Consider the following 57,671-nt stretch of genomic DNA (forward strand, 5'->3'; position numbering starts at 1 on the left):
CATGCAAGGCGTATTATTACACGGCAGGTTATTGCCCGAGGCCAGCTTCCGACATGTGTTGGAACAAAAGCGTATTTCGCCCGAGTACGGCGAAACCCGGACCCCCTCCTTTTCCATGTTAGATGTAAAACTGAGTTATCGGCTTATGGATGCGCTACGCCTGACCATCGGGGTAAATAACGTGTTTAACGTAAACTATTACGAGCACCTAAATCGCTCTGTCCGTGGAAGCGCCGATCCTATTTTTGCTCCGGGGCGCAATGTTTTTGCCTCTGTGAGCGCGAGTTTTTAAAAATGCTTACATATTGCACACCCCTGTTTTTGAAACGATGAATTAACTTGAATTTAAAGAATCTCAAAAGAATATTTTATATTTAATACAATCATACTCAAAAGGAAATTTTATTGCACATTAGATAAACATAATATAAGCGACACGATGTGGATTTGAGCGGAATAGAGGCGATGGTACGGATATAGGGGGTATCCATACCACCATTATGGAAACCGGGCTATGGGTGAATGGCAATCTTTATAAGCCAGTGGGGGACAAGTTAAATTTGCCTCAGCAACTTTTCAATTGCTTGAATCACCCGATTTTAATTGGAGGGTAAGCCCTGAGGAAAATACGAAATAAAGTAACAATGATTTTTTGTATCTTAATGGGCAGTTGGCCTTAATTGACAACTTTTTTGTTCGTAATATGTTAGAGTTCCGTTTTACAATTGTACCAACTATATTGTCATGTGTTTTTTTCAGCTTGCATACTATAATCCGAATTGACATGAATCTTTATATCAGATTATTTTCTATCGTTCTAATTATTTTAGGCACTAACCCCGCCAAAGCGCAAACCGATAGCCTTGCCGCAAATCAGGATTCGATAAACATTATATTGTTGCGAAACTATAATTTGCGCCTAACCCAAATTGAGCAGCAGCGACTTGCCGACTCTATAAAAAAAGCGGAATTAGAATCCCAGTTAACCTCCTTAAAGACCACTGATAATATTCAAAAGGAAGCGTTGTTACAACAGCTAAAAGCCATTGAAGACAAGGAGAAAGCACGCATAGCAGGCAAGAGAGCGCGTATAGATTCAATGAGAAATACAGCCGCGGGTTTTCCGGTAATAGGTGTTATGGAGGATACTTTATTTATGGTGTATTCAAAAATAGGTGCCTCTACACCCAAGGAACGTGCCAATAACATCTCCAAGAAAATAAAGAACTTGTACGAAGATGATTTCTTGAATCTTGAATCCATCGAAGTGGTTGAATCCGAAAATACTTATGATATTGTTTCCGGTGAAACCATTATTATGAGCGTTTCCGAGACAGATGCCTTGTGGTTCAATAAAACGATGCTTTCCCAGGCAGTAGAGTTTAAAGATGTAATTAAAGAATCCATAATTATTGCCAAAAAAGAAAACAGTCTGTTAAGACTCCTGCTACGCATGGGCTTGGTAATACTGGTAATAGCGCTTGCTTGGGGCATTGTTTTGTTAATAGGAAAAGGTTACAAACGCCTGTTGCATTTGATTGTGGTAAAAAAGGATACGTGGCTCAAAGATTTGACGTATAATAATTATACGTTCCTTACGGCCAAGCAAGAATTGAAAGCGGTATATTTTTCACTTAAAGTATTCCGCGGTTTCGTTTATTTTATATTGCTGTATATTACCTTACCCATCATCTTTAGTATTTTTCCTTTTTCGCGCAACTGGGCCGATGCACTTTTTCAATTGGTATGGTCGCCTTTTAAAGGTGTATTGAGTTCGGTATGGGCCTACCTCCCTGATCTGTTCAGTATTTTGGTTATTTATTTTGTAATGCGGTATTTTATCCGTTTTGTAAAATATATTTTTTCCGAGATACAATCTGAAAAACTCACGATATCAGGTTTTCATTCCGATTGGGCCATGCCAACTTTCAGCATCGTAAAGTTTTTGCTCTATGCCTTTATGTTTGTGCTTATATTTCCTCTGCTGCCCAATTCCGATTCTGACATTTTCAAAGGTGTTTCGGTATTTATCGGTATACTATTTTCTTTGGGATCGTCATCCGCTATAGCTAATATGGTAGCCGGGTTAGTTATTACCTATATGCGGCCATTTAAGATTGGCGACAGGATAAAGATAGGTGAGGTTACCGGCGATGTGATTGAAAAAACACTGTTGGTAACCAGGCTGCGTACGGTTCTAAACGAAATTATTACCATTCCTAATGCCTCTGTGTTATCTGGAAATACAACAAATTACAGCAGTGAAGCCGGGGAGCACGGATTGATTGTTTCAACGGGTGTAACCATTGGTTATGACGTTCCCTGGAAGGAGGTTCACCAGGCTCTAATTGATGCGGCATTGCGATCTGATTTGATTTTAAAAAAACCGATGCCCTTTGTGTTTCAAACCAGTCTTGAAGATTTTTATGTGGCCTATCAGCTTAATGCTTATACAAAAAATGCCAGCAGGCAAGGATTGGTTTACTCTAAGCTACATGAGCATATTCAGGATGTTTTTGCCGAAAGAGGTATTGAAATTTTATCGCCACACTATCGTGCTGCACGCGATGGCAACACGATTACCATACCGGCAAATTACCTGCCCAAAGATTATAAAGCACCGCATTTTAATGTGGATGTGCATACAGATAAGAAAGCATAAAATTGTTTTATTGTTTTAAATCAACTAAAACGAATAGCTTAGGCCTGCACCAAACATTTGTTTTACCTGGGTTTTTGGGCCCTGGTCAACTCTACTGTCGTTTATGTAATGTACATCGTCGTCGTAAACTAAATTGGTAGTAAAAATGGCATTCAGGTATTTGTTCACCTTCATTTCCAGTCCAAACTCCCAGTCTACATCTATATTTTCGGGATTTTCTGAATAATTCGAAAACATATCTAAGCGGGTATACACATTCACATTTTGAAGTACTTCGTTCTTTTTGGCCAACAGCTTTAAGGAGGCACCATATTCCGAGCGTACCTTATCGCCCGGGTCAACTCCAAAAGCTCCAACATCAGCAAGGGAGTCTTCGGCCACAACAGTGAGCTTTGAGGTAATAGGTGATAGGTACAGGGAAAAATTATCGGACGGTTTGTAGTCCATACCCAGTGAAAATTGCACATACCCCGGTGCCATAAAGTCGGAAACCTTTACGCTTTGTATCAACGGGTCCTTGTAACCTATGGCCAACTGCGTTTTAAGATCTACAAGAGCCGAATAGTACCAATGTTTGCCGGCTTCGTATCCGAGCTTGGTGGCCAGCTGAATTTTATCTTCTGACTTAGCCAATTTATAATCGCCCTGCTTGGATAAGCCATAGCCCAAATCCAAGGTGTTGTCCCAGGCCAGCTTACCATTTTTGTGGTTTAAAAAGCCTTTGAATAAAAAGGTTCCCGCAACGGAGTTGTTGCCTCCGCCCGCCCAATTGGTTAGCGATACTTGCGAAAAGTTAAGGGACATACTGCCGCCGCCCTTCCAGGTTTTTAGGGTATCGTTGTTTTGCTGCTGTGCCCACGTTGTTGGCATGAGCATGCTTAAAAATAGGATAGCCGTAATCTGTAATTTCTCGTTTAGTTTAGTTTTACATTTCGTGTGTGTCATGCTTTAAATATATGTGTGATTTGAAATAAAAAACAGGCTCAATAAAGATAATTTTAAGCCCGTTTTTTTAATTACAGCTTATTAAACCATAGATTATGATATTTAAGCTCGTTTAGAATAGATAATGTATTACTCTTTTATTAAATGAACATCGGTTTGTGGGAATGGGATAGAAATACCTTGCTTATCGAATTCTTTTTTTACGTTCTCATTCATATAAAAGAAAATACTCCAATAATCTGCAGCATTGGCCCAAAGCCGGGTAGTAATATTAACCGAACTGTCGGCTAGTTCACCCACAACAATAAAGGGTTCGGGGTGATCGAGTACTTTACCATGCGAATCGGCCACCTGGCGGATGATTGCTTTGGCTTTGTCGATGTCGTCGTTATATCCTATGCCAAAGGAAAAATCGACCCTTCGCGTAGCTTCCCTCGAATAGTTCATTACACTGTTGGTTGACAACCCACCGTTGGGCACATAAATAATCTTGTTGTCGGGGGTTCGCAAAACAGTGCTAAAAATTTGCACCTCATCCACGGTACCCGAATGTCCTTGTGCGGTAATGTAATCGCCTTTTTTAAATGGTTTTAATATTAAAATCATCACCCCTCCGGCAAAATTCTGGAGTGTACCCGACAATGCCATACCTATAGCTAAACCTGCAGCACCCATAATGGCAATAAAGGAGGTCATTTCAATACCCACCATACCCATTACACTAATTACCAATAAAATTTTCAATAGGTAGCTCACTACTCCAAGCAAGAAGGGTTGCAAGGTGGCATCAATTCCTCGTGCAACAAAAACACGTTCTACACCTTTTGTAATTTTTCCAATAATCCAAAAACCAACGATTAACGTTAATATGGCTAATACAAGTTGACCTCCATAGGCGACAATCAATCCCATTGAGTCGTTAAATAATTCATTAATTTTTTCCATTTTAAAATAAATTTAGGTTTAACTGCAAATTGATTTTATTAAGTAAGGTTAGTCCCAAAAGAGTAAGGTTAATATCAATTATCCTTACTCATAATAATTCAAAACAATTTATAGTCTTTTTGTTGTGAATATTCAAAGAACAGAAAAAATTAGGATAAAGTCAATAGGAAAGAAGTGTGATGTACATAATGTTAGTAAACAATTCGACCTTAAGGATCGTTTATACCAAGCGGGTAGGTCGGGTATATAATTACAGATCCGGGTGTTCACCTCGTACCCTTCTGTAAATGGAAGTATTCAAATAGGACAATGTAATGGGCTGGTGATATTCAACTGATTAATAGCCCATTAATAGGTTTAATCTCCCGATTTAGCGCGCGCATCACTCAGCGGAATCCTTTTGTCGTTTTCGAAGGCTATCACAAAACAATCTTTAAATTTCTTGCGCAATTGGGGCATCATCTTGCTTATTTCGGAAAAGCTTTTGCACTCGCCCGTGGCATATTTATATAATTCACCATCTTTATATTCGTACACATCATCCAATTTTCTATAAATAGAAGCGCCCTCTTTAATTTTTCTTTTGCTGGAGGCTACCTGAATGCGGTAAGTAATTTGCGTATTATTTTTTGCCGTCTTCATTTGCTCTTTTGGCATATCAAACTTATTCTTTTCGTCAAAGTTTTTCTTATAAGCTCTAAATGCTCTGAATAGCCCCGATGCCAGCAAGGATTGGCCTTCGTTTGATGACATATATTTTTCTTCGTTTGAATTACTTAAAAAACCCAACTCCACCAAAACACCGGGCATAGCTGTTTCGCGCAGCACCAAAAAACCGGCTTGTTTAACGCCTCTGCTATTGCGTCCCACTCTTTGTTTAAACTGGTTTTCTATTAGACTGGCCATTTCAAGGCTCTGATCGAGATACATATTTTGGTACAGTTCAAAAATAATATAGGACTCTGAAGAGTTGGGATCAAAACCTTGAAAGGTGGTGGAATAATCATCCTCCAATAATATAACTGAGTTTTCCTTTTTGGCTACTTCGAGGTTATCCTGTGTTCTGTGTAGCCCAAGCGCAAAGGTTTCGGTGCCACGTACCCGGGGATTGCTAATGTAATTGGCATGTATGGATATAAATAGTTCGGCTTTTGATTTGTTGGCTATTTCTGCTCTTTTCATTAAGGGAATAAACTCATCTTTTTTTCGGGTATACACTACTTCAACTTCAGGCAGATATTTTTCGATGTAGTTGCCCAATTTAAGTGCTACGGCCAGTACTATGTCTTTTTCTTTTGTATACCTGCCACGTGCTCCCGGATCTTTCCCCCCGTGTCCGGCGTCTATCACTACTTTTTTTAATCTTCCGGTCGATTGCGCATTAACATCCACAAAACAACCCAATACCACAATTATTGAAATGCTATAAGCTAATAATTTCATTTTCATGCTTGCTTTATCATTTAAATGTTTCGTCACCAAACTAAAATGAGCTCAAAAATAACTTTAATTACACGAATATCCATTCTTGTTCATCAATAAATAAAGTATACAGGTAAATATTAAAACGGGTATGGTGCTATTTTTGTATGAGGCATCCTACCTTATGTGAAACATTGTTGGTAAGCTTCATTTATTTTATAGGATAAACCCCTGCTGTCATCAATTTTTATTTATTTTTGTGGCAATTTGAAAATCGTAAAGCCTGTTTCCTTGATTATTCCCATACATAAAATATACCAAGGTTTAAAACCCTATTGGCGTATCCTTAATATCGTGGTGGTTTTTTGCTTTGTATATCCTTTTTTACAAGCACAAAATAACGAGAACCTCAATTTGTTGCGGCAGGATACCTTACTTGTTCCATCTAAAGATACGAGTGCTTTATTACTGCCTTCGGACACTTTGCAATCGGTTGTTGATACTACAGCCCAAAATGCATCTGGTTTAGGTATTGAAGCCGAGGTTAAATACAGTGCTTCGGATTCCATTGTGATGAAAGGAACCAACCAGGTATTTTTATATGGCGATGCCGAGGTAAATTATCAGGATATTAAGCTTACTGCGGCTGTTATTGAATTGGATTTGGACAGCAGCCTAACGTTTGCCTATGGTTTAGAGGATTCAACAGGTGTTGCGAAGGGGTTGCCTGTATTCACAGACAGTCAGGGTTCGTATGAAATGAAGACTATCCGCTACAATTTCAAAAGCGAAAAAGCATTGATTGAACATGTGGTTACAGAACAGGGCGAAGGCTACGTAGTAAGCAGTCTGGCTAAAAAATCACCCGACGATTCCTTTTCGATAAAGGATGGACATTACAGTACATGCGATAACCATGAACACCCTCACTTTTATTTAAATATGACCAAAGCCAAGGTAATCCCCGGAGAAAAAATTATTACCGGGCCGGCCTATCTGGTGATAGAGGATGTACCTATCTATCCCATTGGTATTCCTTTTGGTTTTGTACCTTCTACATCAAGTTATAGCTCGGGTATCATTATGCCATCCTATGGCGAGGAACAAAACAGAGGGATATTTTTAAGAGACGGAGGTTACTATTGGGCGGCCAGCGATTATTTTGATTTGGCGCTTACCGGCGATTTGTATGCCAATTCATCATGGGGTTCGCGCGTGGCATCGAAATATAAAAAACGATATGCCTATAGTGGTAGTTTAAATGCCAATTATATTGTTAATATATTTAGCGAAAAAGATTTGCCCGATTATCGTAAAACAAAGGATTTTTCGCTTACCTGGTCGCACCGGCAAGATACTAAGGCCAATCCATTTCAAACCTTCTCGGCCAGTGTTAATTACTCAAGCAGTTCGTACGATCAGAATAATGTGAGCAGTATTATTAATCCTACACTACTGGCCACCAACACCAAACGATCCAGTATTTCATACAGCCGAAGGTTTCCGAATCTGCCCATTAATTTCTCGGCTAACTTGCTTGCCTCGCAAAATACACGCGACACCACTGTTAGTCTTACCCTGCCGGATTTAACCGTGACGATGAACCGTATCTTTCCGTTCAAGAGAAAAAATAAGATAGGCAGCAAGGAAGCCTGGTACGAGAAAATGAGCTTGTCTTATACCGGGAATATCAAGAATTATATTACCGCCAAGGAGTACGATTTAGGAGATAAAAAGTTTCCCAGCCAATGGCAAAACGGAATGAGACATAGCGTTCCGGTATCCTTAAATCTAAAAATGTTAAAATATTTTACCCTAACACCCTCTTTTAATTACACGGAAAGATGGTACACCAGCTCCATATCAAAAAAATGGGATGAGGATTTAAACCGTGTTGTTGTTGCTGACACCTCTGCGGGATTTAAAAGGGTATATGATTACAGCTATTCTGTAAGTACGTCAACCAAGTTTTATACAATGTTTACCCCATGGGAAAAACTATTTGGCGATAAGGTACAAAAGATCCGACATGTGATGACACCATCCGCCAGCTTGTCTTACCGTCCGGATTTTGGAGCCGAAAGATATGGGTATTACGATTGGATTGAATATTACGACCCTAATCAGGATTCCATTATTCGGCATGAATATTCGATATATGAAGGTGCATTGTACGGCTCACCCGGCAGGGGCGAGTCAGGTTCTTTGGGTCTATCTATAGGCAATACGCTGGAAATGAAAGTAAAAAGTGATAGAGACACCCTGGGATATAAAAAGATTAAGATTTTGGAGGGGCTTAACTTCTCTACCTCGCATAATTTTATGGCCGACTCGCTCAAGTGGTCGCGTATAAACATGAGCGGACGTACTAAAATACTGGGCACTAACATCAATTTTGGAGCTAGCTTTGACCCCTATGCTTTGGATACTACCAGCAGAGGAACCCCCATACGTATTAACACATCGCATTACAAAGCTACAGGTAAGTTGGCACGTCTGGAGTCGGCCAACCTGAATTTTGGTGTTTCCATAGGTTCGGAGAAAATAAAAAAATGGCTCGAAAAACGCAGGGGCGAAAGTAGCAACGAGGATATAGATGCGGATGAACCTCCCGAGGAAGAGGATTATGTAAACCCCTTGGATCGTATTGACCGTGTAGAGGATGAATTTGCCGATACCAGAGGTACCGACGATGGAAGGGCAGAAGTAACAGATGATGGATATACGAAATTCGAATTCCCATGGAACCTTTCGCTTAACTATAGTTTTAGATTGGTAAACGGCGAATTCGAAAAAGAAAAAATGGCCTTTAAAAAGAAGGTAACGTCTGACATAAACCTGAACGGTGATTTTTCGCTTACCCCAAAATGGAAATTCTCTTTTTCGTCCGGATATAATTTTGATATGAAAAAAATATCGCACACCAACCTGAGAATATCGCGCGACTTGCACTGCTGGGGCATGAGTTTTAACCTGGTTCCGGTGGGAAGATATAAATCATACTTCTTCTCCTTAAGGGTTAATTCTTCCATATTACAAGATCTGAAATACGATAAGCGAAGCAGCGCCCGCGATAATGCCAGCTTTTTTTAAAACCAGTCTATTATCTAACAATCTAAATATAAATGATTATGAAAAAAATTATTAGTACACCCAATGCACCCGCTGCCATAGGGCCGTACAGTCAGGCGGTAGAAGTTAACGGAATGTTGTTTATTTCGGGTCAGGTACCCATTAACCCAGAAACGGGTAGGGTAGAGGTTGAATCTATTACAGAGCAAACACAGCAGGTAATGAAAAATATAGAGGCCATCCTTACGGAAGCCGGTTATACCTTTGCCGATGTTGTTAAATCTACTTGCCTTTTGTCGGACATGGCCGACTTTAAAGCCATGAATGAGGTGTATGGCAGTTATTATAAAGAGAACCCACCAGCCAGAGCTGCCTTTGCGGTAAAAGAGTTGCCCTTGGGTGTTAAAGTGGAAATAGAGACCATTGCGGCAAAGTAATTTAATAATGCGAGGGTTTCTCTTTTTGCGGGATCCTCGCAATTTATTTGTGATTTTTGCATGATATCCCGATCGGTTGATCCAATGGGCATCAGATTTTCATGCCAATGACCAGGATGTCGTCGGTTTGGATTAAACCACCTTGCCACTCGCTAATATTTTGCTCCAAAATTTTCTTTTGTTCATTCATTTCTCTGTCCTGAATCTGAAATAATAATTCCCTGAAATATTTTACGCGAAAGGTTTTACGTCTGGGGCCTCCAATCTGATCCACATAGCCATCCGTAAAGAGATAAATAGCATCTCCGGCTTGTATCCGGATATCAATATTTGTAAAGGGCGAATCTGCATCGTAATATATACCAATGGGCATGCTATCCGGTTTATATTTTAGTATCTGATATTCATCTTTTTCAAAAACCGATATGTTATTATTTGATTGCCCATTACTTTCCTGCTTCTCATCACATTTTCGAACAAGGTAGAGCGGACGGTTGGCACCGGCAAATTGTAAGGTACAATTGTCCATATCTAAAACACATAAAGCTACTTCAAGGCCATCCCTGGCTTCTCCTTCCTTTCCTTGCTGATGCAGTGAAAAGATGAGCGCCTTTCGCAATTGCCCCAATATTTGGCTGGCATCCCGACTATGTTTCATATTTACTATTTCGTTGAGAAACGAAATGCCCAGAATACTCAGAAAAGCCCCAGGCACACCGTGTCCGGTACAATCGGCCACTGCTACGTATATTTTGCTTTCAATTTTTATGCTCCAATAAAAGTCGCCACTGACAATATCGCGCGGCCGATTTAGTATAAAATGATCGGTAAATGAATTTTTAAACAGATCATCAGGCGGCAATATGGCGGACTGTATTCTTTTGGCATAACGGATACTATCCAAAATTTGATATTGCTGTGCTTCAATGATATTTTTCTGGTCGGTTACCACCTCCAGTTGGGTTGTAATCTCTTCTTTTTGCGCTTCTATTTCCTCTTTCTGTTCTTCAATTTCTTTGGTTCTTTCAATCACTTTATCTTCTAATTCGGCATTCATCTGCGAAATATTAGCTATATAGTTCTTAATTTTATGAAGCATTATATTAAAGCCTTCCGCCAGCTCCCCTACTTCGTCGTTGGTTCGTACAAGGGTATAAGGACTACTGTCGTCCTTACGGATTTTTTTCATATTCAGCAGTAGTTCATTCACCGGATAAACAATGCTGCGTGTGGTCCACCTTAAAATCAGGAAAATATAGATGATTGATACAAGGATACCCGAGCCAATCCCGAAAAACATAACAATGGTATCCATGGCCGTAACGTAATATAAATCCTTTTCGTTATCGGTAATATTTTGTTCCGATACCATACTTAGCGTGTCATTCCAGTTGCCAAACAAAATAATTCTTTGCTCGTTGCTTAATTCCGTTATTCCTAAGTCACGCACTGATGTGAGGCTCAGCACAAGATACAATCCAACGATAGCCAGGGGAAAAAATGTAGTAATGATACTCGCATACCATAGCTGACGTCCTATTTTACCGCTTCTGAACCGGAATATCCGTTTACGGAGTTGGTCCTTGTTAAAAAAGTACTCGATATATTTTAACTGAACCCTGTTTTTTTTCCAGAAGTAAACAAACAGCGTGGTAAGAAATGCTGCTATAGCCGATACATAGAAAAAGTTTAGAAATATATTATTGTCACTTTCACGACCGCCGGTTTCTGCTGATAAAAAAGTAGATATCGCAAATATATGGCTCACCATATGAGGCAGTAGTAAAATTAGACTATTGACAAGGGGGGTAATTAATATAAATTTTTTACAATACCATTCGAGCCGCTTCCCGATTTTCTTTTGTTTTCTTTTTCGTTTTAAATATATTTTAAACGGCCCGTTAAACAACATGCCCAACAAATAACATAGTATCAGTGTTTCAAAATACAATCGGAAAAATTTCTCCAGGTTCTGATTTTTTTTCAAGCGTAGCTCACTATTGTCCTGTCTCGAAATATCTTCTTCGATTACAGCTACAATGGAGTCTACGTTTTGCTCAATTAAAAGCTCGTCGCCAACAATATTCTCACCATTTTTTCCAATCTTAATATTTATGCGAAGAGAATCCAAGCGGGCCATAGTTGTATCTGCTTGATTGTTTATTAGCTGAGAGGAGAATTTGGATTCGCTAATAATTTCGGGCAAATTTTGAAATAGCAGAAAACCAATAAAGGGCATCACCAGAAATAAATACAAAAATGTTGCTGTAAAGTAAATTCTTAGTCCAATGAAGCGGGGTGTTTTTTTTTGTTTCATCCTTCTTTTTTTTCAAGCATTCATTTCCTTTTTCCGTTAATTAGCTTGTTCAATACCTTAGCTATTAATGCCAGGTATAACACAAGTGAGCTGAGCCAAATAAACATGAGGTTAAACCAATAAGTGGGTATTTGCCAGTTGCCCAATCGCTTATAAGAGGAATAGAAATGAGCACGCCCACAATTTGAATCCGGACTTTTGTATATCGGATCTTTAAGTTGCACAAATTGCTCGCCCACCCTGATTATTTTTTCCACACCCTCTTTATTGGTGACCAACTCATCCAATCTCTTGTTGTGGTACTGTTGCCGGAATAAATAAAAAGCATCCTCGCCACCTAATGCACTTACCAGTTGATGGTATTTGATGTCTTTTCGTTTAGCGGCATCGTTTCTTCTATTCATGAGCTCCTGTTTTGCCCTCTTCAAATATGCCTTTGTGTCGTTTAATACTTCAATACTCAGCTCTGCTTTGTTTAATTTTGCAAGGTGGGTAAAAGAAAGCCCGGTATTTAACGTTAATTTTTTAATTCCATTGTTAATTAAATCAATATTTAAATCAAAATCCCCGGCTCTATCTGCATTTTTTAACTTTTCGCTACAATAACGCAAGCTTAAAAGCAGCTCGGGTATTAAATAATCTTTATAATAGCTTGCCGAACTTTTCTCTTGCTCCATGTCGGCAAAATGCTTTTGAAACTCATTGGCATTGTGTTGGTGAACAACAAGAGCCTCGTAAGCCCATCGCGAGGTCATCAAATCACCAATAAGAGGCACATAAACCTGGGATGTTATGCTCTTGTGCAATTCCTGGTAGCGTACAATAACACCACTGAACAGCAGTTGCGGCACTAAGATAAACGGTATCAGAATATAAATGGTAATAGCAGAGTTTAAAGCCGAGGAAAGGTTGAGTCCCAATAAATTGGCTAAACACGAAGTGCTAAACAGCATGAGCCAATAATGGAAAGTCATGCCCTTTATTTCGAGAATATAATTAGCAATTAAAACAAAAGAAAGCATTTGAATGGCCGACATAAAAAACAGCAGACCTATTTTTGAATGCAGATAACTTTTTTGGCTCAATCCCAAAAAAGACTCCCGCTTTAAATGTTTTCTGTCTTTGATTATTTCTTCGGCAGATAAGGAAAGTCCCAGGAACAAGGCTACTACCACAGCCATAAAAATATAAGCCGGAATATTGTTGTTTTCCATAAAAACATAGGCATCGGGATTTCCCCCATTACCACTTATATATTTGGTAAAGAAGCCTAACAATATTGCTAATATAGGTGCTTCTAATAAACTGATGAGCAGGTATTGTTTATTGCTGAGCTTGGTGAGCACATCGCGATGAAGAAAAATTTTAAATTGCGCTAATTTTGTAGGGATGCTAAACATACCCTGGGTAGATTTATTTTTTTGCCGAACAGGAATGGATGTTTGTTTATGTGATTGATGAAAAACATCATACCATTCTTTAGGCGTAATTTTTCTTGTCCGGGTAAGCTTACCATATTCATTTACTATTCTGGATTCGATAATCTGCAATAGTTGCTCGGGATTAACGTTACCACACTCGCCGCATTGCTCCACTTTGGCATTGATAAAATTACTCTTTGATTTAAAATAGCTGATCGCATCAATAGGGTTGCCCGAATAAATCAAATAACCCCCTTTATCGAGGAAGAGCATTCTGTCGAACATTTTAAAGATGTCGGAGGATGGCTGATGAATATTTACAATCACTATTTTGCCTTTTAGCGTTTGCTCCTTTAACAGATTCATAACCGCCTCCGAGTCAATAGAAGATAAACCCGATGTAGGTTCATCCACAAAAAGCACGGAGGGTTCGCGTATCAATTCGAGTGCTATGTTTAATCGTTTACGCTGGCCACCGCTTATCAATTTGTTTAGCAGGTTGCCCACCACCAAATCTTTAATGCCATATAAATCCAGGCTGAGCAGCATTTTATCTACGGTCTCTTTTCTTTTATCTTCCGAATAGTTATTCAAGCACAATTGTGCGTTAAAATAAAGATTCTGAAATACGGTCAGTTCTTCAAACAGTATATCATCCTGCGGTACATAACCTACAATACTATTTTTTGCAATATCTTTACTATCATATACATCATGGCCGTCGATAAATACTTGCCCTTGTTGGGGTTTTATGTTTCCGTTTAAAATATTAAGCAGTGTCGATTTTCCTGCTCCACTTGCCCCCATTATTCCCACCAGTTGCCCTGAATCGATGTTCAGCTCTTGTAAACGGACGCCATTCTCACTATTTCTAAACCTAAAAAAAATATCTCTGGCAATTAACGAAGCGCTTTTTTCCTTGGGCAGGTTCATAAACTCTTTAACAACATCAGTATAGTACACTGTTTTAGTGGTTGCACTGCGCAAGGACGACCCTGTTTCGAAAATGTAAATCTGTTTGGGGATGATATTTTGTCCGTTTAAAAAAATATCCTGATCACCGGTATATCGAAATGCAAAGGTATGGGTGCTTTTGATGTGCAAAAAGAGTATCTCGCCAGAAAGACTTCCAATGTTGATGTGTTTAATTTCATCGTTGGGTTTGCCATTACTACCATCAAAAATACGGATATTCTGCTTTTCAGGTAGCTCATCTAAGGTGTTAAAAACAAAGTGCTTGCAATTTAAATATTCCGTTTCTTCAATATTAAATGCGGTTGCTACCGATAATACAAAGTCCAATTCTTTTTCGGTAAGTGTTTCATCCAGCGAGATAAATTCCAGCAATTTTAGCAGCACAAAAGTTTTTTGCTTTTGCTCCAATTCCTTATTTATCTGCTCGCAAATAGCCATCACCTTCATGGCATCTACCATTTCCCGTTTTCTTTTTTTTCGTGCCGGGATGCCAACCTGCTTAGAAGAGTAGATTTTCAGATAGTCGTCAAACTGGATTAAATATTTGTTTATTAGGTCTTTACTTAACAGGCTGCTCAGGAACGATTCCACAAATTTCCTTTCATGGTCAGGCTGTTTTACAGCTACATCAATGTCCGATACCAAGGCAAACAACTGAATTAAAGCCTTTAATATATTTTCGTTCATAGGATAAAAGTTGTATATAAAGCTACTAATTATTTCCTATCTTGTAAAAAAATTAAGAGTTTGGCTTTAAAAATATAGCCAAAGCTGTACAAAGTTAAAACCAAGCAGGCTTATTACTTGTATTAGTTAAATTCTTATTTACACACAGAAAACGATCTATCATTTGGTAAATGTCAGAAAATAAAATCATACTCAGATACCAGGGACCTATAGAATTTAAAACCACCGAAATTCTGCTGCAGAAAGTTAAAAATGACCTGGAGAAAAATGCCATTAATAAGGTGATTAAAAAACGTGTGTACAATATTATGGTAGAATGCATCGAGAATGTTCTTAAACATCACGAAGTGGACCCTTGCACTAAAATTCACCCCTACATAATACTTGAAAAATTCCGGAATCAATATTTAATTACAGCCGGTAACCTTATTTCAAATGATGAAGTAAGTGTTCTAAAACAAAAATTATACGATGCTAAACATAAGGACAAAGCAAGCTTGCTTAAAATGTACGAAAATCAGATTAACAAGGAAAATATACTACTAAATAAAGGAGCCGGATTAGGGATAATAACCATAGCACTTAAGGCCAATAGCAATTTTGACTATAGTTTTAGCCCTGTTAACAAGCAGTCCTCGATATATGAATTAAAAGTAAGCATTCCCTTTTAAATTTTAACGCGTTTATTTTATATTACGAGCCTTGTAAATGCTTCACTCAACGGATAATTCATTATTGGAGAATTCCATTGAATACCTATTAAAAACAAATATTTACAATGAGTATGAAAAGCCTAATAATTGACTCTACTGCTAATTCGCCTAAAATATTATTTGATCCTGATACAAGCAGTTTTGAAATTTCCGGTGAATCCCGACCCGAGAATGCAAGTGTTTTTTATAAGCCTGTAATGGATTGGATTAAAGAGCTGGAGACATTTTTCACTGAGCAGGACATGCCGGTGAATTCTCCATTTATATTTAAATTTAGATTTGAATATTTTAATTCAACTTCGGCTAAGTTTATCCTGGATTTTTGTAAAAAACTGGGTCGACTTCATTCCCTCGGGCACCCTATTGTTGTACACTGGCACTACGAAGAAGATGATGAGGATATGCTAGAGGTCGGTCAGGAAATGTCCAGGATGTCAAAATTCCCCTTCGAGCTGGTTCGTGAAGCGGTAGGGTAGGTGTTTTATACGAAGCAACATGGGCATAGCTATTTTTAAGATAAACATAACAACACACCTTTTTTATATAAATATTATCTAAGCGAGATTATAAAAACAGTAAAAATTTAATACACATGAAGCTATATTTTAAGTCGATAATTATTGCAATGATTAATTTGATCGCCATTCCGGCCATGGCTTGCACCAGTTTTTTAGTTACACCGGGCGCTTCTGCCGATGGTTCTTCCATGATTACATATGCTGCTGATTCACATATTCGCTATGGCGAATTGTATTATTTTGAAGGGGGAGAACAAGTTCCGGGATCATATTATCAGTGTTACGACAGGGGCTCGCATCGACCTTTGGCTAAAGTGCCCAATCCCGATTACCTGTACAAGGTGGTAGGCTACCTTAACGAAAAGCAGGTGGCCATGGGCGAATCTACTTTTGGGGGGCGTCCGGAATTGGTGGATACCACAGGGCAGATCGATTATGGCAGTTTGATGTTTATCGCGCTTCAGCGTTCTGCTACGGCACGTGAGGCAATTCAAAATATAGCCGAACTGGTAGAGGAGTATGGCTATTACAGCAGTGGAGAGTCGTTTTCTATTTCTGATGCCAATGAGGTTTGGATTATGGAGCTGATAGGGAAGGGCTATACCCCGAAGTACGATAAAAAAACAAAAACTACCGTTAATGCTGATAAAGGCGCAGTTTGGGTTGCCATACGTATTCCCGACGGGTATATATCGGCACATGCCAATCAGGCCCGCATCACTACTTTTCCGCTTGCCGATGGAGTGAAATCCATTACTTCAAAGCAATTTAACCTGTTGAACTCGCCCTCGCTCGAAGTGCTGTATTCGCATGATGTGATTGAGGTGGCCCGACAAAAAGGTTATTTCTCAGGCCAGGATGAAGCCTTCAGTTTTTCGGATGCGTATGCACCGGTGGATTTTGGCGGCGCACGCTTCTGTGAAGCACGCGTTTGGAGTATGTTTAGCAAGGTGAACAGTGATATGGATCAATACCTGGATTATGCCATGGGTTACGACATGGAAAACAAGATGCCGCTGTATATCCGTCCCGACCGCAAGCTTAGCCCCCAGGATTTGATGCACTTTAAGCGCGATCATCTTGAAGGAACAGCGTTTGATATGCGTAAAGATGTTGGCGCCGGAGAAGGCGAACGTCCATACCGCTGGCGCCCCCTGACCTGGGAAGTGGATGGCAAAAAGTATTTTCACGAGCGGACAATTGCCACCCAGCAAACGGCTTTTTCGTTTATTGCGCAAAGCCGCAAAGACCTGCCCAACATGATTGCGGGGATTTTATGGTTTGGGGTGGACGATGCAGCTTCTACAGTGTATGTACCCATGTATGCCGGCATGCACAAGGTGCCGAAAACCTTTGCCGAAGGCTTTGGAAGCATTATTAAATATGAAGAGGATGCTGCTTTTTGGGTGTTCAATAAGGTGGCGCACCTGGCTTATCTGCGATACAATAGCATCTATCCGGATATTGAAAAAGCACAAAGCATTTTGGAGACGCGCTTTAAAAATTACGTGCCGGCGGTGGACAAGGCAGCACTCGAACTGCACCGGAAAGACCCCGAGCTGGCAGCTGATTTCCTGACTGATTTTTCGGTTAAAATGGGTAATTACACAGTGGAGCGATGGCAGGAGCTCTACGGCTTTTTGATGGTAAAGCATTTGGATGGCAATTTGAAAATGGAGGAGAATGGGGTGTTTGAGACCAATGCGTTTGGAAAATACCCCATTGTTAAACATCCTAAAAATCCCGACTGGTGGTATAAGCTAATTCTGGAAACTACGGGCGATAAGTTTGAAGTTATTCCTTAAATGATATCAAAATTAAGAGTAAAAGGATCGCGGAAACAACAAACTACATCTGTAATACCTGCACATGGCCCTAACCCTGCAGAGCCTGACTCATTGAATTACAAAGGCTTTTTTTTATAGTGGAAAACTGGTATATACGGATGATTACAATGACATGATGAAGTGTTGTACAATCTGTAAATACCCCATTCTACATAATTAAAATCCTTTTTTAAAAAAAACTTCGATTTTAGTTTAAAGAAGCTGGTAATAAGTAAAATAAGTGTGCTCAGCTAAAGTTTACCGGTCGCTTTCAGATACTTAGTTTTTGCCAGGTTGAGCGCTGCTTTAGCCCCAATATGCATGCTCATGGCATTTTGCCACATGGCTTGCGCCTCCATATAGTCGGCCAGTGTTTCCATACCATTCTCGTATCTGTCTTTGCTCATTTCCATGTTTTCAAGTGCTTGTTCCACCGACTTAGCAGTAAGTATCACTTCCAGTTGTGCCTCGTTCAGTTCGTTAATCGATTTGGTAGCTTCCAGCGTCATCCTTTGTTGCGAATCGTGCAGCTGCATTTGGGCAATTGTACTCTGTAATTTTGCCCCTTTTACTTTGTTTCGGCCCTCAGCCCAATTAAAAATAGGAATATTAACCGATAGTAAAGCAGAGAAACTACTACTGTTTATAAGCTTTTCGCCATTTAGTTTTAGTCCGTTTGTATAACCATAAGCCCCCATTACTCCTACATTGGGCAAGAAATCGCTTCTCACCAGATTTACTTCTTGCTCTTTCATCTCTACTTGTTTCGTGAGTAGCTTGTATTCCGGGCGCAAAGTAATGTCAATGTTATTGGTTGCGCCCGGCGATTCGGGCATAAGATCGATGGCTGTATCCACTTCGAAGCTATCCGCCACTTTGGTAGATTGGCTCAGTGGCAAGCCAATTATATGGTTCAGGTTCATAACAGCTAACTGGTAGCCATTTTGGGCACGTGCCAGGTTGAGTTCCGCTTCGTTCATTTTCACCTGAACCGATAAGATATCTTTCCTGTGCTTCATGCCGGCATCCACGGCCTCCTGCACCATTCGTTGCAGCTCTTGCAAGGTTTCCTTGTATTGTACGGCACTCTTAATAAGGGCTTTTACTTTTACGCAGTTCCAATAGGCCTCATCGCACAGTACAATTACTTGCACTTCCGATAATTTTTCGTTTGCCTGAGCTATTTCATGCCCTTTTTGCGCCATTTTATAGGCCGCAGTTACCTTTCCACCCGTGTAAATGGCTTGTTCTACTTTTACCGAGGCATTGTACGTACCACTCAGCTCCAACTCCAGCGGAATGTCGGGCATAAAAGCAAAGCCACCGTTGGGTGCCACTCCCCCTGCACCATCCGATGGCATAAAGGTTGGCAACTGCCCTCCTTCTATATTTTTGCTTAAAGTAGCATCGTTGTACAAATAAAGCCCTGTTGCCGATATATTGGGCAAATAATTCGCTCTATAGGCCGCTACCTGGTAGGCGGCAGCATTTATCTGCTCTTTGGCAATGTTGCTTTCTATGTTGTTTTGTAAGGCCATCTCCCTGCACTCTTGCAACGATAGTTCTGTCGCGGCGACCTCTAACCCGGTGGTCACTTGTTGGGCATGGATCGTTGCGGCACCGGCCATTAACCATAACAGTGCAGCAATGGAGGTTTTGTATAGTTGTTTTAATGCCATCATATTATTTACCACAGTTTTTATCAGATTTTTCTAATTTAATACCAAAGAACAAAGCATAAAGAATAGGTATAAATAGCAGAATAATTAGTGTACCCACAAGCAAACCACCCATTATGGTTACGGCAAGCGAACCAAACAGCGCATCGCCCAGGAGTGGAATCATACCCAAAATAGTGGTCATGGAGGCCATCATCACGGGGCGGAATCTACTTGACGAACTGTCGAGCAATGCTTCCATAGGTGTTTTTCCTGTGGACAGTTGTTCGCCAATCTCTTCCATCAGCACCACTCCGTTTTTTATCATCATACCTATCAATCCCAGTATCCCTACAATGGCCACAAAGCCAAATTCTTTTCCGGAGAGCAGCATGCCAAATACCACTCCTATCAGTATTAGGGGTATGCAAAGTAATATGATTACAGGTTTTTTGTAGTCTTTAAATAGCAATATAAGTATAGCGATCATAAGAATAATAGCCAGCGGGAAATTCTTAAAAAGATATTTTGTAGACTCGGAGCTTGCTTTGTGCTCACCCCACCACTCAACATGGTAGCCGGGTGGCAGCGCTATAGCTTCTATGTCCGCCAGAATACTCTCGCGTGCGCTTTGCGCACTTGCCCCCGGGGCTGGCTCGCATTGTGCCCTCATGGCTCTTTGCCCATTACTCCTTATCACAAGTGGCTCATGCCATTCAATGTCTATTCCGCTTACAGCCTGGCTCAACGGCACTGTTCGTAGCAGCTCACTAATTATATCTTCCTCATTAACTGCGCCACTCATTAATCCCATAATGGTCTCTTTACTCAAAAGGTTCGCAAAGGGTGGTACCATGCCAAATACTTGCGCATTGTTCAAATCCATCAATGGTACTCCGGGCTTTTTCACCGTTTTCATATAGATGTTAAAACGGTCGCGCCCTTCGTAAAATACACCTGTGGGAATCCCCTCGGTGGCGGCCAGTAAAGAAATGGCTATATCTTTTCGCGAGAGCCCCAGGGAACGTGCTGCCGGCTGGCTGTATTTAACCACCACAACGGATGTTTTAGGATCCCAGTTGTTACACTCCAGCACGGTATTAGGGTTTTCATTCATGATTTCTTGTGCCTGAGCAGTAAGTTTTCTGAGTACCGCAGGGTCGGGCCCGCTAAACTCCACTGCAACAGGAAACTTCTCGTACATCAGGTTGTAGCGCTTTACCCTCGCATAGGCTTGCGGATAGTTTTCTATCAGATGGTTCTGAATATACGCTAAAGACTGTACTGCTGCTTTGGGTGATTTGAAATCTACAATCAGTTCGCCATATGACATGGAGGGTACGGCTATACTCCTGACCAAATTATAGCGTGTGGGTGTACCCCCAATAGATGTGGTGATATGCGTCACTTCCTCTCTCTCTAACAAATGGTCGGCTAGTTGTTTTAAATCTTCTTTCACCTTGCCACTCACCGTTCCTTCAGGTAATTTGTACTCTATATAGAGTTGATTGTACTCCATATCGGGGAAAAACCCCTGTGGCAAAAACTGATAGCTAAACAAACTGGCCACCACCAATATGGCAGCTACAGCTATAGAGGTAGTTTTGTGGCAAAGTACCCATGCAAGTATTTTGCGCAAGGTTTTGTAGGCAGGTGAGTCAAAGGGATCCTCCTGTTTTTCACTGCTTATTTCAGGTACTGCTCCCTTATCTTCCGCCGATATATTGGTTTTACTGTCCTTTTCTTTTCCTATACTTCTCTTTTTTCGGTACAGTGAAAATCCTGCATGGATAGGCACAAGGGTAAGGGCCAATATCCAACTTATCATAAGTGATACGGCCAGTACAATAAACAGGTCTCTCACATATACTCCTGCAGTGTCGGGCGATAGGAATATGGGGTAAAATGCCAGAATGGCAATCAGGGTTGCACCCAGCAGGGGCATGGCCGTTTTTTTGCCAACGGAGGTAAGCGCCTCTAGTCTGCCCAGTCCTCTTTTCTTGTCCACCAATATGCCATCTATAATTACTATGGCATTATCTACCAGCATGCCCATTGCCAATATAAAAGCGCCCAGAGAAACCCTTTGGAGTGTTCCGTCGAAATTACTTAAAACCAAAAAAGTACCAAACACAATGATAAAAAGGTTGACCCCGATGATGACACCACTCTTAAAGCCCATAGCAAACATCAGCACCACTATCACAATTGTAATAGAGAGCAATAGATTTCCTAAAAACGAATTCAATGCATCTTCTACTCTTTCGGGTTGGTAAAATACTTTATGGAAATCTATCCCTGCCGGAAGGAGCGACTCTTTAATGTGTTCCATCTTCTCGTCGGTCTCCTTACCTAACTTAGTAATGTCGTTGCCACTCAGCACTGCAACCGAAAACCCGTAGGCTTTTTTGCCATCAAAATACATCTCGTTTCGCACAGGTTCTTCAATACCCATTGTTACCGATGCAATATCGCTCAGTCTTAATTGGTCTTTTTCGTGCCCTTGCAACAAGAGTTGACTTATATCGTTTACGTTTTTGTATCTATCGTTTACCGATACCCTTATTCTATGGTCGCCACTCAGATAGTATCCGGAATAGGCCGCTTCGTTCTGGCCATTAAGCGTTGATATCACCTCTACCGGATGTACACCCAGATTGGCCATTTTCTCTTGCAGAAGTTCAATATTGATACATTCGTTTTGCAATCCGTACACCTCTACGGCTGCCACACCTTCTATATTTTGCACTTCGCGTTTTAAGAGCTCTAAGTACTTGTTCATCTCCCGCTCCGTGTAGCCATCGTTAGTAATGGCATAAAACATACCGAAAACATCGCCAAAGTCATCTTTTACCACAGGTGCATTGGCCCCTGAAGGCAAAGCACTTTCTGTGTCGTATATCTTCCTGCGCAATACATCCCATGTTTGCTCTACCTCTTCATCTGGCACTGTGGGCTTGAGTTTCACTTCAATGATAGACACATCATCCATTGATCGGCTGATAACAGATTCCACCCCTTTTATCGACCTCAGGCTTAGTTCCAGGGGTTCAGTCAACTCCAGCTCCACCTCGTGAGCTGAAGCGCCGGGGTAGGTGGTCACCACCATGGCTTGCTTCACTTTTATCTCCGGGTCTTCGAGCTTACTCATGCCGTTGTACGAGAAAACGCCTCCAACAACCAAGGCTGCTACCATAAAAAAGACGAACTTGCTATTATCCAAGGCCCATTTTCCAAAATCTATCATAGTATGCTTCCTGTGTTGGTTTTACTTTGCTGCTGTATGGGTTTCACTTTTTGTCCCTCTTTTAGCGATGATGCTCCTGCCGATACAACTACCTCGCCACGCTGCAGCCCTTCTACTACTATTGCGTAACCCCTGTTGTTTATACCATCAGTTGTGATTTCTCTGTTGCTTATTGTGCTGTTGTTGGCATTATAAACCCATACAGAGCTTCCTGTTTTACCACTTATCAACGCGTTTATGGGGACTAAATACCTCTCCTGGCTCGTATTTTTATATTGAACTCCCACTTTTACATTCATTCCCGGCGTTAGTGGGGGATATCCTTCAGGAGTTATCAGGTTCAGATAAACCGTGTAAAGTTCGTTTAGATTGGCCTTCCTGTTCATGCCGGCCATTTCCAGGGGATACACCTTACCGGGATATATGTCGCTGGTGCAAATAAACGATTCAATCTGGTCTTTTTTGGCATATACGTTTGAGGGAATATTTATTTCTACTTCCATAACCGAAGTACCTATCATTGACAGCACGGGCATGCCTGCGTTCACTGTTTCTTTGGCCGAGTAGTAGGTCTTTTGCACATAACCGTCAAAGGGCGCAATCAGTTTGGTATCGGCCAAAGCATTTTTGTGTGCATCATACTTAGCCGTTATTTGCTTTAAGCCATATACGGCTTTGTAGTAGTCGTTCTCGCTAACCCCCTTTTTTTCGTAAAGCGTTATAATTCTTTCCGCCTCATTTTTAATTTGACGATACTGTGCCTCGGTGGCTGCCAATTGGGTTCTGTAATCCCTGGGGTCTATTTGTGCCAGCACATCTCCTTTTTTCACAAAGTTACCGGGCGATGCATGGATAGATGCTATTGGCCCAGCAATTCTGAAAGAGAGATTAATATCGTCTCCCGCTTTTATCCGGCCGGGGAAAGCTGCGCTTTTGCTATTTCCATATACCTCTACGGTATCTGTTTTCACATTTACTACAATTTCCTTCTCCTTTTTATTGCTCCCACATGAATATATGGCCAGCACGAGCAGCAAACTTACTGCAGTTAATATTTGTTTCATGATTTTTATATATAATTTCAGACAAATAAGCCTAATGTTATTACGAATTTACAAGATATATAGCCAAAAGTTCGAAGATATACAATAGGCTAATGAAATTTTAAATAGAAAAACAGCTCAGGGTTGTAATGAATAGCACTTATAAGAAAAATCGAATAGCTTTGCATTACTCGATATAAACGTTAAATAAATGCCTGTAATTGATTTATTTGTTTCGATTGTTGGCGTTAAAACTCACCATCCATTGTATCCCAAATTGGTCCGTAAGCATCCCGAAATAGGAATCCCAAAATGTTTTATTCATAGGCATAATTACTTTTCCTCCTTCAGATAACTTATTAAAAAGTTTGTCCGCTTCATCCATATTGTCTGTATTAACAGATATTGAAAAATTATTTCCCTGCTTAAAGTTTGTACTCCATTCACCCCCTGTATCGCTTCCCATAAGCATTGTGTTCCCAATTGGATATGAAACGTGCATTATCTTCTCTTTGTTAGATTCAGAAACCGGATATTTTGGATCTTCCGGCATATCCTTGAACTTTCCGATGTGAGTAAAATCTCCACCAAAGACAGATTTGTAGAAATTAAATGCCACTTCACAGTTTCCGTTAAATGTTAAATATGTACTTATGTTTGTCATAATTTACTTATTTTAAGTTAATATTAAACTGTGCGCATCGCATTTGTGCCCAAATGACCCTCTGTCGTCTATACTATGTATCCTACATTAGCGATTCCGCAATTAGCTCTTTTTAATATTTTTTTCGTACAAATCAATCCATTGTGCAACAGTTATTTTTGTGCATAATTCGCCAATTAAATCATATGGTATTTCCTCAATTTTTTTAAAACGAATACAGCTTTTACCCCTATCTAATTTTTTATTTGAGCGTTTCTTATATTCTGAAACGAACCAATCAGATAATGCATTATCAGCATATATTCCACTGTGATATATATTTATTGAGTTTTTTTGAGAAGCAATACTCATAAATGGCAATGGTAATGCAGGCTCACAATGATAACCATCGGGATATATTGAATGCGGAACATAATAGCCTATCATACCATAGGTAATACCTTCTTCAAAACCCTCAGGTAACGTGTTTAAAATTACACATCGAAGTTGCTGCATTGCTTTTTTTCTCTCTTCAGGAATTTGCGCAATATATTCTTCAGGTGTTGATGCTTTGTATATCATGGCAGTTTATTTTTATCTTAACCATTCTTTCTTTTTAGAAAAGCTTGAAAACCAAATGGCAAAAACTCCAATTAGTACTACCAGAACAGGCATAGTTATTGCCTGAGCCAAGCCATAAATATCAATAGATCTTGTAAAAAACACATTATGAATCATTTGTGGTACAATGGCAAGAAATGATAGGATAAAGAAAATTTGTGCCCACTTTCTTTTTAGCATCAAACCGATAGAGGCAATTAAACCGCCAAAAGTAGCAATGGCAAAAACAATGATTGTCCATGTTGAATATTCGGCATATAAAGCTCTTTCTTTTTCCGGCAATTTAGCCAAAGCTTCTTCCGTTATAAATGTATGTCCGAAGAAAGACAAAATACCCATTATGTTCCAAAGAAGAAAAGCAATTGCTATCACCCAAAACCACTTTGGGCTTTTGGTTTGTACCGAATCTGTTGTTGTCATTTTATGATCCTTTTAAATTATGTATTGTACTGTGTTTGTTAAGACACCGTAATATATCAATCATTATGCTACCATAAAGCAAAAAAAACGAAAGCAAGGAGTGAGGTTATTTTTTACTTTAAGTAATTCAACTCATCTACCTTGCTACCTGCCGATTTTTTTTTTGACTGCTTCAATACTATTAGCTTTTTGAGCCATGATAGTTTTTTTGCAGGTTGTATAAAAATAGTCTCGTCCTTATATGGCTTTTTTAATCATGATTAAAAGTACAAATTTTATTGGTACTGGCATCTTAAAATTCACATTGATTTTTGGAGCAATGAGTTTGGATCTATGCAATTAAAGTATTTTTTGGTGGGGTTGATGCTTTTTTGTGGCGAATAAGGAATGATAACTGCAGTACTATAGCGTGTATAGACTCTAATTATCAGTACTCAGATCCTATATCACCCGCAAACAGTTTAACTTTGTTGGTTCTCTGATTTTTTAAAATCGCTTATAAACTAACAAGTTATTTCACGTGGGTATCACTCGGGGTACACCTTTTAGATGCAGCCGAGTGATATTCCATATTTATATTGGTTTTTTAAATGGTTAGAGTCGCGGGAATTTTTTCTCGTTTACTTCACCCATTATTTCATATACACTGCGGTAAAGCTTTTCAACATTGGGTTTCGAAAAATACTCCCCGTCGATTCCATAAGCGGGACGATGCTCCATTGCCGAAAGCGTTCGCGGTGCTGCGTCGAGATAATAAAAGGCCTTTTGTTCTACCAGTACTTTTTGCATCATATAGGCCGTTGCACCACCCGGAACATCTTCATCCATAAAAATTACTTTATTGGTTTTTTTGATGGATTCCAAAATAGAATGGTTGATATCGAACGGAAGTAAAGTTTGTACATCAATCACCTCCACCGAAATACCTTTGGAACTTTGCAACAACCGGGCTGCTTTTACGGCGTGATGCGAGTTCCATCCGTAGGTTACTACCGTAACATCGCTTCCCTCGCGCAAGATTTCGGGTACACCCAAGGCAATATTGTATTTCCCTATGTTGGCGGGCATTTTCTCTTTCACGTTATAGCCTTTCAGGGGCTCTATTACAAGAGCCGGATCATTTCCTTGCAGCAAAGTATTGTAAAAGCCGGCCGCTTGTGTCATGTTACGGGGAACGCACAAATACATGCCGCGCATAGAACCCAGCAACATTTGCATCGGTGAGCCGGCATGCCATATTCCTTGTAACTGATGCCCCCGGGTGCGTACAATCACCGGTGCGGCCTGTTTGCCTTTGGTGCGATACTGCATTGTGGATAAATCGTCACTTAATTGCGATTGTGCGTATATCAGGTAGTCCAGATATTGTATTTCGGCAATGGGTCGAAAACCCCGTAATGCCAATCCAATACCCTGACCCAAAATAGTAGCCTCGCGGATACCGGCATCCGAAACCCGTTCTACACCATATTTTTTTTGCATACCTTTCATCCCCTGGTTCACATCACCCATTTTTCCGGTATCCTGACCAAAGGTGATTAAGGTGGGGTACTTTTCAAACAAATAATCAAAGTTGGCACTGATGATTTCAGAACCGTTTACGTCTGTCGAATTTTCATCATATTCAGCAGGAACACCTTTTACATTGAGCGTAGAATCGTTACCGCTGCGATATAGGTTCGTGTTATAGGCATTATTGGTTTGGGTTTCAAAACGTTTTATCCAGGCCTTTAGTTCGGCACGTTCTTTTTCCACTTTTTTATTGTGATGGATTCTCAAGGAAAGTCCTTTAGCAAAGCTAAGGTACGAACGCCTTGTAGGGAATGGCTTTTGGGTGATCTTCACAAAATCCTGCAAGCGATAACTCTGTAGTGGGATTTTATTTTCAATCTTATCAATAATCGGTTTCAGTTCATCCTGTTCATTTTTGTATCCACCTATAAAATGCGACCACGCATTTTTGCGTGCCTCCTTAGCCCGCTGAATTGCGTTTTTCTCAATTTCGTCCAGCATTTCATTATCGGCAATTTCGTTTTCGAGTAGCCAGTTGCGCATCTGGATGTTGCAGTCGAATTGCTTTTCCCAGGCCAAACGTTCATCTGTTTTATAACGCTCGTGCGAACCCGAAGTGGAGTGGCCTTGTGGTTGCGTCAGTTCCTGGATATGAAAAACAGCCGGAATATGCGTTTCACGGGTACGCCCAACACCGGTTTGATACATCGCTACCAGTGCCGGATAATCCCAACCTTGGCAGGTGTAAATTTCAATCCCATTGCTGTTTTCTTCTTTCTGAAACCCTCGCAGCGCCTTTGAAATACTAGCTTTGGTGGTTTGTAATTCAGTGGGCACGCTTATGCCGTATCCATCGTCGTATACCGTAGCAACCATAGGAACTTGCATTACCCCGGCGGCGTTGATCGTTTCCCAAAAAACACCCTCTGAAGTGCTGGCATCGCCAATGGTACCAAAAGCCACCTCGTTACCCTTCACATTATTTTTTAGGTGTTTTAATATTTCGGGTTTTTGGCGAGCGAACTTCGAGGCCTGAGCCAAACCCAATAATCGTGGCATTTGGCCGCCGGTAGAGGATATGTCGGAAGCCGAGTTATATTTTTCGAGCAGGTTTTTTATTTCCCCATTTTCATCGATATTTTGTGTGCTGAAATGGTTATTGAAGTTTCGCCCAACCGTTGAGGGGTTTTTAGCCTCGTCAATTTCGCCATAAATCATCGAAAAAAATTCTTCGGGTTGAAGTAATCCCTTTGCCAGCATAAATGTTTGGTCGCGATAGTAGCCCGAGCGCCAGTCGCCTTTTTTAAACGCTTTTGCCATGGCAATTTGCGCCACCTCTTTTCCATCGCCAAAAATACCGAAATGTGCCCGTCCGATATGCACTTCGCGGCGCCCCAGCAAACTCAGCTGACGGCTTAAACATACAATATAGTAATCGTGAAGCGCCTCTTCGGTAGTGATCTTATGTGTAGTACCCAATTTTTCTTTTTCTAAAAACATGGTAATATTATTTCAGACTAATTAAAGCTGTTTTGCTGCAAAAGTAACATTTTGAATTTAGTTTTGTTTAGGAAAACCAGATGCGATTCAAAGTTAAAAATAACTATGCCAAATAATGTAGTAATAGTTAAGGCTAAAATGCTGATAGGCTTAGCTCTTACCAATCATCCACCTGCGTATTACTATTTTATTACTTTCCCTGATTTTTAATTAGCGCAGCATCCTAAAACACAAACTCTTTCTTTTTAGTTTACCGTATCCTGTCCATCGATCGCACAAGAGCTTCGTCTTTTGCGATGGCGCGTAAGGCCAAAAAGTTAAGTATGGCACCCACAATAGGGAATACGGTGCTCAAATGGTAGGACAGGTCATCGGCAGGGAGTTCTTTTGTACCAACCGTTCCAAAATAATAGATAAGCACGGTGGTGCCAATCAATAAGCCTATGTTGGCGGCACATAACCTGATTTGGAGTAACCTCTTTTTATACAATAAAATTGCACTTAAGGAAACAATAGGGGTGAGCCCCAATAATATGGTGAGTGCCACCGCCGATATTGATTTTGAATTTTCCATAGCCTCTATGGCGTTTATACCTTTATAATTTAGCATATAAAGTGTATCGGCCGCAAATGTTATTTGCGGAGCAAAAAACATAGAAACACCAAAGCCTAAAGCCAATAGTAAATAAATCGTTTGTATTCTTTGTATCATAGTTTTATTTTTTGGCAAAAATAGAAAGAAATATTGTAAGGGTTCTTACTTTTAAGTGGCAATTCTGCCAATAATTGTACCGGGTTTGTGTTTAGTTTACAGAAAAAATATACCTTGCTAAAAAAAAGAATACGTAATGGAACACAGAATAGAAGAATCGGAATTAATAATAAATAAAGATGGAAGTGTTTTCCACCTTCACCTTAAACCAGGCGAATTAGCCGATAACATTATTTTGGTGGGTGATCCCGGACGGGTGAGAACAGTGGCATCTTTTTTCGACCATATTGAATTGGAGCGAAGTAACCGTGAATTTATAAGCGTAACAGGAACCTATAAACAAACCCGTTTTACTGTCGTAGCTACCGGCATTGGTACCGACAATATTGATATTGTGGTGAACGAACTGGATGCACTGGTGAATGTGGATTTTGAGACCAGAAAAGTCAAGCAACAACTTAAGTCGTTAAATATGGTGCGTATAGGTACTTCGGGTTCACTGCAGCACGATTTATCGGTTGACAGCTGTTTATTGAGCCATAAAGCAATTGGTTTCGATGGCCTGCTCAACTTTTATGAAAACCGCAATAAGGTGGTAGATATGGAGTTTGAACAGCATTTTAAAGAGGCCATGCAATGGAACCCTTTGCTTACATCACCCTATGTAGTGGATGCATCGCCCCAACTGCTGAAAAAGCTGGCGCAGAATGAATTTTTGGAAGGTGTGACCATATCGGCACCCGGATTTTATGGGCCGCAGGGACGTGTTATACGTTTGCCGATACAGGATAAGGAAATTAATGATAAAATAAGTAATTTTAGGCACAAGCAACACAGCATTACCAATTACGAGATGGAATGTTCAGCCATCTACGGTCTTTGTAAATTATTAGGACACAATGCGGCTACCGTTTGTGCCATCATAGCCAACCGGAAGGCGCGTACCTATAGTAAAGATTATAAGCCGGTAATAAAAAAGTTGATTAAACAGGTGCTGGATAGTTTGGCTTAATAGCAAATAAAGGTATGGACAAGACAAAAGTACAGGCATTAATATCATTGTTGGATGACCCCGACGAAACCGTTTTCAATTCGGTAGAAGAGGAGTTGCTGAAAGAGGATGTTGAGGTGGTCAACGATTTGGAAAAAGCATGGGAGGTATCACATAACGATGTTTTTCAGCGGAGGGTCGAGAATATTATTCATACCCTTCAGCTTAAAGATGTGCAAAGCCTAATGACTAAGTGGATCAACGATGGAGGTACCAATCTTTTTTACGGTGCGTTTTTAGTGGCCAAGTACCAATATCCCGAACTAGACTACGATGCACTTAATGATAAAGTAAATGAATTGCGAAGAGATATTTGGCTCGAACTGAATAATCATCTTACCTCGCTCGAGAAGGTGAGAATCATCAACCATATTATGTTCGACGTACACAAATATAATCGCAGTAGCGGTAATTTTTTCGCACCCCAAAACTCCTATATCAATGAGGTGATGAATAGCAAAAAAGGAAACCCCATTTCTCTGTCTATCCTCTATTCGGTAGTTGCGCAACGTTTAGGGTTGCCCATTTATGGAGTTAACCTTCCTAAAAACTTTGTGCTATGTTATCTCGATGAAAATATGATACATAAATATCCAAAGGATCAACGTCCTCAAGTACTGTTTTATATTAATCCGGTAAATAAAGGTGCTGTTCTGGGACGAAACGAAATAGAATATTTCGTCAAACAGCAAAAAATGCGCCCTTTGTATTCTTACTTTGAACCTTGTAGCAATATTGATATTATTAAAAGGGTGCTTCTGAATCTGACCTATGCTTATCAAAACCAGGGAGATGATAGTAAAAAGAAAGAAATTGAACTGTTATTGGATTTATTTTAAGCCAGAAAATTAAGCTATTATTGGGTAGAATTTGAAATTAAAAATCATATAAAATGCAGCTATTAAAATCGTTACAACCCGCGGTTGTATGGCATTATTTCGAAAGAATTTGTCAAATACCGCGCCCCTCGAAAAAAGAAGGGAAAATGATTGATTTTCTTATTTCGTTTGCCAGCAAAAACGGACTCGAATATAAAAAAGATGCGATCGGAAACGTGCTGATAAGCAAACCGGCAACAGAAGGTTTTGAACATTTAAAATCGGTGGTGCTTCAATCACATGTCGATATGGTTTGCGAAAAGCATTCCACGGTAAAACATAACTTCGAAAAAGACCCTATCGTACCTGTTATCCAGGGAGAGTGGGTAAAGGCCAGCGGAACAACCCTTGGTGCCGACGATGGCATTGGGGTAGCGGCACAGTTGGCATTACTGGCCAGCAAGGAGCTTAAGCACGGCCCTATAGAATGCCTTTTTACGGTGGATGAGGAAACGGGTCTTACCGGTGCTTTTAACTTAGAAGACGATTTTTTTAAGAGTAAAATATTATTGAACCTCGACTCGGAGGATGATGGCGAGCTTTTTATAGGTTGCGCCGGTGGGGTAGATACAGTGGCTACTTTTGAAATGGAAACCGAGAATGCCCCCGAAAAACACTTTGCCTTTAAGGTAAAAGTATCCGGATTAAAAGGTGGACATTCGGGCGACGACATCCACAAAGGAAGAGGTAATGCTATTAAAATACTCAACCGCTTTTTATGGAACACAGCGCGTAAGCACCATATGAAGTTGCATTGCTTTAGCGGAGGCAACTTGCGCAATGCCATAGCACGCGAAGCTTCTGCAGTAGCATTGGTATCCCCTTCGCACAAGGAACAAGTGCGGGTAGCTTTTAATATTTTTTACGACGAAATTTGTACTGAGCTCAACGAGTCGGAACCCGACCTTGGGATGCATCTGGAGTCGTGCGATATACCTGATACGGTTTTTACCGAGTGCTTTCAGGAAAACCTTTTAAATGCTATTTATGCTTGTCCGCACGGTGTAATGCAAATGAGTGCCTCTTTGAAAGGATTGGTTGAAACATCCACCAATCTGGCTTCTATAAAAGTAGATGATGATAAAATCATCGTAACTACCAGTCAGCGGAGCGCTGTAGAGAGTGCCAAGCACGATGTAGCAGCCATGGTGCGTAGTGCCTTTGAACTGGCCGGTGCTGAGGTGCAGCATGGCGATGGTTATCCCGGATGGACACCTAACACCAATTCCGAAATATTGGCCATCACACGCGAATCGTACGAGCGATTGTTTGGAAAAACCCCTGTAGTGCGTGCTATTCATGCCGGGTTGGAATGTGGCCTGTTCTTACAAAAATATCCCGATTTGGATATGATTTCTTTTGGACCAACCATCCTGGGTGCCCACTCACCCGACGAAAGAATAAACATCGAAACCGTTGATAAATTTTGGCGCCACCTGTTAGACGTTTTGGTCAATATCCCCGAAAAATAATAGCATCTTAAAAAATGGAAACGCCGGAATGTGTAGTTAGAACATATGCTTTTTACACCTAAACCAAAACAGGATGTTGATATTCAACAATATGCCTTTATTAATGTTATTACTAAATAATAGTACGAATACATCCTTAAAAATCGGCTTATGGAAAATAAAAAAGACATCTACCATCCTGTAAAAGAAAACTTTGAAAAAGCAGTAATTTCAAGCATGGACGAGTACCATGCCCTATATGCGGAAAGCATTGAAAATAACGAAGCTTTTTGGGATAAGCAAGCCAAACAAATGTTACGCTGGCAGCATGACTTCGAAGAGGTGAGCAACTGTGATTTGGAGGAAGGCATGATATCGTGGTTCCTCGGTGGCAAGCTCAATGCATGCGAAAACTGTGTGGACAGGCATGCCCGCAATAATGGTGATAAAATAGCGCTCATTTGGGAAGCCGACGAACCCGGCCAGGAAAAAAGAATAAGTTACAAGGAGTTGTTGCGTGAGGTGTCCAGATTGGCCAATGTATTACGCCATCACGGAATTAGAAAGGGTGATAGGGTGGCCTTATACATGCCCATGATACCTGAAGCCGTGTACGCCATGTTGGCCTGCGCCCGAATTGGTGCGGTGCATTCCGTTGTTTTTGCAGGCTTTAGTGCCGAAGCACTCCGCGACAGGATAAACAATGCCAAATGTAAAGCGGTGATAACGGCCAACGAAGGTGTTCGTGGTAAACGGGTAATCCCCCTTAAACGTATTGTTGACGAGGCGGTTATGGCATGTCCTTCGATACAACATGTGTTTGTGGCAGAGCGCACCGCCAACAAAGTACCTTTTTACGAGCCTCGCGATGTGTGGTTGAACCGTGCCATGGAAGCCGAAAGGCCTTATTGCCCTATTGAGCATATGGATTCGGAAGATACCTTGTTTTTACTTTATACCTCGGGCAGTACCGGTCAGCCTAAAGGACTGGCACATACCACTGCAGGTTACCTGCTTTTTGCTGCCCTCACGCAAAAATATGTTTTTGATATTCAACCCGACGATGTGTATGCCTGTGTGGCGGATATAGGATGGGTTACCGGACATACCTACGTGGTTTACGGTCCTTTGCTCAATGGCGGTACCACCGTCATCTTTGAAAGTGTGCCGGGCTATCCCGATGCAGGCAGGTACTGGGAAATGGTGGAACGATTAAAGATATCACAATTTTATACAGCGCCTACCGCTATCCGTGCTATACAACGAGAGGGCGATGCGTATGTTAAAAAATACGATCGTAGCAGCCTGCGTGTGCTGGGTACGGTGGGTGAGCCCATTAACCCCGATACCTGGAGATGGTATCACGATGTGGTGGGAGAGGGGCGTTGCTCCATTGTAGACACCTGGTGGCAAACAGAGACAGGGGGCATACTGATTTCACCATTGCCGGCAGCCACGCCCACAAAACCGGGTTCAGCCACCTTACCTTTCTTTGGCATTGAACCGGTACTCTTAAGCCCCGAAGGCCAGGAAGTGCATGGCAACGGTGTATCGGGTTTGCTGGCTATTAAAAAACCCTGGCCGGGTATGGCACGTACCATACAAGGCGACCATCAACGTTTTTTGACAACCTATCTGACCGATTACAAGGGCTATTATCTTACAGGCGATGGCGCTATGCGCGACAATGATGGATATTACTGGCTGACGGGAAGGGTGGATGACGTAATGAATGTTTCCGGACACCGGATTGGTTCTGCCGAGATAGAGGGCGCACTGGTTTCACATCCATACTGTGCCGAGGCTGCGGTGGTAGGATTTCCGCATGATATAAAAGGTGAAGGGATATTTGCTTATGTTATTATGCACGAGGACGAAGATTCGGGGACAGACCTGGTAGGTGAGCTGCGCAATGAGGTGCGACGACGGATTGGCCCCATAGCTACTCCCGATAGAATTATCATTGCTCCCGGACTACCTAAAACCCGATCGGGCAAGATTATGCGCAGGATACTGAGAAAAATTGCCGCCAATCAAACAGACGATATGGGCGATATTTCTACTCTGGCCGATCCGGGCATAGTGGAAAAGCTTATAGAACTCCGGAATGCCAAATAAAGAAGAGTCTATCGAAATGACAATTGGAAAGCTTAAATCCCGATTCAGCTCAAGCTGAATCGGGTAAGTTATATAACAGGGGGTTATAAAATAATTTAACCACACTGTACGTAATGGTCAATACATTATTTTAATCTTTTTTCTTCGTGTCCATTGTGCATGCAGTGTGTTTTTTATGGTTTCTTTTAAAAGCCCCATATTGAAGTTTTTTTCAATCCAAATATTTATAAACCCGAAATATCCAGATGCTCATAGGGTTGCAAGATACCCTTCAGTTTATCGGCTATCATATCTACACCGCCCTTTATGTTTGATTCAATATTGATGGGTATTACCGGATCATGCAACGACAGACGCAACAAAAACCATCCATCCTCGCCGGAATTAGTGCATTGAACCCTTATGCCTTCGTGGTTTTTAGGAACTTGTTGCCACCCTTCCGCCAAATTATCCTGTAGCTCCGCTATGATACCTTGGCCGTACTCCACAAAATCTTCAGCAGTAATGTTCAACCGGAACTCTTTGCTTTCGGAAGGTCTGGGCAGCTTTTCAATCAACTGCGATAGGTCTTTATTCTCTAAGCTCAGATCGGCCATGGTAATCAGCAGCTTGGCCACCAAAAAGGCCCCATCGTCTAAAAAGTAGTTTTCTTTCAATGCGGCATGTCCGCTCGTTTCTATGGCCAGCCAACTCGCGGTGCCCTCCCGGTTTAAGCGTATGGCTTCGTCTATCACATTTTTATAGCCCCGCTTAAAGCGATGATGCACCCCTTTCAAATGGGTTTCGATAAACCATGCCAGTCCGTCAGAGGTTACCGAGTCGGTTACAATTGTACTTCCCGGATGCTCTTGCAGTACAATGGATGATATCAGTGCGATAAGCTCATTTCGGTTGATGGGGTTGCCGTTTTTGTCTACAATGGCTGATCTGTCTACATCGGTATCGAAAATAATGCCTAAATCGGCTTTCTCGCGCAGTACAGCCTTGCATATCGAAGCCATAGCCTCCGCGTCCTCCGGGTTGGGCACATGATTCGGAAAATGACCATCAGGCTCCAGAAACTGGCTTCCGCTTATATCTGCCCCCAAAGGCTTTAAAACTTTATGGGCAAAAAAACCGCCTGCACCATTTCCGGCATCCAATATTATCTTAAGACCATTTAAAGGCTGTGTTTTATTCACCCCTTCACCCACTCCTTCGCGAATGGCATCTACCAAATAAGCGGCATAATCTGCTATGTAATCCAAAGCCTTCACTTTTCCTTTTTCCTTTAAGGGCTCCAGGTCGTGCCCTGCCAATTCCAATATATTGCTAATATCGTTTTTGTTGAGTCCTCCCTCGGCAATAAAAAATTTAAGTCCGTTACGGTTAAACGGAAGGTGACTGGCGGTGAGCATCACGCCTGCATCGATGCTGTATTTTTTGTCTACCGTAGCCATAAACATGGCGGGGGTAGAAGCTATGCCACAGTCAAATACATCCAAGCCCATTTTCGTAAGGCCTTCAGCAAAAGCATCTTTCAGTTTAGGCCCTGTCAGGCGCGTATCCATCCCTATTGCCACTGTAAATCCGGCCTCAGCCTGTTTTTTTTTATTTAGCCAATGGGCAAAAGCCTTTCCAATTCTTTCGGCTACCTCCGCGGTTAAATTTACCTCTTCTCCTTTAATACCGTCCATGGCTACACCCCGTATGTCGGAGCCATTTTGTAGTTTTTTGTAGTTTAGTTCTGCTTTCATTTGTTTGATTTTATCTTTGGTTACAATGCGTTTTCTTTTATAATTGCTTTCTACACTTAATGTTGCAATCTACAATATTTCAGGTACTACTCAAAGTGTGTTTTCCGGGGCTTTTAACTTTCTTCGCCCTGAACTATTGAGCGCAAAAAGAGAAAGATGGACGAGCCCACCAGCACGGTAAAAACTATGCCTATTACTTTTAGCGAATAGGCCCGGGTATAGTGATCGGATAAATAGCCTACAAAGGGGGCTATCACTGCAAAAAAGGCGCGGATGATAAGGCTTCGGATAGACAGTACGGTGGCTCGCATATTGTCAGAAGTGATGCGGTTAATATAGTCCTTGAGTACCGGGGTGGCAATGCCACGACTAAAGTAAAATATGGCCAGGATCGGCAATATCCAGGCCGAATCCACAAAGCCCGATATAATATAACTGCCTGTAATAATAATGGAGGTAAGCCATATGGTCATCTTGGGTTTAAGCCGGGCTTCTATTTTATAAGCAAACAAGGTGGTAGTACCTACTATCAGATTTAAAACGGTATGTGTGGCACCGATGGCATATTCCGTAAAACCGATATCGTTTAGGTACAATTGGTACATCCAGGCCATGGTGAGGGTGGCCGTTCCCAGAATACTCGAATACACAAGATTATATCGGAGCTTCGCATTTTTTACCGTAGCATACCAAACCACGTTCAAAATATCTTTGAGGCCGGGCTTACGACTTCGCACGCTTCTCATAGGTTCCACCAGCATAATGGATGCCGGTACGGCCATAAAAGCTATAGCGGTTTGAAACATAAAAGGATAGCGTATATTGATGGCGGCGAGAGTTCCGCCCAATAAACCGGCCAGTGCCTCCGAATAATTGCCTACCGTAAAGTTACGACCTTCGTACTTTACGTATTCGTTTTCGCGCCGCATGTGTTTCAACGAATCGTACATGATGGCCGAATCGGCTCCTGAAACAAAACTTTGCCCTACGCCCAATATGAGCTCGGCCACCAAAAACCAATAAAATCCCGATGTAGTAGAATAAACTAAAAAACCCAAGGTGCCCAGTACTGACCCTATTATCAAGGTCTTGCGTCGTCCCAGCACATCTGCCAGATAGCCCGAAGGTATCTCAAAGATGACAATGGCGATGGAATAAAAAGCTTTAAGCTGGAAAGATTCACGATCCGTGAATCCCATATCTTTATAAAATAGCATTAAAATAGGCATGGTGAGCATAAACCACTTGGCTATTTTAATGATGTATAGTTTATTTATATTCGATTCAATACGCCTTTTTACCAATGTATCAAGCTCCTATTTGTGTGCTTTTGTTTTACCCCCTTGTATTGCACCAACTACTATTGCGATAAAGCGACCAGAAAGTCATATGCCTATTAAAGCATTGGGATTTATTGGAATTTAAATTACTCTATAACTTGCCTTTTTATATAGTTTCAGGCAGAAGACTTTAGCCGGCCATCAATCAATAATGCCCCAGTTCTCTGGCCATTCTGTCAATATGCTTGTTTTTGTTGGGGTCGATACTCGTGTTGGCTGTTTTTGACGATAACATTTCTTTTCGTAGTTCGATGAGTGCTTTTGAAATGGCTTCCATTTTCTCTTTGTTACGCACCAATTGCTGTTCAAAAAGTGCCAGCTTTTGCTTGTCCGCTTCCATCTCTGTAGTCAATTTGCGCTTGTCGCTTATTAACTTGCTGTATTTGTTTTTTTGAATGTTGAGTTCATTCTCAAGTTTAGCAAACCTTTCTTTCGATAGTTGCAGCGCATACTTGATACTTGCGGTATCGCGCTTTAGGGCGATATTATTGGCTCGAAGGGTTTTGAGCTCTTCTGCGGTAGATTGGCTGGTTTGTTTTTGCGATTGGTACATCGTTACAGTCTGTGACAGTTTGTTCTCCAATGTCTTATTGGCATCTGTCAGTTGGGTTACTCTTAAAAACAGTTCGCTCATTTCGTCCGATTTAAGCGCGTTACTCCTATGTAATTCGTTCTTCATCGTTTCAAAAGCCGATATGTTGGTTTGCAGCGCTTTCTGCAATGAGTTTAACTCTCGTCTTAACTTGGATCTATCTGCCAAGGATGCTTCGTATTTTTTTTTAGAGACAACACAACTGCTTAGCAGGAGCGTACTTATTGCAAGTAATATGAATTTTTTCATGAGCTTTCAAATTAATATATCCATCTCAAAAGTAACAAAGTTTTCAATAATTTTGCTAATTATAAGGGCATAAAGCAGCGGGTCATTATCCGTGATACTTTAAGCTAAGCAGTGTTACTCGGCTATCTGGTTCCATTTAAGCGAATTTATTATTACATTTATCCCATAAACTAAATTACTTATGAAGACATCATCGATACCAGTTGCAACCTTATTTTTTGTTTTAGGACTTATGCTGTGTCCATCGCTTTACGCCCAAAATTTTACGGTAAACGGAACGGTGGTAGACGCCGAAACCGGACTGGCAGTAGAATTTGCCAATATTGGGGTAGAAGGGACCTATCTGGGTACTGCATCCGATGCTAACGGAAATTTTGAGATAGCTCTATCCCGGGCCTTGTTCGATAATAAGGTAAGTATTTCGGCGGTGGGTTACCAAACAAAAACATACCAGGTAAGTAAATGGAACGGAAAGCATAGTGTAATCATTCAGCTGGCGCCTGTTAACTACGGTATTTCGGAAGTTAATATAGAAGCTCAATCGAAAGTAGGGTATGGCATACTGCGCAACGCGTCAAGTTTAATAACTCAGAATTATTTAAATGAACCGTATTCGTATAGGTGCTATATGCGAACCAATACAAAACAAGGGGGAGAGATCGTCAAGGACGAAGCCTTGTTTATAATGACCGACAACAAAGGATACGGCGAACGGTCTTTTTCCGATGCTTTTGAAAATATTCATTACCGTATTAAAGAAAATAACCCCCATAAACCAACACTTCTTTTAGAAGAAGGCATGACTTCTATCGATAACCTTATTGCCCAGGATATTTTGCGAAATCCGGGTAATATATTGTCGGTGGAGGCTATTAATGAATTCGACGTGCAGGTGCAGGGGCAGGATGTGCTGGGCAACGATTCCGTGTGGATAATAGCGTATACCTGTAAAAATCCGACTATCCAGAATGCCGGTGATCCGGATTTGATTACATATAAGGGCACTATATGGATAGCCTTTGATAATTACCAGGTGCTTAAAAATAGTTTTACAGCCATCCGTAAAGGAGCTTTCCGACATGGAAACAGCTTTTACAAGGTGCAGCAAAATGCAGATACATTAACGTATAAAGTTGAGACTACTTATAAATCAAATAAGGGCAGGTATGTGCTGAATTCAATTGCATACAAACAAGTACATGCGATCGATAAAAACAAATCGGTTTATTTAAAAGTGGTGCAGGTTGAAGCACCGGAAACCTCGATTACGGATCGTCAGTATTTTAATGGTGAAGATAAAAATCCAGTTTTTTGGAATACTTTTAAACGACCGGAGTAATAAATCAATGTATTAAATAAAGATTCAGAACAAACAAAAACAATCTAAGCTAAATACGCCATGAAAGACAACATTATTACTTTAGCTACACTAACTTACGGAAAGGCCCAAGTGGTAAAATCCATGTTAGCAAACGAAGGAGTGGAATGCTTCCTTGAACACGTTAACCTTATTCAGGGTGCGGTTTCCGCAGGAGTAAAAGTCAACATTAAAGAAAGTGATTTTAAAAAGGCGCAAATGGTGTTCGACTCTATCAGGGAATCGGATTACGAAAAGCCCCATTCTGCCGAAAAAATAAGTAATGACATAAAGGTATTGGTTCCGGTCGATTTTTCGGAGTATTCGCAAAAGGCGGTGGATATGGCATTCGATTGGGTGGCACAGAATACCGGAGAGCTCACCCTTTTCAACGCCTTCTACTCACCATTAAGCTCAGGACTTCCCTTTGGCGAATCTTTTGTATATGACATCAATTCAGATCAAATAAGTTTTGAATTGAAGGAAGAGAGCGAAAAAAAGATAGAAGAACTGAAAAAAGGTCTGGAAAAAAGAATCAAGGACGAGAAAATTGAAAACGTACGCATTTACACCGAATTGCGTCGCGGAATAGCAGAGCACGAAATATTGGAATTCAGCGAAACCTACAATCCCTCGCTTATTGTGATGGGTACCAGGGGCAGCGACAAAAAAGCAGTTGACCTGATTGGCAGTGTTACCACCGAAATAATAGATGGTGCCAAGGTGCCTGTGCTGGCAGTTCCCGAAAGTTTTGACTACAAAGGCCTCGACAAACTAAAGACTGTAGGTTATCTCTCCGTGTTTGGACCAAGCGACTTTGTGGCCATCGAAAAACTATCCAGTATATTGGGAGCTTTTGATGTAAATGTTAAGTGTGCACATATCACAAGCGGTAAAAACATGCAAACAGACAAGGTGAAAATGGACGGACTTATTGAACACTTTAATAAAAACAAGATAGCTACTTCACTGGATTTTAAACTGATCGAAAACGAAGATTTTTGGGTAGGAGTAGAAAGCTTTGTACAATCTGAAAATATTGAGATATTGTCCTTTACTACTTTTAAGCGGAATTTATTATCGCGACTTTTAAATCCATCTATTGCTAAAAAAATGTTGTTTCACTCAACTACACCCTTACTGGTTTTTCATGCTTAAAATAACTTAGCATTTGGCGTTTTTAACACTGCCTGATGACTTTTGTACAACATCAAGTGTTACCATATGGATAAAAAGTATGTACTCGTTATGCTGTTTGTTGTACTTGCCCTTAGCTTTCTCAAAGGGCAGGAAAAGTACGCTGTACGAGGTACTGTTTACCTCCGTGATGGAAAAACATCTACGATTAGTTTGTTGGTATCGTCAGATAGTAATAATATAAAGGTGCCGGTGGATAAGGAAGGGTTTTTTACTATTAATTTGAGCTGGGACAGCAATTATCAGTTTTATTTTTCAAAGCCGGGATACGTCGCCAAAAAAATTAATTTTTCTACTGTCGTGCCCGGCCATGTTCAAAAAAAACAAATTTATCCCTATAATTTACTGGTGGAGCTGTTTCCCACGTTTCCCAATGCCGATACTTCATTCTTTGAAAATCCGGTGGCCAAAATCGCCTATTCACCAAAAATTAATGATTTTGACTATGATTTGGACTACCTGCTAGTTGTGAGAGAAAAAATAAACAGCCTAAATGAACAATACCAGGCCTATAAACGCCAGGTTGCAACGAAAAGTGATAAACAGCGTGCAGTTTTATCCCAGGCACATACCCGACCCTTGCACCATAATCAAAAACAAACAGCAAAAAAACAGGAGGTAGAAACCTCTGCTGTATCTAGGCGGAAAACCAAAGAATTGGAATTACCCAAGACGAAAAACCAATTTGGTTTACCTCCCCTTAAAAGTGTTTATCCCGATGGTAAATCAATTGAGGTATACCAACTAAAAGGAAAGGTGATTACAAGGGTAATTATAAAACAAAGCGGTTTACAAAGGGTTTTTTATAAAGTAGAACACAATTGGGGTGGATTGTATTTTTTTGTGGAGGAATCGCCTTCGCTTTACCGAAGTATTTCAAAATATTACTTCGAAAGCGCAACAAAGGTTTAAAACAGAGTGCTGTTTATCAGTAATAATATGGCATATGCCCAACTTAATTTTGAAATTTTAAATAAATGTCTATTTTTGCATTATAGTTTATAAGAAAAATTCAACAATAGCTTATGATTCGCAAATTTCGCTATACCATCACTCCCCTTATTACTTCCACCATTACCCCTGGGGGGGTATAATCTATTTCTTTCCGCATTAAAAGAGGTCAATGTTTGTTATCAAATATTGTCTGTTTCTCAATTTTCAGGACCCAACAATCATCAGAAAACAAGGTGATGGTTTATTTTTGCTCTCTGCATAAATAATGTCAAAATAGCTCATATTGAAAATAGCATAGTAAAATACGTTTAATTAGTCACCAAAGGTGTCATTATATAGCATGGTTATGAAGGTATTAAAATTTGGAGGTACATCCGTAGGATCCTCTGACAGTTTTTTAAAGGTAAAAAAAATAGTAGAATCTCAGCCAGAACAAGTAATTGTAGTAGTTTCGGCTGTGGGTGGTGTTACCGATGCATTAATCTCCGCTGCTGTATTAGCAGAACAGGGCAATCAGGAATGCTTTGACCAGTACAGCGAAATAAAAGAAAAGCACTATAAAATTATAGGTGAGTTGTTTCCGCTCGATGTGGCTCGCAACATAAAATTTAAAGTAGATCAGTTGTTTGAGGAACTAAGCACCATTATTAAAGGTGTGTTTATGCTCAAAGAAATGACCTATAAGAGTAAGGCTATTATATCGAGCTATGGCGAAAGAGTATCCTCTTTTCTTCTTTCGGAACTAATTGAAGGTGCTTCACTAATTGAATCACAACATCTTATCGTTACAGATAAAATTTTTGGAAGGGATACCGTTGACCTGGAAAGGACAGAAGATAATTTAAAAAAGATAAAAGACAGCTTGGGTCAAGTAAGTGTTTTTCCTGGTTTTATCGCATCAAACAAAAAAAAGGAGGTCACTACACTGGGTAGGGGTGGTTCGGATTATACGGCAGCCATCCTTGCTGCTGCTTATGATGCATCCATACTTGAAATATGGACGGATGTAAACGGCTTTATGACGGCCGATCCAAAAATTATTAGCCGTTCGTACTGTATTGATAGTCTCACCTATTCCGAAGCAATGGAGCTATCGCATTTTGGCGCTAAAGTTATTTTTCCGCCTACCATATTGCCGGTATACAAAAAAAACATTCCTATTCTTATAAAAAATACCTTTAATCCGGAGGCGACCGGCACCCTGATAAGTGGTGAAGCAAAAGTGGCCAACGGCAAAAAAATTAAAGGTATCTCATCTGTTAAGGATGTATCGCTCTTAACAGTGCAGGGTATCGGTATGATTGGCGTTACAGGCATTGCTATGCGCTTGTTTAAATCTTTAGCAACCAAAGACATCAATGTGATACTTATTTCACAAGCCTCGTCTGAAAACTCAATCAGTCTGGTTATAGATACTGCTGCCGCCGATAGCGCGATTAGAATGGTAAAGAAGGAGTTTGCACCTGAAATAGCACTTAATCAGATAAATAACGTGTCGGTTGAAACCGATATGGCCATTATTGCCATCGTTGGCGAAAACATGAAACGTACAACGGGTATCTCCGGAACTTTATTTGAGAGCATGGGTAAGAATGGTATTAATATTTTTGCCATTGCACAGGGCGCCTCGGAGCTCAATATTTCGTTTGTTGTAAAGGATAAAGACCTTAAAAAAGGGCTTAATGCAGCTCACGAAGCATTTTTCCTATCGCAGTATGCTGTTGTTAATTTGTTTTTGGTAGGTACAGGTACCGTTGGTAAAATGTTAATTGAAAAAATAATTTCGCAAACGGAAAAACTTGCCCAACAGCATCGTCTTAAAATCAGGGTGGCAGGAATTACCAACAGCCGTAAAATGTTGCTAGAGCCCCAGGGCTTAAACGTAAAAACACTTTTTGCCGATTTGATGGAGAAGGGAGATAAAGCTAACCTGGCCGTTTATAAAGAGCACATTGTGCAATATAACCTTTCCAACAGTGTATTGGTCGATTGTACGGCTAATGCTAGTGTGGCTTCGGTTTACCAAAGCATGTTGGAGTCGAACGTTTCAGTGGTCACCGCCAATAAAATAGCAAGTTCATCTAAATATGAACTGTACCAAAAGCTTAAATCGACTGCTTTAAATAAGGGGATTAAGTTTTTGTTTGAAACCAATGTGGGAGCAGGCTTGCCCATAATTGCCCCATTAAATAGTATGGTAATGAGTGGCGACAAGATATTAAAGTTAGAAGCGGTGCTCTCGGGCAGTTTAAATTTTATTGTAAATACAGTAAATCAACATAAGCCCTTGTCCGAGGTGATACTGGAAGCCAAAAATAAAGGTTTTACCGAACCGGACCCCAGGATAGATTTGAGCGGTATTGACGTGGTACGTAAAATATTAATTTTAGCCAGAGAGTCGGGTTATCCAATGGAACAGAGCGATATTGATGTTATTCCGTTTGTACCCCAGAAATATATGGAGGCCGAATCCATTGAACAATTTATGGAAAACATTAAAGAACATGATGCAGCATTTGAGGAATACCGAAATGCCTTAACTGCCAAAGGTAAAAAATTGCGATATGCAGCTAAACTTGAAGACGGAAAAGCCACCGTTGGTTTTATTGAGGTAGCCAGCGAGCATCCATTCTACGATCTGGAAGGGAGTAACAACATTATTTTAATAAATTCTGAGCATTATAAAGAGCATCCCATGCAAATAAAAGGATACGGTGCCGGTGCCGAGGTTACCGCGGCAGGTGTGTTTGGAGATATTATTAAAGTAGCCAACCAATAAAAAAGCACTTAACAACAATCAAAGGGAGTTATTGTGTAAATGAAAATAGATGAAAAGAGGCCCCGATGGGTCGGACAAGCGTAGGAGAGCACACTCTCACATAACTTGTGCCGTTTAACAGATGGAGGATGGCTAATGTGGCGAATTCCCTTTGACCTTAAAAAAAATAAATTAAAGACAGATGAACAAAATGAAATACTTAGTGATATTGGCAGATGGCGCTTCGGATGAGCCCATAGCCGAATTGGGAAATAAAACACCATTGATGGCCGCCAACACACCCCACATTGATAAATTGTGTACCGAGGGTGTCTCCGGTCTTCTGGATACCGTTCCCCCCTCATTACATCCGGGCAGCGAAGTGGCCAATATGATGGTAATGGGTTACGATGCGGCCAAGTATTACAGGGGTAGGGGTGTGCTCGAGGCTGCTTCGATGGGAGTGAAAACTTCACTTACGGACCTGGTGTTCCGTTGCAACTTGATATCCCTGCAAGATCAGAAGATATTAAATCATTCTGCCGGTCATATCAGCACCGACGAAGCCAATGAGATAATGTTGTATCTGCAAGATAAACTTGGTGCGGATGATGTTAACTTTTATCCGGGAGTAAGTTATCGGCACCTTATGGTGCTAAAGGGAGGAAACGACAAAATAAATTGTACACCCCCGCACGATGTTACCGGCAAGCCTTTTAAAAACGTGCTGCCCACCGCATTGGATGATGCAGCGCAGGACACCGTAGATAGGGTTACTGAGCTGATGCTCAAGTCAATTGACTTACTTAAAGCGCATCCTGTCAACCTTAAAAGACGAGAAGCAGGAAAACCTGCCGCCGACATGATTTGGCCCTGGTCGCAAGGCAACACACCCGACATGCCTACCTTAAAAGAAATGTACGGGGTAGAGTCCGGGGTGGTTATTTCGGCAGTGGATTTAATTTATGGTTTGGGGGCTTATGCCGGCCTCAAGGGGGTACATGTAGAAGGCTCCACAGGGCTTTACGACACCAATTACGAAGGCAAGGCCAAGGCTGCCATTGAAGCTTTAAAGGATAATCAATACGTATTTTTACATATCGAGGCCAGTGATGAAGCAGGGCATGAAGGTGATTATATGCTGAAAACAAAAACAATAGAGTATCTGGATCAACGTGTGGTTAAATATGTAACAGAGGAGATAGCAAAAATGGACGAGCCGGTAAGCATCGCTTTGCTGCCCGACCATCCTACCCCCTGTGCGCTTAAAACACACACCAGAGATGCAGTACCCTTTTTTATTAAAAAACCCGGCCAAAAGCCCGATGCTGTAACACAATATAACGAAGAGTCGGCCAAAGCCGGCGGATATGGAATGTTGTATGGCCCCGAGTTTATGCAGGAACTGTTAAAGTGATTTTTTTAAATATTTATTGATGCAATATTACAGTACCAATACGCCAGATATAAAAGTAAGCCTCAAGGAGGCAGTACTTCGGGGGCTGGCGCCCGACAAGGGATTGTATATGCCCGTAACTATCCCTAAATTAGATGATGACTTTTTTGCTACCATCGCAAACAGGTCTTTACCCGAGATAGCATTTGAAGTGCTTAAACCTTTCTTTTGTCCCGACATACCCGAAGAAATTTTTAAAAATATCGTGGAGGAGTCCCTCAATTTTGATATTCCCGTGGAGCAAGTGAGCAAAGACATTTACGCACTCGAATTATTTCACGGACCTACCTTGGCATTCAAGGATGTGGGGGCTCGATTTATGGCACGTATCTTATCCTATTTTTCGAAAGGACAGGACGAAGATATTACCGTTTTAGTGGCCACGTCCGGCGATACAGGCAGTGCGGTTGCCAATGGTTTTTATAAAGTACCGGGTATCAATGTAGTAGTATTATACCCCAAAGGTATGGTAAGTCAAGTGCAAGAAAAGCAATTTACCACCCTGGGGCATAACATTACCTCGGTTGAAGTAGAAGGAACCTTTGACGATTGCCAACGCATGGTTAAAGAAGCCTTTATGGATGATGAGTTAAAGGATACAATGGTACTTACCTCGGCCAACTCTATCAATTTGGCGCGCCTGTTGCCACAATCCGTTTATTATCATCATGCCTATGCCCAGTTGCGCAGAGCCGGCGTAAATGAAGATATTGTTTTTTGCGTGCCCAGTGGTAATTTTGGTAATATTACGGCCGGTTTGGTAGCGCAAGCCATGGGACTTCCCGTTGCCAAATTTGTAGCAGCTACTAACATCAACGATATTGTACCCGAGTATTTGCGCACCGGCTTGTATATGCCTGCACCATCAAAAAGTACCGTGGCTAATGCTATGGACGTAGGTGATCCCAGTAATTTTGTACGTATTCTTGATCTATTTGGTTCCGACCATCAAGTAATAAAAGCAAAAATAGAAGGGATCGCATTCACCGATGACCAGATAAGGGCAGGGGTGAAGCGTATCGACCAAATCCACAGTTATGTGCTCGATCCGCATGGTGCTACCGGATATCTGGCACTCGAAAAGAAACTTCAGGACGGACAAAAAGGAGTGTTTTTAGAAACTGCCCACCCGGCTAAGTTTCCCGAAGTAATAGAACCGGTGCTCGGTCGCAAGGTGAAAGTGCCGCCTAGACTACAAGCTTTTATGAATGGAACGCCTAAAAATACAGGTATTAATGCAACATTGGACGCATTAAAATTACTCCTTTTAAAATAGGCACAGTTATTGTTAATTTTGGTGAAAAGCGCAAAATGGTTTCCAATTGTTAAGATATTTTAAAAAAAAAGTTATTTTTGCGCTTTAAGGAAAAGCTAAATACGAAACATATAATTTTAAATTAAAAATCATGAAGTACGTTTTATCGGTAACATTACTATTGTTTACAATGTTGGGAGTAGGCTATGCCCAGGAGGCCAAAAGTGCAGCTGAATTAAAAAACGAGGGTAACGCCGCATTAAAAAGCAAAGATTACAAAAGCGCACTGGTAGCCTTTGAGTCGGCCATTGCTAACTGGGACGAAGCGGAAGATATGGACGCGGCAATGGTGTACAACACCGCAACCTGTGCCCGGAAAATCGACAACCATAAAAAAGCCCTAAAGTATTACCAACAATCAAAAGATTTAGGCTATAAAGAAGATGTAGCTGCTTTTTATATTGGTATGGCTTATAAAAATATGGGTAAAGATCAGGAAATGGAAAAAGCCTTACTTAGCGGTATCGAAGAATTTCCGAACAGTAAATACATTGGTTACATGAAAAAAGAATTGGCCAAATTCTATGTTATTCAGGCCAACGAATTTTTCACCAAAGGAATTTCCATCCTGAACAGCAGGGTCGACGGCAATCGTGATCAGTGGGACGCGATAAAGAAAAATGCAAAAGCTGAGTTCGACCAGGCAGAAGCACTTGCCGACAAAGCTTTAAAATATCATGCTAACAATAAACCGGCTACTACTATCAAAACCAAAATTGCCGAATTGATGAAAAGCTAATTGTATTAAAATTATCTAAACAAAAAAAAGGATGAACCGTTTTTGGTTCATCCTTTTTTTGTTGGCAAACATCAGGTACTTAGTTTTCGCTGGCTTTGGAATCGTTTAACGCTTTGATTCCTTCTTTTTCTACCGAAGTAAATATCTTATCATTCTCTTCATCATAATCCACTTTAATAATATCTCCTTCCGATATGCTGGCCTGGATAATGACCTCTGCCATCTCATCTTCGAGATACTTTTGGATAGCTCTCTTCAGTGGTCGTGCCCCATAGCTGATGTCAAACCCTTTGGAAGCGATATAATCTTTTGCTTTTTCTGTGAGTGCAAGTTTATACCCCAGAGATTCAACTCGTGCATACAATCCTTTGAGCTCAATATCAATAATTTTGAAAATATCTTCTTTGTCCAGTGAATTGAAAACAATTACATCATCAATACGATTGATAAATTCGGGTGCAAAAGCTTTTTTCATCGCTTTTTGAATAACATGTCGGGCATGCTCCGAATCAGACTCTTTGCTGCTGGGCTGAAATCCCACTCCACGTCCAAAATCTTTAAGTTCGCGACTTCCTATATTTGAAGTCATGATGATAATTGTGTTTTTAAAATCAACTTTACGTCCAAGGCTGTCCGTCAGCCTGCCTTCGTCAAGCACTTGTAGCAGCAGGTTAAATACATCGGGATGCGCTTTTTCTATCTCGTCGAGCAAAACAACTGAATAGGGTCTGCGTCTCACCTTCTCGGTTAGCTGACCACCTTCTTCATACCCCACATATCCGGGAGGTGCTCCTACCAAACGCGAAACGGAAAACTTTTCCATATATTCGCTCATGTCTATGCGGATAAGTGCGTCGGTTGAATCGAACAGGTAGGTGGCCAATACTTTTGCTAAATGTGTTTTACCAACACCTGTTGGACCAAGAAAAACAAATGATCCGATAGGTCGGTTAGGATCTTTAAGGCCGGCTCGATTCCGTTGAATCGCCTTCACTATTTTTTGTATGGCATCTTCCTGGCCTATCACACGCCCCTGCATCTCGCTGCCCATCTTTAGCAATCTAAAGCCTTCGGCCTGAGCCACCCGCTGAACCGGAATGCCTGTCATCATGGCTACCACCTCGGCCACCTTTTCTAAATCAACAATTTCGCGGTTTTGTTGAAGGTCTTGTTCCCATTTTGTTTTGGCATTGTTTAAATCTTCGAGATAGGTTTTTTCTTTATCTCTGAAACTGGCCGCCAGCTCAAAGTTTTGGGCTTTTACCGCTTTTATCTTATTGTCTTTCGTTTCTTCAATCTGTTCCTCTAGTTTTAATATGGTTTCCGGAACAACAATATTTGATATATGTACACGCGAACCTGCTTCGTCCAATGCATCAATGGCCTTGTCGGGCAAATGACGGTCGGTAATGTATCTGTCCGTCAGTTTTACGCATGCTTCAACAGCTTCCTGCGTAAAGGTTACGTTATGATGGTCTTCGTATTTTTCTTTTATATTGTTTAGTATTTCTACCGTTTCATCAATACTGGTCGGTTCCACCATAACTTTCTGAAACCTACGCTCCAGCGCACCGTCTTTTTCAATGTGTTGGCGGTATTCGTCCAAAGTGGTGGCACCAATACATTGAATATCGCCGCGTGCAAGCGCAGGCTTTAACATATTGGCCGCATCCAACGATCCGGTTGCTCCGCCTGCACCTACGATGGTATGGATTTCGTCGATGAAGAGGATGATGTTAGGATTTTTAGAAAGCTCATTTAAAATGGCTTTCATCCTTTCTTCAAATTGCCCTCTGTATTTTGTGCCTGCCACAATAGAGGCCAGATCCAGGGTAACAACTCTTTTGTCGAACAGCACGCGCGATACCTTTTTTTCCTGTATACGCAGCGCCAATCCTTCGGCAATAGCCGACTTACCCACGCCGGGTTCACCTATTAATATGGGATTGTTCTTTTTTCGACGGCTTAGAATCTGTGCCAGTCGTTCTATCTCTCTTTCGCGTCCCACAATAGGGTCGAGCTTGCCGTCTTCGGCGGCTTGTGTTATGTCTATGCCAAAGTTATCAAGCACCGGCGTGTCCGAACCTTTTGGGCCGGCAGCCGCGCGTGAGGGGTCGGAGCCGCCTCCTGACGAAAAGGGACTGTCCTGATCGTCGTCTTCAGGCAGATCGGCCTTTGCCAATGGTTGGTTATTGGTTAAAAGTGCCTTTACTTTTTCGTAATTCAATTTATCTTCTTCCATAAGTTCAGGTATTAATCCTTGATTATCTTTTAGTAAAGCCAAAAGCAGATGACCTGTATTAATGTTTTTGCTTTTTATCGCCCGTGACTCAAGATAAATTAATCTTAAAATCCTTTCCGACGATTTAAGCAAAGGGATGTGGTCGGTGTGCGCCAACACCGTGTCTGTTTTTAGCCTTTGTTCTATATTGCGCTTAAGCACTTCCAGGTCGACATTTAATTGTCCTAAAACCTCTATTGCCGTGCCTTCGCCTTCTCTCAAAAGACCCAAAAGAAGATGCTCAGGTAAGATATATGGATTCCCGAGCCGCTCGGCTTCTTCTTTCGAGTAGGCGATAACATCATTTATCCGTTGTGAAAAATTCAAATTCATATGTCAATTTTTTTTACTCTTTTACAATTTTCGTGCAATTAATGCAGACACTGACAATTCAGCAGTTCAACAGCGAATATTATGCCAATTCTTCCAGCAATTCAAGAAGGTTAAAGCTATAAAACATCCGTATAAAAATATTGTTTAAATTATCATTTTCCCGCTTATAAGTTTAAAAATAGCAATAATAAAGTGTATTTCGGAATGTTTGTTTGATGTTTGTAAATTGTGTGGTTTTTCGTTTTATAATTAGCGCATAAATGATTAATTTAGGGCGTCTAAAAAACAGGCCTAAAGAAGCCTGTTTTTGTTTGTAATATCTAATTCATAATTTAAATATAAATGGCTGAAGGAGAAAGAATTATAAAGATAAATATTGAGGAGGAAATGAAATCGGCCTACATCGATTATTCGATGTCGGTGATTGTTTCCAGGGCGTTGCCCGACGTCAGAGACGGTTTTAAACCTGTACACCGACGCGTTTTATTTGCCATGAGCGATTTGGGGCTTTCCTCTAACAAGCCATATAAAAAATCGGCCAGGATAGTGGGAGAGGTGCTGGGTAAGTATCATCCGCACGGCGACTCTTCGGTGTATTACGCCATGGTGCGAATGGCTCAACCTTGGTCTTTACGCTATCCCTTAGTCGATGGCCAGGGAAACTTTGGCTCAGTAGATGGCGACAGCCCTGCTGCCATGCGCTATACCGAAGCCCGATTGAACAGGATAGCGGAAGAAACGCTGGTTGATATCGATAAGAGAACGGTGGATTTCAGGTTAAACTTTGACGATTCGTTGCAGGAACCAACTGTATTACCTACCCGTATACCCAACCTATTGGTTAACGGGGCATCTGGTATAGCAGTGGGTATGGCCACCAACATGCCCCCACATAACTTAACCGAAATTATTAATGCCACAGTAGCCTATATCGAAAATAACGACATAGACACCGACGGTCTTTTGGAATACGTTAAGGCACCGGACTTTCCCACAGGTGGTACCATATATGGTTTTAAAGGTGTAAAAGATGCCTTTGAAACAGGCAGGGGACGGGTAGTAGTTCGTGCCAAAGCCGAAGTAGAGACCGACAATAATGGCAGGGAAAAGATCATTATAACCGAGATCCCATATATGGTGAACAAGGCAGAACTGATAATGAAAGTAGCCGACCTTGTTATCGAGAAAAAAATTGAAGGCATATCCAATGTAAACGATGAGTCGGACAGGGATGGTATGCGTATTGTGGTGGATCTGAAACGTGATGCGATTGCCAATGTAGTGCTGAATAATCTTTACAAGCTCACCGCTTTGCAATCGTCTTTTAGTGTAAATAATATAGCACTGGTTAATGGTCGTCCGGAAATGCTGAACCTTAAAGGCTTGATAAGCAATTTTGTGAAGCACCGCCACGAGGTAGTTGTTCGTCGTACGCAATATGAGTTGGAGCAGGCCGAAAAACGTGCCCACATTTTGGAGGGGCTCATTATTGCCAGTGACAACATCGACGAGGTAATTAAAATAATCAGGGCAGCATCCAGTCCCGACGAAGCGAGGGAAAAGCTGATGGAGCGGTTTGAGTTATCCGACATTCAGGCACGCGCTATCGTCGATATGCGTTTGCGTCAGCTCACCGGACTGGAACAGGATAAATTACGCAGTGAGTACGAAGAATTACTGAACACAATAGCTGATTTGAAAGATATCCTGGCCAATGTAAGCCGGCGTATGGAGATTATAACCGAGGAACTGATTCAAATCAGGGATAAATATGGTGATGAGAGAAGAACAGATATTGTATACTCCTCGGAAGAATTTAATCCGGAAGACTTTTATGCCGATGATGAAATGGTGATTACCATTTCGCACATGGGTTATATCAAAAGAACACCTTTGGCCGAGTTCAGAACCCAATCCAGGGGAGGAGTAGGTTCCAAGGGTAGCACCACCCGCGACGAGGACTTCATCGAACATCTTTATCCGGCAACGATGCACAATACCATGTTGTTTTTTACCAGCAAGGGACGCTGTTTCTGGTTAAAGGTGTATGAAATACCCGAAGGCGCAAAAAGTACAAAGGGTAGAGCCATACAAAACTTGTTAAATATAGAAGCCGACGATAAGGTAAAGGCGTTTATAAAAGTGAAGGGGCTTAATGATCAGGATTATATCGACAGTCATTATATTATAATGGGTACGAAAAAGGGTATGATCAAAAAATCTTTGTTGGCCGATTATTCCCGTCCGCGCGTGAATGGAGTTAACGCGATTACCATCAAAGAAGGTGACGAACTTATACAGGCAAGGCTAACCAATGGCGATGCAGAAATCCTGATGGCCACACAATTGGGTAGAGCCATACGCTTTAACGAAAAAAAGGTAAGGTGCATCGGTCGTACCGGCCAGGGTGTCAAGGGAATAACCCTAGATACAAATAACGATGAAGTGGTTGGCATGATATGTGTTGAAGACATAGAGCAGGAGGAAGTGCTGGTAGTGTCTGAAAATGGCTTCGGTAAAAAATCCAAGATTGAAGCCTATCGAATTACCAACCGGGGAGGTAAAGGAGTTAAAACAATGCGAATTACCGATAAAACGGGGGCATTGATATCCATTAAAAACGTTACCGACGACAACGACCTGATGATTATTAACAAATCCGGCATAGCCATACGCTTGGCACTTTCCGAAATAAGAACCACAGGCAGAGCCACGCAGGGAGTTAAAGTAATTAACCTGCGCAACGGTGATCAAATTGCCTCAGTGGCCAAGGTGTCGGCTTTTAAAGATGAAGAAAGTGGTGGGGAAGATGTAGATTCGGAAACCATCGCAACAGAACAGGATAAAACCGGAAATGAAGCTGCCGAGGGACTAAATCCCGATAATAGCGAAGAAGAAAAAAATAACAACGAGGAAATACAAGAATAAACAACTATTATTTTATTTTAGCGGATTAAAATCCACACAATAAAAAAACGCATGATGATGAAAAAAACAGTATTATTTTTAGCGGCTCTATTTACCATATCAATAGCAGTGGCGCAAAAAGGTAAGGTAACTACGGCCACCACCTTATTAGAACAGGGCGATCCTGTGAAGGCCAAAGAGGCCATTGATCAAGCGATGGAGCACGAAAAAAGCAACACCTGGCCTAAAACCTATATTGTTGCAGCAAAGGTTTATACCAAACTCTATCAGAAAGGCAAAGATGACAAAGGGACGATCAAAGCGTACAAGTTTTATCAAAAAGCTATTGAACTGGACAAAAAAGGTAACCACAAAGGCAAGCAAAAAGGAAAATATAAGAAAGAAATTGGACAGGCGCTTTTATTCTTTGGTACTGAGTTGACCAATGCCGGCGTAGAGGCATTCAACAAAGAAGATTTTGAAACAGCGGTGCTGGCGTTCGACGGTCTATTAGAGCTCAACAAAAATGAGTATATGGAAGAGATTCAAGGCGAAAAAGTAGACACCGCCATTATTTTTAATGCTGCACTGGCTGCTTACAACGCAAAAAACTGGTCCGTTGCAGAAGACTATTTTAATCAATCCATCGACTTAAAGTATGGTGGTGGCGACGCTGTTTTGTTGGTGCACCAGATGTACGTAGAACAGGGCGATTCTACAAATATGGGTTCAAATTTAATGAGAGGATTTGAAACATACCCCGAAGACAACAGGATTTTAACAGAGTTGATTAACTATTATTTAAATACAAAACAAAACGATAAGGCGCTCGATTATTTAAATAAAGCCATCGAAAGCGATGCCACCAATGCGTCGTATTACTATGCCCGGGGAGTTCTTTACGATAGTAACAAGGATTTTGAAGCCGCCAAGGCCGATTACCAAAAAGCCCTGGAGTATGATCCTGAGTACTTTAACGCGCTGTATAATTTGGGTGTAATGTACTTTAATAAAGCTGTAGAGGAAATGAACCTGGCGAATGCCGAAACCGATTTTAAGAAGTTTGAAAGCAAAAAGAAGGTTGCAGAAACTACGTTTAAAGAAGCTATGCCATATTTTGAAAGAGCTTTAGAGGTTAAACCCGATGAAGTGGCCGTATTGGAAAGCCTGAAAACTTTGTACTATCGCTTTGAAATGATGGATAAGTACAAGGAAGTGGATGAAAAGTTGAAAAGTCTTTAGTAAAAGGCGAATTCAATAATAAGAAATTAAAAATATCCGGGTAGAAGTATCCGGATATTTTTATATATATAAAAATAACATAATATCAACTATAGGACAAACTGAAATAAGTTCTGATTGGATCGGTATGGCTTACGAGCTGCTGCTTTACATTAAGCTGCTGTTCATCAGAATAAATGAAAATGCGTTCTTGCTTTATTTCTCCGGTAACTTAAAATCCATTTTAAATTGCGGCTCGTCGTGTTGATTTACCATCCAGTTAGAAAAGCCATCGAGCCAATACCAAAACGAAAGCACCAGGTTTTCCGGTACATCTTTAAGTTTCGACAATACCTGCCTGTAACAATCGAGCCAAACGATTCTTGTTTTTGGGGTTATTTTAAAAGGCAAATGCCGGTTGGCCAACATTGGGTTACCACGACTCATTTTATAGTATTGTGGCCCACCCAGCCGTTGTACAAAAAAATCAGCAGAACGTTTTTTAGCTTCTTCGAGTAAATGACCTTTGGGAGGAAAAATATCCTTGATCGTGCTTTCTACCAACAGATCGTAGTGATCGTTTACCATTTTTCGCACTCCATCTTCTTTCAGATAGTCATATATCTTTATATCCGGCCCTGAGCTTTTCGGGCGAAGACCAAAGGGCAATGTTGTTATCTTAAATTGTGAAATTTCCACCATATCTTTTAATTTGACCTGTCTTTTTTACTTGAATGAATATACTTATCGTTTTATTGAATTTAAACAATACAACAAACGAATGAGTAACAGCAAGCGGCTAAAAAAGTTTAGGGCAAACAATGCATAAGGGATGAAACGTTGTAAACAAAATTAATTTAGCATGCGCCTATTTGCTTAAAAAACGATGGTTTTACGACGAAGTGGTTTTATTTGGTTTTTCAGTTCAAATAAATTGTAGTCGGGCCAGTCTTCCACTTTAGCCAGGGTACGATCCATCATATATTTGATGTCGTTGGCAAACTTAGGGCCTTTCCAGGAGTTGCAATTAAACACAATAGCGTACGACAGCCCATCATCCTGACGCACAACCAGCGCTGCTGTACCGGCTAGTGTGCCCGTTCTGTACCAGTAACTTTTTCGTACACCCCGCCAACCCAATGGACTTCCACCCAAAAGTTCAGTTGTACTCATTTCCTTGATACTATTGGCCGAAAGTATGTCGGCCGGGGTATCAAAACCATCAATGGCCACCACTAACCTTAACAAATCGGTCGTTGAGGCGACCCAACCACCTGCAGCACCCAGGGTTTTTATGTCGTTGCCACCATAACTTCTGGGGACTTCCTTATCGTCACTCATATGGTCTTTAACAAGATAGGCATCGTCGGGCTCATAATATTTGACCTCCAAATCGAGTCTCTCATGACTGTAACTACCTCCAATTTGCATATCAAAAATCTCCAGCGGATATAGCACATCGGTTTTTACGTACAACTCGTAGTCCATTCCTGAAACTTTTTCGATCACTTCTTCGAGTATGGCATATCCCAGATTGCTGTACGACGACATAGTACCGGGTGGGTAATGCAGACGCTTACCAAGCATAAAGCGGATAATGTCTTGCTTTTGTACCGGATAGTCCACCTTCATTTTTTTTGCGACGACCTGAGGAATAAACATAGGATCGCCATAGCGGTTTGTAAAACCGGCTGAGTGGTTGAGAAGTTGTTTGACGGTAATCCTTTCAATTTTGGGGTCGCGATAATTTAAGAATATGGAATCGTTTAGAATGCCCTCCGAACCAAAAACCTGGTCATCGAGCGACACTTTGCCTTCTTCCACCAATTTCATTACAGCAACTGCAGTAAGCAGTTTCGAAACACTGGCAATCCTGAATAAATTATACGGCTGCACTTCAATAGATTTTTCTTTGTCGGCAAAACCATAGCCTTTGGTAAATACCAGTTTACCATCTTTAACTACTGAAAGTGATGCCCCTGCTAAATGGTTACGTCGCAGAAAGCGGTTCACGTTATCATCTATCACTTCAAATCTATCCTGATCGGAAAAGGTATTGGATATTCTGTGGGAAGCAACAGTAGGCGCCGGAGGAACAAAATCTCCACCAAAGGAATCACCGGAGTTAAAATAAGTCATATTGCCTATCCCCATTGAAACCACCCCCAGCAAGGCCAGACCTGTTTTATATATAAACTTCATTCAATTACTAATTTAATCGATGCAAAAGTAAGCAAAAAGAGTAAAACATTATCCAATTCGTGCTTAAACATGCCCAAAAGAGCTTAAATAAGATTATATACGCAAGAAAATCAATAAGGTTTTATACTACAACCTATAGCTTTTGTCTCTTTTAACCGCGGTTTGTTACCTGCCAGTATCGCATCTATGGCTTCGGCCAGGTAGGCTTGTTTTACCTTGCCGGCATCTTTAGGAGAATCA

40 protein-coding genes (2 of these 40 only partly in view) are annotated in these 57,671 nt (G+C 41.0%); 20 read left to right on the forward strand and 20 right to left on the reverse strand.

Annotation, left to right across the window (positions count from 1 at the left end; all coding sequences use genetic code 11):
* Both FN809_RS01840 and FN809_RS01845 read left to right on the forward strand, forming a co-directional pair.
* On the forward strand, positions 1 to 292 hold the end of the coding sequence (locus FN809_RS01840) for a TonB-dependent receptor domain-containing protein (RefSeq protein ID WP_142531766.1). 1,979 nt of this gene lie to the left of the window's left edge; the window shows 292 of its 2,271 coding nt (coding positions 1,980-2,271); its start codon lies off the left edge, out of view; the stop codon is at positions 290 to 292.
* Positions 293 to 784: 492 nt separating this feature from the next.
* Positions 785 to 2,662: a mechanosensitive ion channel family protein gene (locus FN809_RS01845; RefSeq protein ID WP_142531767.1), complete on the forward strand. Its 1,878-nt coding sequence runs from the start codon at positions 785 to 787 to the stop codon at positions 2,660 to 2,662.
* A gap of 24 nt (positions 2,663 to 2,686) precedes the next feature.
* Here the strand turns inward: FN809_RS01845 and FN809_RS01850 are convergent, their stop codons facing one another.
* The 3 genes from FN809_RS01850 to FN809_RS01860 all read right to left on the reverse strand — a co-directional run bounded on the left by FN809_RS01850 (position 2,687) and on the right by FN809_RS01860 (position 5,995).
* Positions 2,687 to 3,607, reverse strand: a complete 921-nt coding sequence (locus FN809_RS01850) for a DUF3078 domain-containing protein (protein WP_142531768.1) — start codon at positions 3,605 to 3,607, stop codon at positions 2,687 to 2,689.
* 129 nt (positions 3,608 to 3,736) lie between these two features.
* Positions 3,737 to 4,552: a mechanosensitive ion channel family protein gene (locus FN809_RS01855; protein WP_142531769.1), complete on the reverse strand. Its 816-nt coding sequence runs from the start codon at positions 4,550 to 4,552 to the stop codon at positions 3,737 to 3,739.
* A 357-nt stretch (positions 4,553 to 4,909) separates the two neighbouring features.
* The gene (locus FN809_RS01860; RefSeq protein ID WP_246095386.1) at positions 4,910 to 5,995 is read right to left on the reverse strand and encodes an N-acetylmuramoyl-L-alanine amidase family protein; all 1,086 of its coding nucleotides are present in this window, start codon (positions 5,993 to 5,995) and stop codon (positions 4,910 to 4,912) included.
* Positions 5,996 to 6,265: 270 nt separating this feature from the next.
* On the opposite strand from FN809_RS01860, the gene FN809_RS01865 reads away from it, so the two are divergent.
* Both FN809_RS01865 and FN809_RS01870 read left to right on the forward strand, forming a co-directional pair.
* A complete protein-coding gene (locus FN809_RS01865; RefSeq protein WP_246095388.1) occupies positions 6,266 to 9,067 on the forward strand; it encodes a putative LPS assembly protein LptD in 2,802 nt (933 codons plus the stop codon).
* Positions 9,068 to 9,105: 38 nt separating this feature from the next.
* Positions 9,106 to 9,483 carry a RidA family protein gene (locus FN809_RS01870; protein WP_142531771.1) on the forward strand — a complete coding sequence of 126 codons (378 nt, stop codon included), beginning with the start codon at positions 9,106 to 9,108 and terminating at the stop codon, positions 9,481 to 9,483.
* 91 nt (positions 9,484 to 9,574) lie between these two features.
* On the opposite strand, the gene FN809_RS01875 is transcribed toward FN809_RS01870, so the two are convergent.
* Positions 9,575 to 11,800, reverse strand: coding sequence for a SpoIIE family protein phosphatase (locus FN809_RS01875; protein WP_142531772.1), 2,226 nt, complete (start codon positions 11,798 to 11,800; stop codon positions 9,575 to 9,577).
* A gap of 20 nt (positions 11,801 to 11,820) precedes the next feature.
* Positions 11,821 to 14,883, reverse strand: coding sequence for an ATP-binding cassette domain-containing protein (locus tag FN809_RS01880; protein ID WP_142531773.1), 3,063 nt, complete (start codon positions 14,881 to 14,883; stop codon positions 11,821 to 11,823).
* Positions 14,884 to 15,053: 170 nt separating this feature from the next.
* On the opposite strand from FN809_RS01880, the gene FN809_RS01885 reads away from it, so the two are divergent.
* The 3 genes from FN809_RS01885 to FN809_RS01895 all read left to right on the forward strand — a co-directional run bounded on the left by FN809_RS01885 (position 15,054) and on the right by FN809_RS01895 (position 17,919).
* Positions 15,054 to 15,554 (forward strand): SiaB family protein kinase, encoded by a 501-nt coding sequence (locus FN809_RS01885; RefSeq protein ID WP_142531774.1) that lies wholly within the window; start codon positions 15,054 to 15,056, stop codon positions 15,552 to 15,554.
* A gap of 113 nt (positions 15,555 to 15,667) precedes the next feature.
* Positions 15,668 to 16,072, forward strand: a complete 405-nt coding sequence (locus tag FN809_RS01890) for a DUF1987 domain-containing protein (RefSeq protein WP_185957404.1) — start codon at positions 15,668 to 15,670, stop codon at positions 16,070 to 16,072.
* A 116-nt stretch (positions 16,073 to 16,188) separates the two neighbouring features.
* On the forward strand, positions 16,189 to 17,919 hold the full coding sequence (locus FN809_RS01895; RefSeq protein WP_142531776.1) for a dipeptidase: 1,731 nt from the start codon (positions 16,189 to 16,191) through the stop codon (positions 17,917 to 17,919).
* A gap of 272 nt (positions 17,920 to 18,191) precedes the next feature.
* Here the strand turns inward: FN809_RS01895 and FN809_RS01900 are convergent, their stop codons facing one another.
* The 8 genes from FN809_RS01900 to FN809_RS01935 all read right to left on the reverse strand — a co-directional run bounded on the left by FN809_RS01900 (position 18,192) and on the right by FN809_RS01935 (position 29,296).
* Positions 18,192 to 19,622 (reverse strand): TolC family protein, encoded by a 1,431-nt coding sequence (locus tag FN809_RS01900; protein ID WP_142531777.1) that lies wholly within the window; start codon positions 19,620 to 19,622, stop codon positions 18,192 to 18,194.
* Between the two features lies 1 nt (position 19,623).
* Positions 19,624 to 22,845 carry an efflux RND transporter permease subunit gene (locus tag FN809_RS01905; RefSeq protein ID WP_142531778.1) on the reverse strand — a complete coding sequence of 1,074 codons (3,222 nt, stop codon included), beginning with the start codon at positions 22,843 to 22,845 and terminating at the stop codon, positions 19,624 to 19,626.
* Complete coding sequence (locus FN809_RS01910) at positions 22,842 to 23,909, reverse strand: efflux RND transporter periplasmic adaptor subunit (protein WP_142531779.1); 1,068 nt, start codon at positions 23,907 to 23,909, stop codon at positions 22,842 to 22,844. The genes FN809_RS01905 and FN809_RS01910 overlap by 4 nt, the downstream gene beginning before the upstream one ends.
* 205 nt (positions 23,910 to 24,114) lie before the next feature.
* Positions 24,115 to 24,552, reverse strand: a complete 438-nt coding sequence (locus FN809_RS01915) for a VOC family protein (RefSeq protein ID WP_142531780.1) — start codon at positions 24,550 to 24,552, stop codon at positions 24,115 to 24,117.
* 102 nt (positions 24,553 to 24,654) lie between these two features.
* Positions 24,655 to 25,113: a DUF1801 domain-containing protein gene (locus FN809_RS01920; RefSeq protein WP_142531781.1), complete on the reverse strand. Its 459-nt coding sequence runs from the start codon at positions 25,111 to 25,113 to the stop codon at positions 24,655 to 24,657.
* Between the two features lie 12 nt (positions 25,114 to 25,125).
* Positions 25,126 to 25,572, reverse strand: a complete 447-nt coding sequence (locus FN809_RS01925; RefSeq protein ID WP_142531782.1) for a hypothetical protein — start codon at positions 25,570 to 25,572, stop codon at positions 25,126 to 25,128.
* A 594-nt stretch (positions 25,573 to 26,166) separates the two neighbouring features.
* Positions 26,167 to 28,584, reverse strand: coding sequence for an alpha-ketoacid dehydrogenase subunit alpha/beta (locus FN809_RS01930; protein WP_142531783.1), 2,418 nt, complete (start codon positions 28,582 to 28,584; stop codon positions 26,167 to 26,169).
* Positions 28,585 to 28,834: 250 nt separating this feature from the next.
* Positions 28,835 to 29,296: a DUF4293 domain-containing protein gene (locus FN809_RS01935; protein ID WP_142531784.1), complete on the reverse strand. Its 462-nt coding sequence runs from the start codon at positions 29,294 to 29,296 to the stop codon at positions 28,835 to 28,837.
* Between the two features lie 136 nt (positions 29,297 to 29,432).
* On the opposite strand from FN809_RS01935, the gene FN809_RS01940 reads away from it, so the two are divergent.
* The 4 genes from FN809_RS01940 to acs all read left to right on the forward strand — a co-directional run bounded on the left by FN809_RS01940 (position 29,433) and on the right by acs (position 34,794).
* Positions 29,433 to 30,308: a nucleoside phosphorylase gene (locus FN809_RS01940; RefSeq protein WP_142531785.1), complete on the forward strand. Its 876-nt coding sequence runs from the start codon at positions 29,433 to 29,435 to the stop codon at positions 30,306 to 30,308.
* A 14-nt stretch (positions 30,309 to 30,322) separates the two neighbouring features.
* On the forward strand, positions 30,323 to 31,186 hold the full coding sequence (locus FN809_RS01945) for a transglutaminase-like domain-containing protein (protein ID WP_142531786.1): 864 nt from the start codon (positions 30,323 to 30,325) through the stop codon (positions 31,184 to 31,186).
* 53 nt (positions 31,187 to 31,239) lie between these two features.
* A complete protein-coding gene (locus FN809_RS01950; protein ID WP_142531787.1) occupies positions 31,240 to 32,697 on the forward strand; it encodes an aminoacyl-histidine dipeptidase in 1,458 nt (485 codons plus the stop codon).
* 150 nt (positions 32,698 to 32,847) lie between these two features.
* Positions 32,848 to 34,794 carry an acetate--CoA ligase gene (acs, locus tag FN809_RS01955; RefSeq protein WP_142531788.1) on the forward strand — a complete coding sequence of 649 codons (1,947 nt, stop codon included), beginning with the start codon at positions 32,848 to 32,850 and terminating at the stop codon, positions 34,792 to 34,794.
* Between the two features lie 224 nt (positions 34,795 to 35,018).
* On the opposite strand, the gene FN809_RS01960 is transcribed toward acs, so the two are convergent.
* From FN809_RS01960 to FN809_RS01970, 3 genes are all read right to left on the reverse strand, one after another.
* Positions 35,019 to 36,530, reverse strand: a complete 1,512-nt coding sequence (locus tag FN809_RS01960; RefSeq protein ID WP_142531789.1) for a phosphohexomutase domain-containing protein — start codon at positions 36,528 to 36,530, stop codon at positions 35,019 to 35,021.
* 113 nt (positions 36,531 to 36,643) lie between these two features.
* The gene (locus FN809_RS01965; RefSeq protein ID WP_262709408.1) at positions 36,644 to 37,834 is read right to left on the reverse strand and encodes an MFS transporter; all 1,191 of its coding nucleotides are present in this window, start codon (positions 37,832 to 37,834) and stop codon (positions 36,644 to 36,646) included.
* Between the two features lie 181 nt (positions 37,835 to 38,015).
* Positions 38,016 to 38,711 (reverse strand): hypothetical protein, encoded by a 696-nt coding sequence (locus tag FN809_RS01970; RefSeq protein ID WP_142531790.1) that lies wholly within the window; start codon positions 38,709 to 38,711, stop codon positions 38,016 to 38,018.
* Positions 38,712 to 38,892: 181 nt separating this feature from the next.
* Here FN809_RS01970 and FN809_RS01975 point away from each other — a divergent pair, with 181 nt between their 5' ends.
* The 7 genes from FN809_RS01975 (at position 38,893) to FN809_RS02005 (ending at position 48,487) form a co-directional block, all read left to right on the forward strand.
* A complete protein-coding gene (locus FN809_RS01975) occupies positions 38,893 to 40,050 on the forward strand; it encodes a carboxypeptidase-like regulatory domain-containing protein (RefSeq protein WP_142531791.1) in 1,158 nt (385 codons plus the stop codon).
* Between the two features lie 60 nt (positions 40,051 to 40,110).
* Positions 40,111 to 41,226, forward strand: a complete 1,116-nt coding sequence (locus tag FN809_RS01980; protein ID WP_142531792.1) for a universal stress protein — start codon at positions 40,111 to 40,113, stop codon at positions 41,224 to 41,226.
* Between the two features lie 66 nt (positions 41,227 to 41,292).
* Positions 41,293 to 42,177, forward strand: coding sequence for a hypothetical protein (locus FN809_RS01985; protein ID WP_142531793.1), 885 nt, complete (start codon positions 41,293 to 41,295; stop codon positions 42,175 to 42,177).
* 388 nt (positions 42,178 to 42,565) lie between these two features.
* Positions 42,566 to 44,998: a bifunctional aspartate kinase/homoserine dehydrogenase I gene (gene thrA / locus FN809_RS01990; protein WP_142531794.1), complete on the forward strand. Its 2,433-nt coding sequence runs from the start codon at positions 42,566 to 42,568 to the stop codon at positions 44,996 to 44,998.
* A 181-nt stretch (positions 44,999 to 45,179) separates the two neighbouring features.
* Positions 45,180 to 46,394 (forward strand): cofactor-independent phosphoglycerate mutase, encoded by a 1,215-nt coding sequence (locus tag FN809_RS01995; protein WP_246095392.1) that lies wholly within the window; start codon positions 45,180 to 45,182, stop codon positions 46,392 to 46,394.
* Between the two features lie 19 nt (positions 46,395 to 46,413).
* Positions 46,414 to 47,709 carry a threonine synthase gene (thrC, locus tag FN809_RS02000; protein ID WP_142531795.1) on the forward strand — a complete coding sequence of 432 codons (1,296 nt, stop codon included), beginning with the start codon at positions 46,414 to 46,416 and terminating at the stop codon, positions 47,707 to 47,709.
* A 130-nt stretch (positions 47,710 to 47,839) separates the two neighbouring features.
* Positions 47,840 to 48,487, forward strand: coding sequence for a tetratricopeptide repeat protein (locus tag FN809_RS02005; protein ID WP_142531796.1), 648 nt, complete (start codon positions 47,840 to 47,842; stop codon positions 48,485 to 48,487).
* Between the two features lie 79 nt (positions 48,488 to 48,566).
* Here FN809_RS02005 and FN809_RS02010 read toward each other — a convergent pair whose 3' ends face one another.
* Positions 48,567 to 51,101 carry an ATP-dependent Clp protease ATP-binding subunit gene (locus tag FN809_RS02010; RefSeq protein WP_142531797.1) on the reverse strand — a complete coding sequence of 845 codons (2,535 nt, stop codon included), beginning with the start codon at positions 51,099 to 51,101 and terminating at the stop codon, positions 48,567 to 48,569.
* 342 nt (positions 51,102 to 51,443) lie between these two features.
* Here FN809_RS02010 and gyrA point away from each other — a divergent pair, with 342 nt between their 5' ends.
* Complete coding sequence (gyrA, locus tag FN809_RS02015) at positions 51,444 to 54,029, forward strand: DNA gyrase subunit A (protein ID WP_142531798.1); 2,586 nt, start codon at positions 51,444 to 51,446, stop codon at positions 54,027 to 54,029.
* A 51-nt stretch (positions 54,030 to 54,080) separates the two neighbouring features.
* Positions 54,081 to 55,250 carry a tetratricopeptide repeat protein gene (locus tag FN809_RS02020; RefSeq protein ID WP_246095394.1) on the forward strand — a complete coding sequence of 390 codons (1,170 nt, stop codon included), beginning with the start codon at positions 54,081 to 54,083 and terminating at the stop codon, positions 55,248 to 55,250.
* A 195-nt stretch (positions 55,251 to 55,445) separates the two neighbouring features.
* Here FN809_RS02020 and FN809_RS02025 read toward each other — a convergent pair whose 3' ends face one another.
* The 3 genes from FN809_RS02025 to FN809_RS02035 form a co-directional block, all read right to left on the reverse strand.
* Positions 55,446 to 55,931: a globin domain-containing protein gene (locus FN809_RS02025; RefSeq protein WP_142531800.1), complete on the reverse strand. Its 486-nt coding sequence runs from the start codon at positions 55,929 to 55,931 to the stop codon at positions 55,446 to 55,448.
* 174 nt (positions 55,932 to 56,105) lie between these two features.
* Complete coding sequence (locus FN809_RS02030; protein WP_142531801.1) at positions 56,106 to 57,431, reverse strand: serine hydrolase domain-containing protein; 1,326 nt, start codon at positions 57,429 to 57,431, stop codon at positions 56,106 to 56,108.
* A gap of 110 nt (positions 57,432 to 57,541) precedes the next feature.
* Positions 57,542 to 57,671, reverse strand: partial view of a thioredoxin family protein gene (locus tag FN809_RS02035; RefSeq protein ID WP_142531802.1) — the end only. 464 nt of this gene lie beyond the right edge of the window; 130 of the gene's 594 nt are visible here — the last part of the coding sequence; its start codon lies beyond the right edge, outside the window; its stop codon occupies positions 57,542 to 57,544.

Source organism: Saccharicrinis carchari (genome assembly GCF_900182605.1).
GTDB classification, from domain to species: Bacteria; Bacteroidota; Bacteroidia; order Bacteroidales; family Marinilabiliaceae; genus Saccharicrinis; species Saccharicrinis carchari.

Excerpts from the sequence above, each read along its gene's own strand:
- FN809_RS01845 (WP_142531767.1), top strand. The coding sequence starts at position 785 with ATGAATCTTTATATCAGATTATTTTCTATCGTTCTAATTATTTTAGGC.
- FN809_RS01850 (WP_142531768.1), bottom strand. The coding sequence starts at position 3,607 with ATGACACACACGAAATGTAAAACTAAACTAAACGAGAAATTACAGATT.
- FN809_RS01855 (WP_142531769.1), bottom strand. The coding sequence starts at position 4,552 with ATGGAAAAAATTAATGAATTATTTAACGACTCAATGGGATTGATTGTC.
- FN809_RS01860 (WP_246095386.1), bottom strand. The coding sequence starts at position 5,995 with ATGAAATTATTAGCTTATAGCATTTCAATAATTGTGGTATTGGGTTGT.
- FN809_RS01870 (WP_142531771.1), top strand. The coding sequence starts at position 9,106 with ATGAAAAAAATTATTAGTACACCCAATGCACCCGCTGCCATAGGGCCG.
- FN809_RS01875 (WP_142531772.1), bottom strand. The coding sequence starts at position 11,800 with ATGAAACAAAAAAAAACACCCCGCTTCATTGGACTAAGAATTTACTTT.
- FN809_RS01880 (WP_142531773.1), bottom strand. The coding sequence starts at position 14,883 with ATGAACGAAAATATATTAAAGGCTTTAATTCAGTTGTTTGCCTTGGTA.
- FN809_RS01885 (WP_142531774.1), top strand. The coding sequence starts at position 15,054 with ATGTCAGAAAATAAAATCATACTCAGATACCAGGGACCTATAGAATTT.
- FN809_RS01890 (WP_185957404.1), top strand. The coding sequence starts at position 15,668 with ATGAAAAGCCTAATAATTGACTCTACTGCTAATTCGCCTAAAATATTA.
- FN809_RS01895 (WP_142531776.1), top strand. The coding sequence starts at position 16,189 with ATGAAGCTATATTTTAAGTCGATAATTATTGCAATGATTAATTTGATC.
- FN809_RS01900 (WP_142531777.1), bottom strand. The coding sequence starts at position 19,622 with ATGATGGCATTAAAACAACTATACAAAACCTCCATTGCTGCACTGTTA.
- FN809_RS01905 (WP_142531778.1), bottom strand. The coding sequence starts at position 22,845 with ATGATAGATTTTGGAAAATGGGCCTTGGATAATAGCAAGTTCGTCTTT.
- FN809_RS01910 (WP_142531779.1), bottom strand. The coding sequence starts at position 23,909 with ATGAAACAAATATTAACTGCAGTAAGTTTGCTGCTCGTGCTGGCCATA.
- FN809_RS01915 (WP_142531780.1), bottom strand. The coding sequence starts at position 24,552 with ATGACAAACATAAGTACATATTTAACATTTAACGGAAACTGTGAAGTG.
- FN809_RS01920 (WP_142531781.1), bottom strand. The coding sequence starts at position 25,113 with ATGATATACAAAGCATCAACACCTGAAGAATATATTGCGCAAATTCCT.
- FN809_RS01925 (WP_142531782.1), bottom strand. The coding sequence starts at position 25,572 with ATGACAACAACAGATTCGGTACAAACCAAAAGCCCAAAGTGGTTTTGG.
- FN809_RS01930 (WP_142531783.1), bottom strand. The coding sequence starts at position 28,584 with ATGTTTTTAGAAAAAGAAAAATTGGGTACTACACATAAGATCACTACC.
- FN809_RS01935 (WP_142531784.1), bottom strand. The coding sequence starts at position 29,296 with ATGATACAAAGAATACAAACGATTTATTTACTATTGGCTTTAGGCTTT.
- FN809_RS01940 (WP_142531785.1), top strand. The coding sequence starts at position 29,433 with ATGGAACACAGAATAGAAGAATCGGAATTAATAATAAATAAAGATGGA.
- FN809_RS01945 (WP_142531786.1), top strand. The coding sequence starts at position 30,323 with ATGGACAAGACAAAAGTACAGGCATTAATATCATTGTTGGATGACCCC.
- FN809_RS01950 (WP_142531787.1), top strand. The coding sequence starts at position 31,240 with ATGCAGCTATTAAAATCGTTACAACCCGCGGTTGTATGGCATTATTTC.
- acs (WP_142531788.1), top strand. The coding sequence starts at position 32,848 with ATGGAAAATAAAAAAGACATCTACCATCCTGTAAAAGAAAACTTTGAA.
- FN809_RS01960 (WP_142531789.1), bottom strand. The coding sequence starts at position 36,530 with ATGAAAGCAGAACTAAACTACAAAAAACTACAAAATGGCTCCGACATA.
- FN809_RS01970 (WP_142531790.1), bottom strand. The coding sequence starts at position 38,711 with ATGAAAAAATTCATATTACTTGCAATAAGTACGCTCCTGCTAAGCAGT.
- FN809_RS01975 (WP_142531791.1), top strand. The coding sequence starts at position 38,893 with ATGAAGACATCATCGATACCAGTTGCAACCTTATTTTTTGTTTTAGGA.
- FN809_RS01980 (WP_142531792.1), top strand. The coding sequence starts at position 40,111 with ATGAAAGACAACATTATTACTTTAGCTACACTAACTTACGGAAAGGCC.
- FN809_RS01985 (WP_142531793.1), top strand. The coding sequence starts at position 41,293 with ATGGATAAAAAGTATGTACTCGTTATGCTGTTTGTTGTACTTGCCCTT.
- thrA (WP_142531794.1), top strand. The coding sequence starts at position 42,566 with ATGAAGGTATTAAAATTTGGAGGTACATCCGTAGGATCCTCTGACAGT.
- FN809_RS01995 (WP_246095392.1), top strand. The coding sequence starts at position 45,180 with ATGAACAAAATGAAATACTTAGTGATATTGGCAGATGGCGCTTCGGAT.
- thrC (WP_142531795.1), top strand. The coding sequence starts at position 46,414 with ATGCAATATTACAGTACCAATACGCCAGATATAAAAGTAAGCCTCAAG.
- FN809_RS02005 (WP_142531796.1), top strand. The coding sequence starts at position 47,840 with ATGAAGTACGTTTTATCGGTAACATTACTATTGTTTACAATGTTGGGA.
- FN809_RS02010 (WP_142531797.1), bottom strand. The coding sequence starts at position 51,101 with ATGAATTTGAATTTTTCACAACGGATAAATGATGTTATCGCCTACTCG.
- gyrA (WP_142531798.1), top strand. The coding sequence starts at position 51,444 with ATGGCTGAAGGAGAAAGAATTATAAAGATAAATATTGAGGAGGAAATG.
- FN809_RS02020 (WP_246095394.1), top strand. The coding sequence starts at position 54,081 with ATGATGATGAAAAAAACAGTATTATTTTTAGCGGCTCTATTTACCATA.
- FN809_RS02025 (WP_142531800.1), bottom strand. The coding sequence starts at position 55,931 with ATGGTGGAAATTTCACAATTTAAGATAACAACATTGCCCTTTGGTCTT.
- FN809_RS02030 (WP_142531801.1), bottom strand. The coding sequence starts at position 57,431 with ATGAAGTTTATATATAAAACAGGTCTGGCCTTGCTGGGGGTGGTTTCA.